This is a genomic window from Paenibacillus sp. JT22N12 (genome assembly GCF_056269365.1).
This window is the reverse complement of record NZ_JBWDNU010000002.1, coordinates 922,741-980,411: the sequence shown is the minus strand read 5'-3', so window position 1 is coordinate 980,411 and position 57,671 is coordinate 922,741. Positions and strand designations below refer to the sequence as shown.

The 57,671-nt window shown below is 51.9% G+C and carries 53 protein-coding genes and 1 other annotated feature (2 of these 54 only partly in view); of the genes, 2 read left to right on the top strand and 51 right to left on the bottom strand.

Annotated features, from left to right (window positions below; all coding sequences use genetic code 11):
* The 15 genes from AC0YOA_RS09635 to lspA form a co-directional block, all read right to left on the bottom strand.
* Positions 1-230: the 5' end (the start) of an ABC transporter ATP-binding protein gene (locus tag AC0YOA_RS09635; RefSeq protein WP_475786403.1), read on the bottom strand. 571 nt of this gene lie to the left of the window's left edge; only the first 230 of its 801 coding nucleotides appear in the window; its start codon is at positions 228-230; its stop codon lies beyond the left edge, outside the window.
* 377 nt (positions 231-607) lie between these two features.
* Entirely contained in the window at positions 608-1,390 is a 783-nt protein-coding gene (locus tag AC0YOA_RS09630) for an ABC transporter permease (protein WP_475786402.1), read from the bottom strand.
* A 31-nt stretch (positions 1,391-1,421) separates the two neighbouring features.
* Positions 1,422-2,240 carry an ABC transporter permease gene (locus AC0YOA_RS09625; protein ID WP_475786401.1) on the bottom strand — a complete coding sequence of 273 codons (819 nt, stop codon included), beginning with the start codon at positions 2,238-2,240 and terminating at the stop codon, positions 1,422-1,424.
* Entirely contained in the window at positions 2,240-3,253 is a 1,014-nt protein-coding gene (locus AC0YOA_RS09620) for an ABC transporter ATP-binding protein (RefSeq protein ID WP_475786400.1), read from the bottom strand. The genes AC0YOA_RS09625 and AC0YOA_RS09620 overlap by 1 nt, the downstream gene beginning before the upstream one ends.
* 238 nt (positions 3,254-3,491) lie before the next feature.
* The gene (locus AC0YOA_RS09615) at positions 3,492-3,737 is read right to left on the bottom strand and encodes a hypothetical protein (RefSeq protein WP_475786399.1); all 246 of its coding nucleotides are present in this window, start codon (positions 3,735-3,737) and stop codon (positions 3,492-3,494) included.
* Between the two features lie 259 nt (positions 3,738-3,996).
* Complete coding sequence (gene pyrE / locus AC0YOA_RS09610) at positions 3,997-4,644, bottom strand: orotate phosphoribosyltransferase (RefSeq protein ID WP_379114346.1); 648 nt, start codon at positions 4,642-4,644, stop codon at positions 3,997-3,999.
* A gap of 1 nt (position 4,645) precedes the next feature.
* Positions 4,646-5,380 carry an orotidine-5'-phosphate decarboxylase gene (gene pyrF / locus AC0YOA_RS09605; protein ID WP_475786398.1) on the bottom strand — a complete coding sequence of 245 codons (735 nt, stop codon included), beginning with the start codon at positions 5,378-5,380 and terminating at the stop codon, positions 4,646-4,648.
* Positions 5,381-5,447: 67 nt separating this feature from the next.
* Complete coding sequence (carB, locus tag AC0YOA_RS09600) at positions 5,448-8,663, bottom strand: carbamoyl-phosphate synthase large subunit (protein ID WP_475786397.1); 3,216 nt, start codon at positions 8,661-8,663, stop codon at positions 5,448-5,450.
* Complete coding sequence (gene carA, locus AC0YOA_RS09595; protein WP_475786396.1) at positions 8,650-9,795, bottom strand: glutamine-hydrolyzing carbamoyl-phosphate synthase small subunit; 1,146 nt, start codon at positions 9,793-9,795, stop codon at positions 8,650-8,652. Before carA ends, carB begins: the two co-directional genes overlap by 14 nt.
* A 134-nt stretch (positions 9,796-9,929) precedes the next feature.
* On the bottom strand, positions 9,930-11,222 hold the full coding sequence (locus AC0YOA_RS09590; RefSeq protein WP_210046549.1) for a dihydroorotase: 1,293 nt from the start codon (positions 11,220-11,222) through the stop codon (positions 9,930-9,932).
* Between the two features lie 52 nt (positions 11,223-11,274).
* Entirely contained in the window at positions 11,275-12,174 is a 900-nt protein-coding gene (locus tag AC0YOA_RS09585) for an aspartate carbamoyltransferase catalytic subunit (RefSeq protein WP_475786395.1), read from the bottom strand.
* A gap of 18 nt (positions 12,175-12,192) precedes the next feature.
* Entirely contained in the window at positions 12,193-12,759 is a 567-nt protein-coding gene (pyrR, locus tag AC0YOA_RS09580; RefSeq protein ID WP_210046586.1) for a bifunctional pyr operon transcriptional regulator/uracil phosphoribosyltransferase PyrR, read from the bottom strand.
* A gap of 281 nt (positions 12,760-13,040) precedes the next feature.
* Positions 13,041-14,276 (bottom strand): LL-diaminopimelate aminotransferase, encoded by a 1,236-nt coding sequence (locus AC0YOA_RS09575; RefSeq protein ID WP_475786394.1) that lies wholly within the window; start codon positions 14,274-14,276, stop codon positions 13,041-13,043.
* 119 nt (positions 14,277-14,395) lie between these two features.
* The gene (locus tag AC0YOA_RS09570) at positions 14,396-15,349 is read right to left on the bottom strand and encodes an RluA family pseudouridine synthase (protein ID WP_475786393.1); all 954 of its coding nucleotides are present in this window, start codon (positions 15,347-15,349) and stop codon (positions 14,396-14,398) included.
* Positions 15,315-15,884, bottom strand: coding sequence for a signal peptidase II (lspA, locus tag AC0YOA_RS09565; protein ID WP_475786392.1), 570 nt, complete (start codon positions 15,882-15,884; stop codon positions 15,315-15,317). Before lspA ends, AC0YOA_RS09570 begins: the two co-directional genes overlap by 35 nt.
* A gap of 182 nt (positions 15,885-16,066) precedes the next feature.
* On the opposite strand from lspA, the gene AC0YOA_RS09560 reads away from it, so the two are divergent.
* On the top strand, positions 16,067-16,774 hold the full coding sequence (locus AC0YOA_RS09560; RefSeq protein ID WP_475786391.1) for a TraR/DksA C4-type zinc finger protein: 708 nt from the start codon (positions 16,067-16,069) through the stop codon (positions 16,772-16,774).
* A gap of 52 nt (positions 16,775-16,826) precedes the next feature.
* Here the strand turns inward: AC0YOA_RS09560 and AC0YOA_RS09555 are convergent, their stop codons facing one another.
* The 32 genes from AC0YOA_RS09555 to mraZ form a co-directional block, all read right to left on the bottom strand.
* A complete protein-coding gene (locus tag AC0YOA_RS09555; RefSeq protein ID WP_379114353.1) occupies positions 16,827-17,111 on the bottom strand; it encodes a DUF5665 domain-containing protein in 285 nt (94 codons plus the stop codon).
* 197 nt (positions 17,112-17,308) lie between these two features.
* Positions 17,309-20,404, bottom strand: a complete 3,096-nt coding sequence (ileS, locus tag AC0YOA_RS09550; protein WP_475786390.1) for an isoleucine--tRNA ligase — start codon at positions 20,402-20,404, stop codon at positions 17,309-17,311.
* A gap of 93 nt (positions 20,405-20,497) precedes the next feature.
* Positions 20,498-20,867: a binding site (T-box leader), on the bottom strand.
* Between the two features lie 63 nt (positions 20,868-20,930).
* Complete coding sequence (locus tag AC0YOA_RS09545; RefSeq protein WP_210046556.1) at positions 20,931-21,428, bottom strand: DivIVA domain-containing protein; 498 nt, start codon at positions 21,426-21,428, stop codon at positions 20,931-20,933.
* Positions 21,429-21,569: 141 nt separating this feature from the next.
* Positions 21,570-22,352, bottom strand: a complete 783-nt coding sequence (locus tag AC0YOA_RS09540; protein WP_475786389.1) for a YlmH family RNA-binding protein — start codon at positions 22,350-22,352, stop codon at positions 21,570-21,572.
* Positions 22,349-22,594, bottom strand: coding sequence for a YggT family protein (locus AC0YOA_RS09535; RefSeq protein ID WP_210046588.1), 246 nt, complete (start codon positions 22,592-22,594; stop codon positions 22,349-22,351). Before AC0YOA_RS09535 ends, AC0YOA_RS09540 begins: the two co-directional genes overlap by 4 nt.
* Positions 22,595-22,628: 34 nt before the next feature.
* The gene (locus AC0YOA_RS09530; protein ID WP_210046558.1) at positions 22,629-23,081 is read right to left on the bottom strand and encodes a cell division protein SepF; all 453 of its coding nucleotides are present in this window, start codon (positions 23,079-23,081) and stop codon (positions 22,629-22,631) included.
* A 302-nt stretch (positions 23,082-23,383) separates the two neighbouring features.
* Positions 23,384-24,106, bottom strand: coding sequence for a YggS family pyridoxal phosphate-dependent enzyme (locus tag AC0YOA_RS09525; RefSeq protein ID WP_475786388.1), 723 nt, complete (start codon positions 24,104-24,106; stop codon positions 23,384-23,386).
* Positions 24,103-24,969 (bottom strand): peptidoglycan editing factor PgeF, encoded by an 867-nt coding sequence (gene pgeF, locus AC0YOA_RS09520; protein WP_475786387.1) that lies wholly within the window; start codon positions 24,967-24,969, stop codon positions 24,103-24,105. The genes AC0YOA_RS09525 and pgeF overlap by 4 nt, the downstream gene beginning before the upstream one ends.
* A 94-nt stretch (positions 24,970-25,063) precedes the next feature.
* Positions 25,064-25,342, bottom strand: coding sequence for a PRC-barrel domain-containing protein (locus tag AC0YOA_RS09515; RefSeq protein WP_210046560.1), 279 nt, complete (start codon positions 25,340-25,342; stop codon positions 25,064-25,066).
* 213 nt (positions 25,343-25,555) lie between these two features.
* The gene (gene sigG, locus AC0YOA_RS09510) at positions 25,556-26,338 is read right to left on the bottom strand and encodes an RNA polymerase sporulation sigma factor SigG (protein ID WP_188992832.1); all 783 of its coding nucleotides are present in this window, start codon (positions 26,336-26,338) and stop codon (positions 25,556-25,558) included.
* A 155-nt stretch (positions 26,339-26,493) separates the two neighbouring features.
* Positions 26,494-27,579, bottom strand: a complete 1,086-nt coding sequence (locus tag AC0YOA_RS09505; RefSeq protein WP_475786386.1) for a hypothetical protein — start codon at positions 27,577-27,579, stop codon at positions 26,494-26,496.
* Positions 27,580-27,750: 171 nt separating this feature from the next.
* Positions 27,751-28,599: a hypothetical protein gene (locus AC0YOA_RS09500; RefSeq protein WP_475786385.1), complete on the bottom strand. Its 849-nt coding sequence runs from the start codon at positions 28,597-28,599 to the stop codon at positions 27,751-27,753.
* Complete coding sequence (locus tag AC0YOA_RS09495; RefSeq protein WP_475786384.1) at positions 28,596-29,285, bottom strand: ATP-binding cassette domain-containing protein; 690 nt, start codon at positions 29,283-29,285, stop codon at positions 28,596-28,598. The genes AC0YOA_RS09500 and AC0YOA_RS09495 overlap by 4 nt, the downstream gene beginning before the upstream one ends.
* Before the next feature lie 24 nt (positions 29,286-29,309).
* Entirely contained in the window at positions 29,310-29,699 is a 390-nt protein-coding gene (locus AC0YOA_RS09490; RefSeq protein ID WP_210046564.1) for a GntR family transcriptional regulator, read from the bottom strand.
* Between the two features lie 447 nt (positions 29,700-30,146).
* Positions 30,147-30,869, bottom strand: a complete 723-nt coding sequence (gene sigE, locus AC0YOA_RS09485; protein WP_188992836.1) for an RNA polymerase sporulation sigma factor SigE — start codon at positions 30,867-30,869, stop codon at positions 30,147-30,149.
* Positions 30,848-31,831 (bottom strand): sigma-E processing peptidase SpoIIGA, encoded by a 984-nt coding sequence (gene spoIIGA, locus AC0YOA_RS09480; protein WP_475786383.1) that lies wholly within the window; start codon positions 31,829-31,831, stop codon positions 30,848-30,850. Before spoIIGA ends, sigE begins: the two co-directional genes overlap by 22 nt.
* Before the next feature lie 242 nt (positions 31,832-32,073).
* The gene (gene ftsZ / locus AC0YOA_RS09475; protein WP_475786382.1) at positions 32,074-33,216 is read right to left on the bottom strand and encodes a cell division protein FtsZ; all 1,143 of its coding nucleotides are present in this window, start codon (positions 33,214-33,216) and stop codon (positions 32,074-32,076) included.
* A 17-nt stretch (positions 33,217-33,233) separates the two neighbouring features.
* The gene (ftsA, locus tag AC0YOA_RS09470) at positions 33,234-34,475 is read right to left on the bottom strand and encodes a cell division protein FtsA (RefSeq protein WP_210046568.1); all 1,242 of its coding nucleotides are present in this window, start codon (positions 34,473-34,475) and stop codon (positions 33,234-33,236) included.
* A 245-nt stretch (positions 34,476-34,720) separates the two neighbouring features.
* The gene (locus AC0YOA_RS09465; RefSeq protein WP_475786381.1) at positions 34,721-35,485 is read right to left on the bottom strand and encodes a cell division protein FtsQ/DivIB; all 765 of its coding nucleotides are present in this window, start codon (positions 35,483-35,485) and stop codon (positions 34,721-34,723) included.
* Positions 35,486-35,572: 87 nt separating this feature from the next.
* On the bottom strand, positions 35,573-36,853 hold the full coding sequence (gene murA / locus AC0YOA_RS09460; RefSeq protein ID WP_210046570.1) for a UDP-N-acetylglucosamine 1-carboxyvinyltransferase: 1,281 nt from the start codon (positions 36,851-36,853) through the stop codon (positions 35,573-35,575).
* A 15-nt stretch (positions 36,854-36,868) separates the two neighbouring features.
* Positions 36,869-37,774: a UDP-N-acetylmuramate dehydrogenase gene (murB, locus tag AC0YOA_RS09455; protein WP_475786380.1), complete on the bottom strand. Its 906-nt coding sequence runs from the start codon at positions 37,772-37,774 to the stop codon at positions 36,869-36,871.
* 178 nt (positions 37,775-37,952) lie between these two features.
* Entirely contained in the window at positions 37,953-39,062 is a 1,110-nt protein-coding gene (murG, locus tag AC0YOA_RS09450) for an undecaprenyldiphospho-muramoylpentapeptide beta-N-acetylglucosaminyltransferase (RefSeq protein ID WP_475786379.1), read from the bottom strand.
* Between the two features lie 7 nt (positions 39,063-39,069).
* On the bottom strand, positions 39,070-40,167 hold the full coding sequence (gene spoVE, locus AC0YOA_RS09445) for a stage V sporulation protein E (RefSeq protein ID WP_475786378.1): 1,098 nt from the start codon (positions 40,165-40,167) through the stop codon (positions 39,070-39,072).
* Between the two features lie 45 nt (positions 40,168-40,212).
* On the bottom strand, positions 40,213-41,634 hold the full coding sequence (murD, locus tag AC0YOA_RS09440) for a UDP-N-acetylmuramoyl-L-alanine--D-glutamate ligase (protein ID WP_475786377.1): 1,422 nt from the start codon (positions 41,632-41,634) through the stop codon (positions 40,213-40,215).
* 338 nt (positions 41,635-41,972) lie between these two features.
* The gene (mraY, locus tag AC0YOA_RS09435; protein WP_475786376.1) at positions 41,973-42,929 is read right to left on the bottom strand and encodes a phospho-N-acetylmuramoyl-pentapeptide-transferase; all 957 of its coding nucleotides are present in this window, start codon (positions 42,927-42,929) and stop codon (positions 41,973-41,975) included.
* A gap of 12 nt (positions 42,930-42,941) precedes the next feature.
* Positions 42,942-44,399, bottom strand: coding sequence for a UDP-N-acetylmuramoyl-tripeptide--D-alanyl-D-alanine ligase (locus AC0YOA_RS09430; protein WP_475786375.1), 1,458 nt, complete (start codon positions 44,397-44,399; stop codon positions 42,942-42,944).
* Entirely contained in the window at positions 44,396-45,883 is a 1,488-nt protein-coding gene (locus AC0YOA_RS09425) for a UDP-N-acetylmuramoyl-L-alanyl-D-glutamate--2,6-diaminopimelate ligase (protein WP_475786374.1), read from the bottom strand. Before AC0YOA_RS09425 ends, AC0YOA_RS09430 begins: the two co-directional genes overlap by 4 nt.
* 112 nt (positions 45,884-45,995) lie before the next feature.
* Positions 45,996-47,933 carry a stage V sporulation protein D gene (locus AC0YOA_RS09420; protein ID WP_475786373.1) on the bottom strand — a complete coding sequence of 646 codons (1,938 nt, stop codon included), beginning with the start codon at positions 47,931-47,933 and terminating at the stop codon, positions 45,996-45,998.
* A 112-nt stretch (positions 47,934-48,045) separates the two neighbouring features.
* Entirely contained in the window at positions 48,046-50,241 is a 2,196-nt protein-coding gene (locus tag AC0YOA_RS09415) for a penicillin-binding transpeptidase domain-containing protein (protein ID WP_475786372.1), read from the bottom strand.
* A gap of 11 nt (positions 50,242-50,252) precedes the next feature.
* On the bottom strand, positions 50,253-50,657 hold the full coding sequence (locus tag AC0YOA_RS09410) for a septum formation initiator family protein (RefSeq protein WP_475786371.1): 405 nt from the start codon (positions 50,655-50,657) through the stop codon (positions 50,253-50,255).
* 58 nt (positions 50,658-50,715) lie between these two features.
* Complete coding sequence (gene rsmH / locus AC0YOA_RS09405) at positions 50,716-51,648, bottom strand: 16S rRNA (cytosine(1402)-N(4))-methyltransferase RsmH (protein ID WP_210046581.1); 933 nt, start codon at positions 51,646-51,648, stop codon at positions 50,716-50,718.
* A 72-nt stretch (positions 51,649-51,720) separates the two neighbouring features.
* Positions 51,721-52,152: a division/cell wall cluster transcriptional repressor MraZ gene (mraZ, locus tag AC0YOA_RS09400; protein WP_210046590.1), complete on the bottom strand. Its 432-nt coding sequence runs from the start codon at positions 52,150-52,152 to the stop codon at positions 51,721-51,723.
* 238 nt (positions 52,153-52,390) lie between these two features.
* Here mraZ and AC0YOA_RS09395 point away from each other — a divergent pair, with 238 nt between their 5' ends.
* Positions 52,391-52,636 (top strand): hypothetical protein, encoded by a 246-nt coding sequence (locus tag AC0YOA_RS09395; protein ID WP_210046582.1) that lies wholly within the window; start codon positions 52,391-52,393, stop codon positions 52,634-52,636.
* A 72-nt stretch (positions 52,637-52,708) separates the two neighbouring features.
* On the opposite strand, the gene AC0YOA_RS09390 is transcribed toward AC0YOA_RS09395, so the two are convergent.
* From AC0YOA_RS09390 to AC0YOA_RS09375, 4 genes are all read right to left on the bottom strand, one after another.
* Positions 52,709-53,779 (bottom strand): DUF4349 domain-containing protein, encoded by a 1,071-nt coding sequence (locus AC0YOA_RS09390; RefSeq protein WP_475786370.1) that lies wholly within the window; start codon positions 53,777-53,779, stop codon positions 52,709-52,711.
* A 681-nt stretch (positions 53,780-54,460) separates the two neighbouring features.
* Positions 54,461-55,729, bottom strand: coding sequence for an adenosylhomocysteinase (locus AC0YOA_RS09385; RefSeq protein WP_475786369.1), 1,269 nt, complete (start codon positions 55,727-55,729; stop codon positions 54,461-54,463).
* Between the two features lie 17 nt (positions 55,730-55,746).
* Entirely contained in the window at positions 55,747-57,402 is a 1,656-nt protein-coding gene (gene bshC / locus AC0YOA_RS09380) for a bacillithiol biosynthesis cysteine-adding enzyme BshC (RefSeq protein ID WP_475786368.1), read from the bottom strand.
* 192 nt (positions 57,403-57,594) lie between these two features.
* Positions 57,595-57,671: the 3' portion of a DUF3397 domain-containing protein gene (locus AC0YOA_RS09375; protein WP_475786367.1), read on the bottom strand. Its footprint extends 313 nt past the window's final position; only the last 77 of its 390 coding nucleotides appear in the window; its start codon lies beyond the right edge, outside the window; it ends in the stop codon at positions 57,595-57,597.

The following is a 57,671-nucleotide window of genomic DNA, read 5'->3' as shown; positions in this document are numbered from 1 at the left end:
CCGGGCTTTAGCTCCATGTTAATGCCCTTAAGAACATGAAGCGGCTGTCCGCCGACCTGGAACGTCCGCTCTACTGATTCGACAGACAAGAGCGGCTTGCCGCTCTCTGCCAATTGCTTTAGTTCAGCCCTGACCTCTTGTTTAACCATCTCTGTTGGTTCAAGTGCCGGCTCTGCCGAAGGCTCGATAACGGCAACTGATTCGGTTTGTTTGCGTCTCCACAATGCCATGCTGGTATCCGTGACCCCCTTTCCCATTAGAATTCTTTAATCTCAATATACCGTATAGACGGAGCTCAAGGACAAAAAGTTACGAATAAAGTGGCACGATTAGATAAATTTTTAATAAAGTGGGAGCATTACCACATAAATTTCCTGAATTATGGATTTATCGCTTAAATACGCGGATATTTGAACATAGCAGACATCAAGAATAAAAGGCTGTGCTGTCCTTTTGGAAGCACAGTTAGTTTCTTCCATTAGAAATATAAGCAAATTATGAGATCGTTTTATACGTTGCTTAAATTTGAACAAAGGCCGCCGTCATGTTGACGGCGGCCTGAATACTGTTCGATCCGGATGAAGGAAATGGCATTCCCGTTGAAGGATCAGCCCCGCATGGCGATGGCATTGCCTGATGTATAACGGCGCAGACCGATTTGAAAAAACACCACCGCTGCAGCAAACAGCAGAACAGTAATAGCTATGGCGCTGAATGCAAACAAAGGGTTAAAATGCTTCAGCATGCCTATGGGCAGATAGCTGATGAACCCGGCGGGAACCAGCGAGAACAACAGCATTTTGGCCAATCCCCGAAAAATATCCGAAGGATAGGTGGTGAGCGCAAGAAACCCGTTGAATACCTGCTGCGAAATCCCCTCGGAATTCCCCATGAAGAACGAGCAGCAGCCGGCAATAATCATGACCGCCATGAATAATACACCGCTGATAAGCATAGCGACTGTGAACAGCAGCGCCCCGATAATTGTATGGTCGCCCACCAGCAGATACACCACGATGCCAAAGGCAAAATCCCCTATCGCAGTAAGCGACATCCGGCTTGCAATGACATGGAGAAGCACGGGCTTCGGCTGCGACAGATAGACATCCAGTTGACCTGCGGCGACAATTGACGCAATCCGGTGAAAGTTGCCGAACAGCATGCTGGCCCATCCAAAGCCGCCTGCACCGACAGCCCACAGCATCATCACATCGTTAAGATCCCAGCCATTGACAGCCGGAAACCGGTTAAAAAACAGGCTCCAAAAGAACAGCCACATAAAGTTATTCACAAACATCATCCCGGCCATGAGGAAAAAACTGATCCGGTATTCCATCGCCGATGCGAAATTCACTTTCCAGCAGGTCAGCAGAAAACGTACGTTAGACAAAAATGATCCGCCTGCTCTGCGGCTATCTGCCCTATCCCCCATTGACATGAAGCTTCGCCACCCCTCTCCGGTAGATGAATATCACAACAAGCGCCATGATCGATATCCAGGCTGCTTGAATGGCAAACTGCTGCAGCATGGGCGCGTTCTCGTAATTGACGGCCGTCCGGGCGGGAAAATACAAGACGGCCTGGAAGGGCAGCCATGAACAAACCCGCTGCAGCCACTCCGGCATCAAATCGATGGGCAGCAGCATGCCGCCTACCGTAAACTGCAGCTTTTGCAGGACAAATTCCATTCCACGCGTTTCCTCCACCCAGAAAGCCGTTAAAGCAACCGCAGCATTAAGCAAAAAGGCAAGGGTAAGCGAGCCTAAGCTAAGAGACAGAAAACCGAGCCATCCAAGACCGAATGACGGCGCGCCAACGAATGTCCAGGCTATCAGGCTGCCCACCACCAGATGAACAGCAAAGCGAAAGACGGATTCCGCTATATAGGAGATATAATGATAACCGACATAAGACAGCGGCCGAATAAGCCGGATCGCAATATCGCCGTTCTTCACCTCTTCCTCGATGCGCAGGCAAAGGGAAGGAACCGCCATGGTCAACGCCTCGGTGAATACCAGATACCAGACGATCTGTTTGAGTGTAAAGCCGGAGATAACCCTCTCGCTATCTCCTTCATAAGCTGCCGACCACAGCTGGGTAAAAACATAGAGAATGACCAGCAGAAAAATGGCGCGCATCGCAAAATCAGACTTGTACGCCAACTGCTGGCGCACGGTTATCCTGGAAACCGCTCCAGCCTTCATGCTTTTGGCCTGCCACTTCAGCAATCGTCCGTTCATTAGCCCTCTTCCCCTCCCGTCCCGGCCGCACTCATCCCGTAAATATGCTTAATAATCTCTTCCATCGGCGGATCTTCTATCGTCACATCCTCGAGCCTGACCTGCGTAAGCAGAGCGCCAAGCACGGTTTCAATATCGGTTTGCCGCAGATCCACAGCCAGCTTCATCCGCCTTCCTTCTGCAGAAACCAGGCTTGCTCCTGCTACCGCCGGCTGAACAGATCCCGCATGGGATGCGGCCAACGTTAACACGATCGTCTTGCTGTTCATGACGTCGCGCTTCAATTTCTCCACAGGCGCGTCCAGCAGAATGCCGCCATGATGGATGACTACCGCCCGGGCGCAAAGCTCCTCAACGTCGCCCGCATCATGGGAGGTCAAGAACACCGTCGTGCCTTCCTCGCGGTTGCACTGCCTGATCAGCTCGCGAATTCGCTGCTTCACCACAACATCCAACCCGATGGTCGGCTCATCCAGAAACAGCAGCTCCGGTCGGTGAAGGAAGGTGACCGCGATTTCGCAGCGCATTCGCTCGCCAAGCGACAGCTTGCGGACCGGCGTATACAGATACGGCCCCAGTTCAAAGCGTTCAATTAAATCTGCGCGTCTTGCGAGATAGTCGCTTCTATTCAACTCATAAACCCGGCTGATCAGATCAAATGTATCAATCGGCGGCAAATGGTACCACAGCTGCGATTTCTGGCCGAAAACAGCGCCGATCCGGTACGAAAGCCGGGAGCGGTCGCGCCACGGCGTGAAGCCAAGCACTTCCGCGCTTCCCGAGGTGGGATGAAGGATGCCGGTCAGCATTTTGATAGTCGTTGACTTGCCGGCTCCATTCGGCCCGAGAAAAGCGACTGTTTCCCCGGCGTGAACGAGGAGGTCGATGCCGCCCACCGCCTGCTTTTCCTCCCACTCCGGTCTGAACAAGGATCGGATGCTTCCGCTCAGACCAGCCGTTTTTCGTTTCACCCGGAACGTCTTGCATAATCCATTGGTTCGCAAAGCGATCATATTGGCCGTCCGCCCCCTTTTTATAAAATAGCAAAAAAGACCTTCCGCAAACGCCGCCCACTAGAAGTGAGGCGGAACTTGCCGAAGGTCTTTTATCCCTACGGTGTGGCATGACTATCGTCCTTTGCCTGGTTTCGCTCGGTTCGCCCGGTGGCGGAGCCCTAGAAACCCTTCCGTTTAATGTAACATATTACTATCCCATAAACGGTTTGGCAAGCATTTTATTACGATCCATAAATTAGGCGGTAAATAATAAATCCTCCATCATCGTAACCAGCCTGTACTTCATTTGCTGGAGCTTATGGGCAGCCCGTTCCTGCCAGGCGTCGTTGTCCATTCTTTTCAGCTTTCTCTCGATCATACTGTAGGTTTCATCCATTTCGATGATTTCGTCAACCTTCGTTAGCTCCCGGTCGTAGATGCGTACACGGTAAAGCAAGTCGCCTGTAGTTTCGAATAAATGTTCAAAATAGGTGTTGTTCATATCGTTTTTCCCTCTCATTATCAGTTTCTATTGGGTGGATAAGCTATTGTATGCAGCAGCGTTTTTACTTATTACACAGGTTTATAGGATTTGAACCAATTGAATGAAGAAGAAACTAAGTTGCCGTATTTTTGGCGACAACGTTAGTTTCTTTCTCAAAAATATAAGCAAAGTACAGGTCGAATTTTATACTTTCTTATATTTCAAAAAAAAGAGAACATGGATAATTCCCATGTTCTCTGCTATGTTTGAGCGTCATTTATTGCCCGAAGGCTTGCGGATTCTCCCGCCATTCGAGCAGCAGCTCCACTTCACTCTGCTGCACCGCGCCGTTCTGTACGGCAACTTCAATCAATGCCGTATAGTTGGATAACGTATCCAGCGTAATATGTTGAGCGGCAAAAGCATCAATTGCCAGCTGGAACTGATACGTGAAGATGGCGATAACCCCCTGCACCTCGCAGCCCGCATCCCGCACCGCTACAGCCGCTTTGAGAGAACTGCCGCCTGTGGAGATCAGATCCTCGATCAGGACCACCTTTTGGCCTGGTGTGAAATGGCCTTCAATCTGGTTCGTCTTGCCGTGCCCCTTGGCTTTGTCCCGCACATACAGCATCGGGAGGTTCAGCTTCTGAGCCACCCAGGCGGCATGCGGAATTCCGCCTGTCGCGATCCCGGCAACGGCCTCGCAGTCCGGGTAGCGCTCCCGTATAACGGCAGCGAACCCTTCCGCAATCCGGTCACGGATTTCCGGATAGGACATCGTCAAGCGGTTGTCGCAGTAGATCGGCGATTTCAATCCCGACGTCCAGGTGAAGGGATCTGCGGGGCGCAGCATCACCGCGTTAATTTCCAGCAAGGCTTTGGCAATTTCAACAGGCAGCTGTTCCAATAAAGGTATCGTCATCTTATAGCATCTCCCTCAGAATGGATTCAAGCGCTTCCCGCGGATCGGGAGCAGCCGTAATGGGACGGCCAATTACCATATAATCAGTTCCTGCTTCGAGCGCTTCGCGCGGCGTCATAATCCGTGATTGATCATTGACGTCCGAGCCTGCCGGACGGATGCCCGGCGTGATCGTTTGAAAAGCAGCGCCGCAGGCGGCTTTGATGGACTGTACTTCCTGCGGCGACGCAACTACGCCGTCGAGTCCCGCCTGTTTGGCCATCCGGGCATAACGCAGGACGGCATCCTCGACACTTCCTTCAATGCCGATTTCCTCATTGAGCGTAAGCCGGCTTGTACTGGTCAGCTGAGTTACCGCAATAACCGCAGGACGCTTCTGGCTGCCGGCACTGTCAAATGCCGCATCCACCCCTTCAAGGGCAGCTTCCATCATCCGGACGCCCCCGGCTGCATGAACATTGAAAATATCAACCCCAAGCTTCGTGATGCTGCCCGCCCCGCCTTTGACGGTATTGGGGATATCATGCATCTTCAAATCCAGGAAAATCCGGTAGCCCCGCTCCTTCAGTCCGGCTACAAAGTCCGGGCCGGCGGCGTAAAAGAGCTGCATGCCCACTTTCATGTAGCAGGGAATACCCTCCAGACTGCGAAGCAGCCCTTCGGCTGCGGAGGCATCGGGATAATCAAGGGCTACCATAATGCGCCCAGCCGCTTCCTCACGAGACAGTTTAATCATGAACCCACCTCCGAAATTTTGCGAACGCATGGCAAAAGCCTGCTTGTGGGCAGGCTTTTATGGCCTTTTATTTCTGCAGAACCGGCATCGGACGGGATGAGAAGTTAATCGTCTCGAGCATATTCAGCAGCGCGCGTACGGTATCCAGCGAAGTCATACAGACAACGCCGTTCTCCACCGCTTCACGGCGGATGCGGAAGCCGTCACGCTCAGGTGTCTTGCCTTTAGTCAGCGTATTGACCACGAAATGCGCCTGTCCATCGCGGATCAGATCCAGAATGTTCGGCGAGCCTTCACTGAGCTTGTTGACGGTTTTCACGCGAAGCCCTGCGGCTTTGAGCGATGCTGCCGTTCCGCCCGTGGCAATGATGTTGTAGCCAAGATCGTAGAAGCCGCGCAGGATTTCAAGAGCTTCCGGCTTGTCTTTGTCAGCCACCGTCGCGATGATCGCGCCTGTTGGCGGAATTCGCATACCGGCGCCGATCAGACCTTTGTACAGCGCTTTGGCATACTGCTGATCGCGGCCCATCACTTCTCCGGTCGATTTCATTTCCGGCGTCAGTGTCGGGTCAACGCGGCGGAGCTTCGCAAACGAGAATACCGGCACTTTTACCGAAACAAAGTCATCTTCCGGCCATAGGCCTTCGCTGTAGCCCAGATCAATCAGCTTCTCGCCCAGAATGGCTTTGGTCGCCAGGTTGGCCATTGGAATGTTCGTCACTTTGCTCAGGAACGGCACCGTACGCGAGGAACGCGGATTGACTTCGATAACGTATACTTCGTCCTGGTAGATAACGAACTGGATGTTCACAAGTCCGATGACTTTGAACTCCTTGGCGATTTTAATCGTAATATCGACCATCTGCTGCTTCAGCCTGTCAGACAGAGACTGTGGAGGATATACCGCAATGGAGTCGCCGGAATGAACGCCCGCACGCTCGACATGCTCCATAATTCCCGGAATCAGCACGGTATCGCCATCGCAGATCGCATCGACTTCCGCTTCCTTGCCGAGCATATAACGGTCGATCAGGACCGGATGCTCCGGATTGATTTTTACCGCCTGCTCCATGTACATGAGCAGCTCCTCATCGGAATAGACGATTTCCATGGCGCGTCCGCCAAGCACATAGGACGGGCGTACCAGAACCGGGTAACCGAGTCCTTGAGCGGTCTCGACTGCCTCGCCGACGGAGATGACTGTCTTCCCTTCCGGTTGGGCGATATTCAGCTTGCGCAGCAGCGCTTCGAATTTCTTGCGGTCTTCCGCCGCGTCAATGCTTTCCAGATCCGAGCCCAGAATGCGAATTCCGGCCTTGGTGAGCGGAGCCGCAAGATTGATTGCGGTCTGGCCGCCGAACTGCACGATGACGCCGATCGGGTTCTCCTGCTCAATGACGTTCATGACATCCTCGAAGAACAGCGGCTCGAAGTACAAGCGGTCGGACGTTGAGAAGTCGGTAGAAACCGTCTCCGGGTTGTTATTGATGATGACCGCCTCATAGCCGGCGCTTTGAATGGCCCACACGGCATGTACGGTGGAGTAATCGAACTCGATGCCCTGACCGATCCGAATCGGACCGGAGCCAAGCACAAGCACTTTCTCCTTGGAGGTCTGGATGACTTCATTCTCTGTTTCATAGGTCGAGTAATAATAAGGCGTGGTTGCTTCAAATTCTGCCGCGCAGGTATCTACCATTTTGTAAACCGGATTCAAGCCCTGTTCCTTGCGGAATTTGCGCACATCATGCTCATTGGCCAGATCCCTGTGATTGCCTTCCATGCGGATTTCCGCAATGGAGCGGTCAGAGAAGCCCTTGCGCTTGGCCTGGTACAGCACCTCATAGGTCAGTACTTCAGCGCGGCGCAGTTCATCCTCGAAGCGGACGATGCCTTCGATTTTATCTAGGAACCACCAGTCGATCTTGGTCAAATCCTGAATATCCTGAAGCGCGTATCCGCGGCGGAAGGCCTCTGCTACAAGGAACATCCGCTCGTCATCCGGCTTCTCCAGCCGCGTGCGGAGCGTTTCCTCGGACAATCCAGCCGCATCCTTCAGATGTATCCGGTGCGCGCCGATTTCAAGTGAACGGACCGCTTTATGAATCGATTCCTCGAATGTGCGGCCGATCGCCATCACTTCGCCGGTCGCTTTCATTTGCGTACCCAGCTTGCGGTTGGCGGACAGGAATTTATCGAACGGCCAGCGCGGAATCTTCGATACGATATAATCCAGCGTCGGCTCGAAGCAAGCGTAGGTCTGGCCTGTGACGGGGTTAACGATTTCATCGAGCGTATAGCCGATTGCGATTTTGGCTGCCATCTTGGCGATTGGATATCCGGTCGCTTTGGATGCCAGAGCCGATGAACGGCTGACGCGCGGATTCACCTCGATGACATAATATTGATAGCTGTGCGGATCAAGCGCGAATTGTACGTTGCAGCCGCCCTCGATGTTCAGGGCGCGGATGATTTTCAGCGAAGCCGAGCGCAGCATTTGATATTCGCGGTCGGACAAGGTTTGGCTTGGCGCCACAACGATGGAATCGCCCGTATGAACGCCTACCGGATCGAAGTTCTCCATGTTGCACACGACGATACAGTTGTCGTTCGCGTCGCGCATAACCTCATATTCAACTTCCTTCATGCCGGCGATCGATTTCTCGACCAGACACTGGCTGATCGGGCTGTAGCGGATACCCGAGGCTACGATTTCTAGCAATTCCTCTTCACTGTGACAGATGCCGCCGCCTGTTCCGCCCAGCGTGTAGGCCGGACGCACAATAATCGGATAACCGATTTCATTGGCGAAATCGACCGCTTCCTTAACCGTTGTCACAATAACGCTGTCCGGTACCGGCTGCTCCAGCTCGCGCATCAAATCGCGGAACAGATCGCGGTCCTCGGCTTTCTCAATGGCCGTCAGCTGAGTGCCGAGAAGCTTGACATTCTCCCGCTCCAGCACACCAGCCCGGGCAAGCTCTACCGCCATATTGAGGCCGGTCTGTCCGCCAAGCGTCGGCAGCAATCCATCCGGACGCTCCTGGCGGATAATTTGGGTAACAAATTCAAGCGTAATCGGCTCGATGTATACTTTGTCGGCCATATTCGTATCAGTCATGATTGTTGCCGGATTGCTGTTGATCAGCACAACCTCGAAGCCTTCTTCTCTCAGCGCCTGGCAGGCCTGCGTGCCTGCATAGTCAAACTCCGCCGCTTGTCCGATGACGATGGGTCCGGAACCGATGACGAGAATTTTTTTGAGTTCATTATTTCTGGGCATACTGCAGCTCTCCTCTCAATGACTCCGCAAGTTGTGCCTGACGCGGTCTCTGTGGGTTGTCTTTTTTATGGGTGCGGATCATTTGCAGGAATTCATCAAACAGGTAGCTGGAATCGAATGGACCTGGCGCTGCCTCCGGGTGATATTGAACCGAGAAAGCCGGGAACTGCGTATGCTTCAATCCTTCAATCGTACGGTCATTATTGTTGATGTGCGTCACTTCCAGCTGAGTGCTGCTCACTGAGTCTTCAAGCACGGTATAGCCGTGGTTCTGCGAGGTAATGTAACAGCGGTTGGTTGCCAGCTCCTTAACCGGGTGATTGCCGCCGCGATGCCCGAATTTCAGCTTCGAGGTATCCGCGCCGCAGGCCAGTGCGAACAGCTGGTGACCCAGGCAGATGCCGAACATCGGATATTCGCCCAGCAGCTCCTTGATGGTTTCAGCCGCATGCGGGACATCCTTGGGATCCCCGGGGCCATTGGACAGCTGTATGCCGTCAGGCTTCAGGCGGCGGATTTGGTCGGCCGTCGTGTCCTGCGGCACGACGATGACGTCGCAGCCGCGCTTGGTCAGCTCGCGGAGAATTCCGCTTTTTGCGCCGTAATCGATTAATACGATCCGCTCGCCTTCACCTGGGCTTGAGAATATGCTTTTGGTCGAAGTGCGGGCCACCTGATCGGTCATCAGCGGAGTCAGGCCAAGACGCTCCTGCAGCTCTTCCACCCGCTCGGAGCCGGTCGTAAGAATGCCCTTCATGGTTCCAAAATGACGAAGTTTACGGGTAAGCATGCGGGTATCAATTTCGCTGATGCCGATAATGCCATATTCCTTCAGCAGGCGGTCAAGCGTATATTCAGCGCGCCAATTGCTCGGAACCGGCTCATGACGGCGCACAACAAATCCATGGATAAAAGGGCTGATGGATTCAAAATCATTGCGCGTAATGCCATAGTTTCCGATAAGAGGGTACGTCATCGTGACAATCTGTCCGCAGTAGGACGGATCGGAAAGGACTTCCTGGTAACCGGTAATGCCGGTGTTGAACACGACTTCGCCGGCCGACTGGCCATCCGCGCCGAAGCCAAGGCCTGTAAACAAAGTGCCGTCTTCCAATAACAATCTTGCTTGCATCCGTATCACTCCTAAAGGTTTGAAAGTTTTGCATGTAACGCATCCTCAGCGTTTTCCTGCTCCTCTGACAGAAGAATAGGTTCGCATCAGACGCGAGACACTGATCTAAGTTGAGTATGTTTCTCTCTGTTATCTTACAGTTCCGACCAAACCACAGATCCGTCCACAATGGTCAGCACGGGCCACCCGGATAATTTCCAGCCGCCAAACGGCGTATTATTGCTTTTGGAAACGAAGCTTTCCGGATCAACCGTCCGCTCGTTCTCCAAATCCACAATCGTCACATCCGCTGGCGCTCCGATTTCAAGCCTGCCGCTGCTGAGTCTGAATACCCGCGCAGGGTCAGTTGTCATTCTCTTGAGCAGGAAGCCCAGCGTCCATTTGCCAGTCTGCACAAATTTCGTATACAGGAGCGGAAAAGCTGTTTCAAAGCCGACAATTCCGAACGGCGCAAGCTGCATGCCGCGCGCCTTCTCCTCTGCACTATGCGGCGCATGGTCGGTCACGATCATGTCCAGCGTACCGTCCTCGAGTCCTTCGATAACCGCTTCGACATCGCGGGGTGTCCGCAGCGGAGGGTTCATTTTCCAATTGGCATCCATCCCCGGAATGTCCTCATCCGAGAGAACCAGGTGATGGGGGCATACCTCGGCAGTTACTTTAATCCCGACCTGCTTGGCGAGCCGGATCAGACGAACCGATTGCTCGGTGCTTACATGGCAGACATGATAGTGGACGCCTGTCGATTCCGCCAGCAAAACGTCCCGTCCGACATGGATGGCCTCCGATTCGTTGGGAATGCCTTTCAAGCCGCTGCGTTCAGCGAATTTGCCCTCGGAGACGAACAAGCCTTCAACGAGTGAGTCGTCTTCGCAGTGGGCAATAACCGGCATGTCCATGGAAGCTGCCAGCGCCATGGCGTTTTTCATCATTTGTGCATTCTGAACGCCCACGCCGTCATCGGTGAAGCCAACTGCGCCAGCTTCCTTCAGCGCTGCAAAATCGGTCAGCTCGCGGCCAAGCTCGTTCTTGGTTATAGCCGCATAAGGCAGTACCTTAACGACGCCTTCAGCTGCAGCCTTGTCCAGAATGTACCTGACGGTTTCCGGCGTGTCAGTAACCGGCCTGGTGTTCGGCATACAGGCAATCGTTGTGAAACCGCCTTTGGCAGCGGACCTGGTGCCTGTTGCGATATCTTCTTTATGTTCAAAACCGGGATCGCGCAGATGAACGTGCATATCGATCAATCCTGCGGAAACCAGCTTTCCTGCCGCATCCACAACTTCATATCCAGCTGTATCCGGAATCCCTGCTGCGCCGTCTTCAATGGCGGCAATCAGGCCATTCTCAATTTTCACATGTCTGGTTTCCAGCTGCTCTTTATTCTCATTCCATATTTGACCGTTTACTATCCATAAGGACCTCATATTTATTCAATTCTCCTTTTTGGCATTTGCATGCGATCTGATTAGCCGCTGCTTAAGCGAGCGCCCGCTCGATAACGGCCATCCGGACCGCTACGCCGTTCTGCATTTGCTGGAAAATCCGCGATTTCGGATGCTCCACCAGTTCATCGTCGATTTCCACATCGCGGTTGATCGGAGCCGGATGCATGATGATGGCGTGATCCGCGATTGACGCAGCCCGCTCTGCCGTCAGCCCGTACTGCTTCCGATATTCCCCGGCTGATTGGAACACGCCGTTCTCATGGCGTTCCAGCTGCACGCGAAGCATCATGACCACATCGGACTTCAACGCTTCTTCGATCGTGACGTATTGAACGTCGAGCTCGGAAGCTGCCATGCCTGGCGGGGCGCAAAACCGTATGTTCATCCCAAGCTTCTTCATTGCCCACAGGTTGGACCGGGCAACCCGGCTGTGCAGAACATCGCCTATAATGGAAACGGTCAATCCCTTTAATCCACCGAACTCCTTGCGAATCGTATAAAGATCGAGCAGCGCCTGCGTAGGGTGCTCGTTATTTCCGTCCCCGGCGTTAATCAGCGGCACCTTGATTTTGGTTGCCAGGTCCGCCAGCACGCCGATCGGCTTCAGACGGATGATCCCGGCGTCAATCCCCATGGATTCAAGCGTGCGCACCGTATCGTAGATCGATTCGCCTTTTTGCACACTGGATACCGCTGCGGAGAAGTTCAGCACTTCAGCTCCCAGACGCTTCTGGGCGACCTCGAACGAGAATCTCGTGCGGGTGCTGTTCTCAAAAAACATATTGGCCACAAATTTACCCTGGAGCACAGGGGTTAGCTTGTCGGGCTGGGCTTCCCAATAAGCGGCGCGTTCCAGCAGTTCTGTTATTTCCTCCTGCGGCATATCCTTCAATCCCAGCAAACTGCGCTGTTTTACTATCGTTTCATTCATGCTTATAGCCTGCCCCCTTTAATGGATAATGGTCACTTTATCTTCATGATCCACTTCTTGAAGCGAGACCTGAATCTGTTCCTGCTTGGAGGTCGGCACGTTCTTGCCCACATAATCAGGCCGGATCGGCAGCTCGCGATGTCCCCTGTCCACCAGCACCGCCAGTTGAATCGTCTGGGGTCTGCCGCAATCCATCAATGCATCCATTGCAGCTCTGATCGTACGGCCCGTATACAGCACATCGTCGAACAAAATAATCCGCTTGTCCTGCACACTGATGACATTGTCGTCTTTGCTTGCCTCCAAGGATGAAGCTGACTGCTCTGAGCCGGAACCCGACCTTCCGCCGGTTCCTCTGTCATCGCGGTACAGGGTAATGTCGATTCCCTTCACCTCTACAGGGAGGCCTTCGATCTCGCGGATTTGCTCGGCGATTCGCTGCGCCAGATAAATGCCGCGTGTACGAATGCCGACGAGTACACAGTTATCAATGCCCTTGTTCTTTTCCACGATTTCGTGGGCGATACGCGTGAGAGCACGGCGGATCGCAGTTTCGTCCATAATGATGCGGTGCTGCCCATCCATACGCTTCATCCGCCTCCCTGACTCCAAGCGATGATCGGTCACAATAAAAAACTCCTTGCGGCCGTCGCAAGGAGTCGTTCAAATGAATGTTCCCTTCTCTTTCCGACAAGAGCCGTCTGCGCGCAAAAAGCCGCCAGCGGTTCTTGTCCGGGTTGCATGAGGAACATTCCATTATTCACGATACCTTGACAGCCTCTCTGGACTGAATTAAAGGTACTACTGTTCATTAAAGGAATTATCCCACGTTCGACAAATGATGTCAATACCTTACATGAGAGTTGTTACAGGCTGAGCTTCGTAATGCGTTCAACGGCTTTCTCGGTATTCTCGCGGCTGCCGAAAGCGGTGAGACGGAAGTAGCCTTGTCCGCTTTGGCCGAAGCCTACGCCAGGAGTTCCCACAATGTTGGCCTCGGACAGCAATTTATCGAAGAATGCCCATGAATCCATGCCGTTTGGTGTTTTGAGCCAGATATAAGGGGCATTGACGCCGCCGAATACTTCCAGGCCAAGCGAAGCCAGTCCGTCACGGATGATACGGGCATTGGTCATGTAATAATCGATGGTGGCGGCAATTTGCTGTTTGCCTTCAGGGCTGTAGATCGCCTCTGCCCCGCGTTGGGTCACATAGGATACGCCGTTGAATTTCGTTGTGTGGCGGCGGTTCCACAGATCATTGACGAGCAGCGTATTTCCGTCTGCATCTTTGGCCTTCAGTTCGCGCGGAACAATCGTGTAGGCGCAACGGACGCCGGTGAAGCCTGCTGTTTTGGAGAAGCTGCGGAATTCGATGGCTACTTCCTTCGCCCCTTCGATTTCATAAATGCTGCGCGGAACATCCTCTTCCTGAATAAACGCTTCATAGGCGGAATCATACAGGATGATGCAGTTGTTCGCTCTGGCATAATCCACCCAGCGCTTCAGCTCTTCTTTGCTCAGCGTCATACCTGTCGGATTGTTAGGATAGCACAAGTAGATCAAATCCACTTTGCGGTCAGGCAGGCTTGGAATAAAGTCATTCTCCGAGCTGCATGGCAGATAAACAATGTTCTCGTACTGGTTCGTTTCTTTATTGAATTGACCCGAACGGCCTGCCATGACATTGGTGTCCACATAGACCGGATATACCGGATCCTGTACCGCTACTACCGCATCCTGGCTGAAAATCTCCTGGATATTGCCTACATCGCATTTGGAACCATCGCTTACAAACACTTCATTGGTTGCGATATCGATGCCCCGCGCTTTGTAGTCATTCTCAATAATGGCCTGAATCAGAAAATCATATCCCTGCTCCGGGCCGTACCCGCGGAATGCATCGGGGCTAGCCAGCTCGTCCACGGCTTTGTGCATCGCTTTCACGACAGCATCAGGCAAACCGCGGGTAACATCGCCGATACCCAGGCTGATAATTTGCGCATTCGGATTCTCCTGGGTGAATTTGGTGCGGCGTTTGGCAATCTCGGAAAACAGGTAGCTGCCCTGCAGCTGCGTATAGTTGTGGTTAATTTGTGTCATCTGACTTCAATCTCACCTTTCTATGGCCGTTCGCGGCATAGTATGAATTGCTATCATCATAGCCTACAGACAGAACAAACATAATAAAGAAAATAGTGAAAAGTTTGCACTTTTCACCATTAACGTTGCCGCAATATCATCAATTCATGTTCAATGTCCTCTGGAATAGGAGCAGAAAACTCCAGATACTCTCCGGAACGGGGATGCGTAAAGCCCAGAACGGCCGCATGCAGCGCTTGCCCTTTGAGTGCAATCGTCTTGTTGCGCCCGTACATGGGATCTCCGGCCAGCGGGTAGCCGATGTATTTGAGATGAACGCGGATCTGATGCGTGCGGCCGGTTTCCAGCTGCAGCTCCAGCAAAGTAAAGTCCTCGCCCAATCTCTCCAGGACTGCAAAATGCGTAACCGCATGCTTGCTGCCCTTCTGGGTGACCGTAAACAGCTTGCGGTCCTGCGGATCCCGCCCGATCGGGGCATCGATGGTGCCATGCTCATGCGGCACTTTGCCGTGAACGAGCGCGATATATTTGCGCGTCACGGTATGGTCCTTCAGCTGGGCTGCGAGTGAAGCGTGGGCCAGATCATTTTTGGCCGCCATAATCAGTCCGGAGGTGTCTTTATCTATACGATGTACGATGCCGGGACGAAGAACGCCGTTGATGCCGGACAAATCGGTACAGTGAAACATAAGCGCGTTAACGAGTGTCCCCGAATAGTGTCCTGGCGCCGGATGCACGACCATCCCGCGCGGTTTGTTGATCACGATGACATCGCTGTCCTCATAGGCAATTTCAAGCGGGATATCCTCGGGATCGATTACGGCTTGCTCCGGTTCAGGAATGACAATGGCGATATGCTCGTCGGCTGTAATCTTGTGGTTGGCTTTAACCGTCCGTCCGTTCACCTGAATCGCACCGGTCCTGATCCATTCCTGCACCTGCGTGCGTGATGCCAGTCCTTCTTCAAGGCTTTCTGTTACATATTTATCAAGCCGCTGTCGTGTCTGACTCTCGTCAACCGTGAACTCAAGCGGCTCATCATTGAATGGGTTGATGCTCTTGTTTGCTGTCATGTCCGTCTTGTCCATCCTGTCTGTCCTGTTCGATAGGCTCTTTATGGTCATTCGAATCTCCGTTCTCATTCTTCATGGATAAAATGGCGTCCAGCAAAATCAGCGCAACCCCGCATACAATACCCGAGTCGGCCAAGTTAAATATCGGAAAGATGTAATGACCAAAGGTAAATTGCAAAAAGTCGACTACATGGCCATAAAGCGCACGGTCGAGGAAGTTGCCTACTGCCCCGCCAAGCACCATGCCAAGGCCCACCAGTAACAAGGGCTTGCCGGACTGACGGTTCTTCTGGAGATACCAGACTATTCCGGCCACAACCACCAAAGTAATGCAGAGAAACAATATCTGCTGCTGCTGGAGGATGCCAAATGCCGCTCCTTCGTTGCGGAGGGAGGTAATAATAAAAAATCCGTCGCCGAGCACATTGATTCTTTCACCGATTACAAGATTATTCTCGATTAGCCGTTTGGTAACCCAATCAATCACAAAGACGAATAAAGCGATCCAATAATAATATAATCTCAAAAACATCATGCCCCCTTGTCCCAAACATTGTAGCATATTCCACCTATTTGCCACCAGCGAATCCTTCATTGCTCCCGCCTGCCCCCGTTTGCCAAATGCCCCAGCGATGCCCACCTCTAAAATCAGGCATATCAGCGAAAGCTAAAGACAATCCTGCACAGCTATACAAATGGAAAAGAGGGGCTGCAATCGTGAATACATTGACGATGAATCAGTTGAATATGCTGCGAAGCCAACTGGAAGCGGAGAAGAATGAAACTGCCAGGCGGCTTGAAGAGAGCGATCATTACGGTCATGCCGACTCCCAGCGGGATGAAACCGGAGAATTGTCGATGATCGATAACCATCCCGGCGATGTGGCAAGCGAAATCTATGAGCGTGGCAAGGATACGGCGCTTTTGGAGCAGGAGGAGCTTCGGCTGGAACGGATTGAAGCGGCATTGACGGCGATGGATAATGGCGTTTACGGCAGATGTCTGGTGTGCGGCGAAACTATCCCGTATCAACGGCTGCAGGCGCTGCCCGATACCTTATATTGTGTGGAGCATTCGCCAAGGCAGGAGATATCAGAACGCAGACCCATTGAAGAGCAGGTGCTCACGCCAGCCTTCGGGCATTCCAGCATGGATGAGCATGAGGGCTACAATGGCTTTGACGGGGAAGATGCCTGGCAAATCGTGGAGCAGTGGGGAAACTCCGACTCTCCGGCCATGTCCGAAAACCGCGACGTCGAGTCCTATGACGAAATGGGTATTGAAGCCGGCGAACCAGACGGTTATGTAGAGCCGCTGGAGAGCTTCCTGGCTACCGATATTACCGGGAAAGTAGTCAGCGTCGTTCGCAACCGGGAATATTACGATTATCTGAAAAACAAAGAGGGAGACAGCGGACTGGAATAGCTGGCTTAAATCTTATGTACAGAACAGGAAACGTACTTGCCGTTCTTAACGGTCAATAAACTTTGCCTTCGAGCTGATGCTGCACAATCCGTACAATATCAGCGATATAGTCGCCGACAATCGGCAGGTTCAGCGCGCCAAGGAACTGCAGGATATAAATAATCGTCGCCGCAAAAATGGAAAATCCCAGCGCGATGCCGACGCCGCGGAATATGCCGGCCAATAAATTGCGCCATATCAGGGAAAGCGGCCGATTAAGAAGCAGCACATAATCCGCCATTTGCGAACGTTCCATATCCACGGCGACTTTCTCCAGCCGGCGGTCCAATATTTCCATCGAATGCTGGATGGCGTTCAGGCTTTTTGTTTCCTCGGTCATATTGAACCCTCCGTATGATCGTGGTAGTTGATGAGCAAGGCAAGAAGTAAAAAACGCCCATGCAGATGCTGCCGGCGAAACGGCATTTGCCGCTTCGCCGGCAGCATTCGCATGAACGTTAAGTCATATGCGGTTATTCACCGGTTATAATGCCCTTAACCGCCGATTAAAATTCCAATTTCTTTCTCGCCGAGCTTCAGCCGCTCCATTCCCTCGCTGCTTCCATAATCGACTCCGCTCAGCAGCACATTCTCCATCAGAACAGATTCGAATGCCTTCAGCGCTTCCTTCAGCTCGGCATCCACATCAAGCGTCAGATGAACCCGCTTCTCAATCGGCAAATCCAGCTTCTTGCGTGTATCCTGAACTGCGCGGATGACTTCGCGAACCAAGCCTTCCTGTTCAAGCTCGGGTGTAATATCGGTATTAACCGCCACCGTCAGCTGATAACCCGAAGCGGATGCAAACCCGGCCTTGGCCTGTTTCTCAATCAGCAGCTCATCGAGTGCAAGAGTCAACGTTTCACCTTCGGAGGAAGGATATGCAAGCTCCCCGCTTTGCACCACCGCTTGGGTCTGCTCCGGCGTCAGCTGCTTCAGATAGGCTTGAATGCCCCCCACCAGTTTGCCGTATTTTTTACCCGCAACCTTCAGGTTCAGCTTAAAGGTGAAATCCACAAACCCGCTGTCGCCGCTTGCAATTGCAATAGTCTTGATATTGATTTCGTCCTTGATGATGTCTTCATACGCTGTAAGATCGAATTCACGATCCAGAGCAATAATCAACTCGGACAACGGCTGACGGGTCTTGATCCCCGTTTCGTTGCGGACATTGCGCGCAAGCTCGACAATCTGACGGGCGGTCTCCATATCACGCTCCAAGGTTTCATCGATTGCGGAGTCATCGGCTTTTGGGTAATCGGCCAAATGAACGCTTTCCGTACCGCCTCCCAGATTGCCGTAGATGTCTTCCGCGAGAATTGGCGCATAAGGGGCAATAAGCCGCGAGAGCGTGAGCAGCACATGCCGCAGCGTCCCGTAGGCATCCAGCTTGTCATCCGTCAGGCCGCTTCCCCAGAACCGGTCGCGGGAACGGCGGATATACCAGTTGCTTAATTCATCGACGAATACCTCTATGGCTTTGGCCGGGTTGAGAAAATCATTCACCTCAAGCCCCTTCTCCACCTGCTTGATCAAGCTGTTCAACCTCGACACAATCCAGCGGTCCAGCTTTCCTGAAGATTCCCGGTATGGATGCCTGGAAGGCTCATATCCGTCAATCGACGCATACAGGGCAAAAAACGCATGAGTATTGACGATAGTGTCCATTACCTTTGATTTGGCTTCGCCAACGATCCCCCGCGAGAACCGTTTGCTGTTCCATGGCGCGCTGTCAGACAACAATGCCCAGCGGAACGCATCGGCTCCATATTCATCGAGGATTTCCCACGGGTCAATGACATTCCCTTTGGACTTGGACATTTTCTGCCCGTTCTCGTCAAGCACATGTCCGGTTGAAATGACCGCCTTATACGGAGCCTTGCCGTTATAGAGCGTTGATACGGCCAGCAGGCTGAAGAACCAGCCGCGCGTCTGGTCAATGCCCTCGCAAATAATATCTGCCGGGTACTGATCCGCAAATGCCGCTTCGTTCTCAAACGGATAATGCTGCTGCGCGAACGGCATCGAGCCGCTGTCGAACCAGACATCGATAACCTCAGACGTTCTGGTCATCACACCGCCTTCGCAATGCGGACAGTTCAGCTTAACTTCATCCACATAGGGCTTGTGCAGTTCAATGTCGGGAGAGATGGGTTCTACCGAACGCGCAACCAGATCCGCCCTGCTTCCAGGCGCATGCTGTCCCCCGCAGCTGTCGCAAACCCAAACATTAAGCGGCGTTCCCCAGTAACGGTTGCGGCTGATGTTCCAGTCGACGAGATCCTCAAGGAATTTGCCGAACCGACCTTCCCGGATATGCCCCGGATACCAGTCCACCTTGTTGTTATTGGCAATTAACTGTTCCTTCACCGCGGTCGTTTCAATGAACCAGCTCTCTGTTGCATAGTAGATAAGCGGCGATTTGCAGCGCCAGCAGAACGGATAGCTGTGTTCGTACCGCTCCTTGGAGAACAGCAATCCCTGCTCGCTGAGCATCTTGACAATATCGATATCGCAATCTTTTACGAAACGGCCTGCCAGATCAGTCACCATATCCATATACCGGCCGGCATTGTCCACCACATTCAGGAAGCTGACGCCATTTTGGCGGGCCACTTTGTAGTCGTCCTCACCATGGGCCGGCGCAATATGAACAATCCCTGTACCGCTCGTATCGCTGACAAAGTCACCAGGAATGACGAAGTGCCCGTTATCCAGCGCGGCGTAGCGGAATGGAGGCTCATATTTCAAGCCGAGCAGATCAGCCCCTTTTAAAGTGGACTCGATTTCATATCCGCTTTTCATTACACTTTCCACAAGGCCCGCTGCGACGATATACAGCTCCCCTTCTTTTCTCACCCGGACATAGTCCAGCTTCGGATTGACGGCAAGCGCTACATTCGCCGGAAGGGTCCAAGGGGTTGTCGTCCATGCCAGCACATAGGCGCCGGAATCGGTCAGCTTGAATTTCACCGTTGCGCTGAGATCCTTCACATCCTCATAGCCCTGGGCAACCTCATGAGAGCTGAGCGTTGTCTGGCAGCATGGGCAGTATGGGCTGACCCGGTGACCGCGGTACAGCAGCCCTTTGCCATGAATCGTGGATAAAATATGCCATACGCTCTCAATGTAGTTGTTGTCCAGCGTAATATAAGGCTTGTCCATATCAGTCCAATAGCCGATCGCTTCCGTCAGATCACGCCACTGCCGTTCATACTCAAAGACGCTGTCCTTGCATTTTTTGACAAAGGCTTCGATGCCGTATTTCTCGATTTCCTGCTTGCCGGAGATGCCCAGCTGCTTCTCCACCCCAAGCTCGACAGGCAATCCGTGCGTATCCCAGCCAGCTTTGCGCACAACACGGTATCCGGACATTGTCTTGTAGCGGCAAACAAAATCCTTGATTACCCGTCCAAGCACATGGCCGATATGCGGCTTGCCATTGGCAGTCGGCGGACCTTCGTAAAATACAAAATTAGGTTTCCCATTACGATTTTCGATCGATTGCTCAAATGTCTGCTCTGATTTCCATCTGCCCAGTACCCGGATATCGCGGGCTCTTGCACGTTCCTTCACATCTACGCGCTGCATGCTTTACAGATCCCCTTTCTTATTTGAAAAATTCATCGAAAGACCATGCGAAAAATCTGACTGCTGTGACAACAAAAAAAGCCCCATCCCCTGGAAAGGGACGAGGACCTGCTCGCGCTACCACCCTTGTTCCAAGCATAATGATAAAAGTGAATCCAACATGCCGCTTACTTGCCGGACATTGTCTTTCTCACATTTATATGCTTGACACTTGTTACGGATTTTAAGAAATCCGTATTCCTTATAACGGGGGGAGTCCGGCAGCGCTTAGTTACAAGTTCAGCTTGCAAGAGGAGAATGATGCTGTTCGCACATCTGGTCTTGTCAGCAATTTATCCACTTGGGCATTCAGCGCAGCTTCTCGGAGATGATCTTCAACCACGTTCTACGCACCGATTCTCAGCAATCATCGGATTCTCTGGGGGCAAACGCATGGTCTACTCGTTCTCGTCAATGAATTTGGTTGATTAATTATTCACATTTATACGCCAGTCCTGCGTGTTTGTCAAGAGCGGCGAGTGCGTACCTAGGAATTATTGATCACTTCATTGGGTAAGCGGTCTCTGCCTTCAAGCGAATCCCAGCCATTATGGCTCAGCAGCTCGAGCTGCGCTTCGACCAGCGAACGGAAACGGGCGCGGTAGATGGAAGCCTGTTGTTTGAGCTCCTCGACTTCAAGCGCAACCTTCCGCGATTTGGAGAGAGCTTCATTAATGATCCGGTCTGCATTCTTCTCCGCTTCCTTGACAATCAGCTGTGCTTCCTTCTTGGAGTTGCTTTTTACATCATCAGCCGCTTCCTGTGCGACAATGATCGTTTTACTAAGCGTTTCTTCGATATTGGAGAAATGGTTCAGCTTCTCCTGAAGCGACAACGCCTGGTTTTGCAATTCTTTGTTTTCCCGAATAAGCGCCTCATAGTCTTTGATGACCTGATCGAGAAACTCGTTTACTTCATCTTCGTCGTAACCGCGAAGACGTCTTCCGAATTCTTTATTATGTATGTCCAATGGCGTAAGCGGCATTGGCGCACCTCCCAAGAGTATGAAGAGTCGAAGAACGAAAACAATTCAGGGCAAAATCAAAACCAAAGTCCCATGCCCCGCACAATTAGTTCGGGTCTGCCTGTTTACATTCGACATATCGGGCTAAAATCCTGCAAGGCACTATATAAATTTGCCGATTTTCACCCGAACTCTGCCTTTCTTCGTAACACCTTCGACGCTGAGGACTTTAAATCGGCCCAGGCCCTGAAAAGAAACGACATCCCCTTCTTTAAGCATCGCTGAGGGATCTTCTTCCGCACGCCAGTTGATCCGGCAGCGTCCCGCGCGAATGGGATCCACGATTTTGGACCGGCTGACCCGGTAAACATCGCTTGCAATCCCGTCCAGACGCAAAGAAGCCACCGATAGGTTCTGTTCCTCCAGCACCGGAGCCGCAGCCTGCAGACCGGTTAACGGAACAATGTCCGTCAGGACGTGAACCCGGTGAACTTGACGCAAATGAATGTTCACATAATCGGCAATTTCCTCTTCAACGAGACAATGGCAGAATTCGGGGTGAATGTGAAGATCCCCTACCCGGTCCCGCTTGATTCCAAGCCCGAGCAGCGCGCCAAGGTAATCGCCGTGATCAAGCTGAAGATGCCCTCCGGTGCCGGCCGTAATCTGAATCAAGGCTATACCTTCAGGCTCATCATCCAGTATCCGGTAATCCGGCGCGATAAGAGCACGCCGGCGCTCCGCCTGCTCATATCCGCCCATCAGCTTAACCTGTATGTCCATTTGGCGGTTAGCCAAACTCATTAGAATATCAACCTGTCTGGGATCGAGGAAGTCCGTGCGTTTCATCTCATGGCCAAATGCTGCCCGTTCGACCCACTCCGAGGCCCGATCGACAAAAGCACGCTCATCAGGATGGAAATGCACATAGATTTCTGGCTTCATTGGAAAATCATGTTAAGAATCGCGATAATCCCATATGCCACAAACCGGAGTGCAAACAAGGCAACGATGGGGGAAATGTCGAGCATTCCGCCAATGGGAGGAATAATCCGTCTGAATGGCGTCAAATAAGGTTCTACGATCTTAGCCAGCAGCACGCCGATAAAGCTTTCGCGCGCGCTTGGGAGCCATGACAAAAGAATGTAGCCAATAATCAAAAAGTTGTAGATCGTATAAAGATTCATGACAATGCTCGTTACATTCCAGTCCAACTAAAGGTCACCTCGTCTTTTTGTATTCGTTCTCTTCTGCCAGCATATCCGTAATCGTCCCCTGAATTTCAACCGTATCCGGCGTGCAAAGAAAAATATTCGGTCCAAGCTTCGAAATGCTTCCATTCAGAGCGTAGATGGTTCCGCTCAGAAAGTCAACAATCCGCACAGCCAGGTCCGTACGCACCCGCTGCAGATTGACAACGACTGCGCGCCGCGAGCGCAGATGATCGGCGATTTCCTGGGCTTCGTCATAAGAACGGGGTTCATTCAGAATGACGCGCACATTTTTTTGTGAATGGATGCTAACTACATTATTGCCTTTTGTAGATTGTTTACGTGCTTCGAATGGAGAAGTTTCAACCTCTTGCTCCTCATGATGCTCAATTCTTTCACGTTCGACGATTTCTTCTTCCTCCTGCAGCCCAAGAAAACTCATGAATTTATTCATAACACTCATTATCCATTCCTCCTAAGAGTTTCTGGTAATACTTCTCGCGGATTACTCCAAAGCAAGCCAGAAACTCACTTCGGAAGCGTTACTAAAGTTTCTGGTAATACTTCTCGCGGATTACTCCGAAGCAAGCCAGAAACTCACTTCGGAAGCGTTACTGAGTTTCTGGTAATACTTCTCGCGGATTACTCCGAAGCAAGCCAGAAACTCACTTCGAAAGCGTTACTGAGTTTCTGGTAATACTTCTCATGGATCACTCCAAAGCAAGCCAGAAACTCACTTCGGAAGGCATAGCTATGACCGTTGTGTCAGCTTTTGCCGACTAGTACCGTCCCTAAGCGAAGCCACGTGGCTCCTTCTTCAACAGCCACTTCAAAATCGTTGGACATGCCCATAGATAACCCATTCACGGGCTGACAAAGCAATGCCAAGGCATTTAATTCGTCTCGCAGCTGACGCAGCCCGCGAAAAACCGGACGGGCCTGCTCCGCTTCCCCGTCAAGCGGGGCCATGGTCATAAGCCCAACGGGCTCAATATGGGGCAGATCTGCCAGCTCCCGCGCAAACACGGGCAGCTGCTCGGGAGCCAAGCCATGCTTGCTGTCCTCGCCAGATACGTTCACCTGTATGAAACAGGGTACGATGATCCCAAGCTGCTGTGCCCGATTTTCAATGGCCTGCGCCAGTGAAGAACGGTCAAGCGAATGTATATAGCTAAACTTCCCTACGACTTCTTTCACTTTATTGGTCTGCAGCGATCCGATGAAATGCCATCGGGCTTGTCCCTCCGGAAGATCCGGGAACCCGGAGCTGCTACCTTCCCCGCTGATCGCATTCCATTTGGCAGCGGCGTCCTGCCAGCGGTTTTCGCCCAGATGGTTGAGCCCCTGTCGGAGCACATCAGCAGTCTGTTCTACGCCAACATATTTGGTTACTGCAATAAGCTCAATATCTTTCCGGCTTCTGCCGCTGCGCGCGCAAGCCTCGGCCAGCCGCTGCTCCACCGTTTCAATCCGTTCCGACAAGGTCATATTAACCGTTCACCTCTCATGCCAATCCAGCTGACCATACGCCCAGTGGCTCCTCCTTCCATACGATGAGAATAGAAGAGTTCGGTATTGCAGCCGGTACACCACTCAGATAATTCGATAGCCATCGGCAAAATTCCTGCTTTTATCATAATCTGTCGGTTGATTTCTTTCAAGTTGATCCGTGCCCTGCCATTTTCCGTCGGCTGCATCCACAGCTCCGGATTGGCACGGAACTCCGGACCGAAGTCGTCAACCAGCGGTTCAACGCGCCGAAGAACGGTCTCATCTACCTCATAACAGCAGCTTCCGATGGACGGACCAATCGCCGCCCTGATATCCTCTGAGGCGCAGCCGTAGCCATCCGCCATAGCCTGTACGGTATGCCGCGCAATCTCGAGCACCGTGCCCTTCCAGCCGGCATGTGCCAGCGCGATTACCCCCTGCTTGGGCGCAAAAAAGTACAGCGGCACACAGTCTGCATAAAAGGAGGTCAACAAAATATCCTTCTCATCGGTTACAAGCGCATCCGCATCGGCAATCGCTGTCTCCCGGCTTAAACGTCCTTTTCCCCTATCTGCTGCCGTTACCTGGTGGATATGATTGCCATGAACCTGTTCCGCACATGTCCAGCTGTCAAAAGTCCAATCCAGAGCATCCGCAAGCAACGCCCGGTTGTTGACCACTGCCGCCGTTTCATCGCCTACATGCAATCCACAGTTCAGCGATGTCCATGGCCTGCTGCTTGTCCCGCCTAGCCTGCTGGTGAAACCGGCCGTCAAACCGGCATATTGCTCCGCCCATTGCGGCAATAAAAAAAGCGAAGGCCCCTTCGCTGTATCTTCACGTTTGAATGCTTCCATCATAATCGCTCACCCCGCTACCAGTTTACCATAGGGGCAGCGGCTCATGCGAGCGGTGTTATCCGCCCGCCCAAGCCGAAGAAGCGCCCTTTGAAACCTACCTTGCTCCTTGTTCCTCGTCTTCATTCTTGTGCACCTTCGTATCATCGATCCGTACAAGCACTACATCCGTGCCGATTTTCACAATATTGCGCCAAGGGATCACAACATCCGTTCCGCCGCCGCCGAACAACCCGAAAAATCGGGTATAGCTCGGCACGACAATGGAATCGATTCGCCCCTGCCGCAGATCCAGCTCCAAATCGCTCACTTGACCCAGCTTGCGGCCATCGACGATATTAATGACATCCTTCGTTTGAAAATCGGATATTTTCAATCGGTACTCACCACGTTTCCGCAGAGGTTTTGCGTGCATCAGCAGCTTCTTTCCGCTCCTGCCTTTACTATTACTATATGTACGATATAGTTAAAATGTCCTGATTCCCATTAAAAACTTCCTGTCCACTCTGCTGCTTGCTTCCCTGCGGTCAAGCCCTTTCGACCAAGCTCTTGAGAGGGCATAAGAAAAACGGCGCGATAGCGCGCCGTTTCAGGTTTTTACATGCTTTTGCATTTGCTGGATGGCCGATTTCTCAAGACGTGAAACCTGGGCCTGCGAGATGCCGATTTCATCGGCTACCTCCATCTGGGTCTTTCCTTCGAAAAACCGCATCGATAAGATCATTTTTTCCCGTTCGTTAAGCTTGTGCATCGCTTCCCGCAGCGCAATTTCTTCGATCCACGATACATCCTTGTTCTTGTCGTCGCTGATTTGGTCCATCACATAAATCGGGTCGCCCCCGTCATGATAGATCGGTTCGAATAAGGATACCGGATCCTGAATAGCATCAAGGGCAAAAACCACTTCTTCCTTCGGCACATTGAGCGCTTCGGAAATTTCCATTATCGTCGGTTCCCTTGAATTCTGATTCGTCAGGGTATCCCGCACCTGCAGCGCCTTGTAGGCGATATCCCGCAGGCTTCGCGATACGCGAATCGGGTTGTTATCCCGTAAGTAACGACGGATTTCTCCGATGATCATCGGTACAGCATAGGTTGAAAACTTGACATTCTGACCAAGGTCAAAATTGTCGATGGCCTTCATGAGACCGATGCAGCCGACTTGAAATAAATCATCAACGAATTCGCCGCGATTGTTAAACCGCTGAATCACACTGAGTACCAGCCTCAGGTTTCCGTTGACCAATTTCTCTCTTGCTGCCCATTCATTCTGTGTTTGCAAAGCCGTGAAAAGTTCCCGCATTTCGACGTTGGTAAGTACAGGTAGTTTTGCGGTATCCACACCACAAATCTCGACTTTGTTTCGGGTCAACGTGATTACCTCCCAAGGAGAAACATTAATCTACAGTATCTCCTCGGTCCTCCAATTTATTCCCGAAACAAGAAACGGAATGCAGCCGGATTTGCTTCATCGGCGGTAAACCGAATGTCAATGCCTGAGCTGCCAAGGGCTGCAGCCTTTTTAAATTACTGGGAACGTATCAGATTTATTACAGCCAGCCGGCTCAGCAAATTTTCGCGCTCCTCCGGAGTCCCCTCTACGCTTACAGCGCCTTGATACAAGACAGCTCCGCTTTTCCAATCCACTACCGCAATACCCGGCTTTCCGCTAATTTCAATTAAGGCGTACAGCTTATTCTGCTGCAGAATCAGGCGATCTATCGACTGCCCTCCGAGCTCCTTGAAGGTGATGAGCTTATCGCTCACTATTTTCTTATCGTCGAGACTGTATATGGCAATATGGAGCCCCAAACTGCTGCCGCTTGCACGTACAAGCTGGCTTCCGGCAGTGGTAAACGACATGGAATTCTCCTGAAAATCTCCGTCGCCGCTGAATACCACAGGTTCGAATTGCCCGGAAGCCAGACTGTAGGACATTAGCTTTTCCCCAATCTGCTCTGAGGTATAGGAACCGGCGCCTGTCTGGATATTTTTCATTTCATGCACCTGATAAACTACAAACGGGCTTGCATCCAGGGGATCCAAGGTAGCAACCACCTGATAATTGATACCATGACCATTCCCGGATTCTATTGCATTGTCGGCAAGTTCTTCCATACTGGTTATGGATCCGTCTGCTTCATCGATGGTATATACTCCAACAAGCTGCGAGGTTTTTCCGGTTCCTTCTGCAGTCAGCTGAGTCTGGGTGAAAATTTTGAACTGATTCCCGCTCATCTGGACCTCATCAATCGCTAACCACTGCAGCTTGATTCCCTCCGGCTCCGCAATCGGAACTTCCATGCTGCGCGCTTCTTTTGTCTTCTTGTCCCAGATCGAAATGACAATTCTGAAGTCTGCGCTGAGATTTCCAGTAACTTCATAAGCTATTTTGGCAAAAGCAATCAGATTGTCATTCTCATAGAAGCCGCCCGGCTGATGACTGCCCTTCAGAAACTGACGATGCCCGGCAAGGACCGAATTAAAATGGCTCCAGGGGCTTGGACGAAAGGAAAACTGGTCCAGGAAGCCCTTATTGGCTTCATAATCACTTCCCTGTATGCCGATATTCAATGGTTCGGAAATGATTCCGGAGCCATAGTAACCTTCCAATTGAATATGTGCCGCCTCCTTCCCGTCCCCCCACTGACCTTCGCCAATCTGTACTGGGGAAGCCCGCTGCCGGATGAGGCCTGCACATAATAAGTTCCGATACTAATAATGATCAATGCAAGAAGTGCGGCTGACAGCCCGTACCTTTTCATTTTTGTAATCCTCCCCCGGTCAAACCGCCACTTTTCTTTTGATTAGAAATAAGCCTGTCCAAATTGAAATAGCACCAACGATCAAGCCCAATATCAGCTCGAGGATAAAGATTTCCATAGGGTACAAATAATTTTCAATGATGGTGTTCCACATCAGAAAAGGGATAAGAATTGGACAAGTCACGATGAGTACCGAGAGTGCTACATATAAAATACCGACTGCAAGCCCCTTCAGCCGATAGCTCCGTTCGATCAGAACCGCCGTGAAAATCACGCTCACCGCAAGCAGGCCCGCTCCATAATAAATCACGAAGGACATGAAGCTTGAGGGCAGCAGAATTTGCAGCATAAATTGAGAACGGATGAAGTCTCCGGTCGAAATCGTCTCTCTCAATTCTGCAGGCACCAGGGATTGAAACAAGCCGATTTCCAACGGCAGCAGCAGCAGCTGGAAAGCAACCAGCCCCAGAAACATGATAAGAATGGCGCTTAACTTGGAGAAATACAGATGATACCGCTGCGTCGGAAGCATTAGAAGCCTATAAATAAAGGGTTGCTTGAACAGCCAGTCGCGATACCAGATCATAAATATATAGAGCAGCAGTACGGAGGCGCTTAGAAAGACAGGAGCCATAAAGAACAGACTGTTCGACATCACATCCGCGAAGTTTGCTTTGCCTGCCTGAGCTGTATATTCCAAATAAGCATCGAGGCCTCCATTGAGCCTCTTCCCGGCCATTTGAATGATATCCTGCGCTTTCATCCACACTCCCCCCATCTGCACCAGCAGGATGAGCGCAAATAAACTGAAATAAATTTTACTGAAGCGGGCAAGCTCCATATGAACCAGCTTTAAATATCGGTTCATGTCTGATACACCTCCCTCATCACATCCATGACGGATTTCCCTTGCTCCTGCCGCATTTCCTCGCAGTTGAACGATTTTAAAACCGCGCCCTGATTCAGAAGAACGACTTTATCCAGCAGATGCTCAATGTCATTGATTTCATGAGTGGTGATAATAACGCCGCGCTCATCGATTAACTGGCTGGTAAAGACTGAGGCAATCTGTTCCCTGCTGAACACATCGATACCCGAGAACGGCTCATCCATCAGAATATAATCGGAATCGACTGCCAGTCCCAGCAGCAGATTAAGCTTCGCCGCATTTCCTTTGGACAGCTCGGCAACTTTATCCTCCGCCTTCAGCTTGAAGAAAATCAGCAGCTCATTGGCCCGGGACTGATTCCAATTATTGTAGAAATCCGCCATGAAGCGCATGCAGACCTTAATCGTCATGCTCCCGGGCATCGTTATCGTATCGGGAACAAATGTGATCCTCTCATAATGCCAATGATGAACAGGCTGTTCATCAATATGTATATGACCTTTGTCGATAGGCGTCAGCCCCATATTGGCTTTGAGTACAGTGGATTTTCCGACTCCGTTAATGCCGATTAAACAGGTGATTTCATTTTTTTCGGCTGTAAAGGATACCCCGTTCAGCACTTTCCTGCGTCCATATTTCTTTGTCACATTCTGCAATTCAATCATTTTCGGGCACCTCCCTTTATTCCATTAACGTCCTTTCAGATACTGCTTTCTTACAACATTCAACAGTTCCTCAACGGGCACGTCGATGTTTTTGATAGAATCGATAAAGGCGGCCGCAGCCTCCTGAATAAGCTCATCCCGGATAGAGCCAATCAGCTGTTCATTGCTTGCGATTCGGCTCGGGGAATTTCCTTCGGTTATGATCAAGCCCTGATCCTCCATTTCCTTGTATGCTTTTTGCGCCGTATTGGGATTGATCTTGAGGAGGCCGGCAATTTCCCTGCGTGAAGGAATGACATCTCCTGCGGAAAGCCTCCCAGCTGCCAGTCCCTCCTTGAAGTAACGGACAACCTGCAGGTAGACTGGATCGCGATTGTTAAATCTCATGTTGATTTGCCCGTCGTCCACGTTCATATCAACCTCTCTCTACCAGCGTGTGTACTATGTAGTTCATACACCATAAGTGTACTATACGAATAATACACCTTGATGTCAATTGTTAAATAAAAACAAAAAAGAGCCGACTAAGCGGCTCTTGAGGGCAATGAAGTCGGATTCAATTATGATTCAGAAAATAATGCTCATTACGTAAGTGTCCCCGTTAGGGACGAAAACGAGGATAGCACAGCTGGATCTCTCCGCCGCCTCTGTCCCGATAAACGTTATGCCAGCCCCGCAAGGGGGCACAGGCAGCACGAGAGCGCCAAAATTAGAGTGTGTCCCGCAGGGACGAAAACGAGCTTTGCACATACGTTTCTAGCAAGCTTGTGGGTCACTCTCACGTCTCCCATTCCGGGAGTCCAGAGGGGCGGCCCCCTCTGGGGTCCCTCCTATGGAGGGATTTAGGGAGGGCCCTACAACTTAAACCATCTTGTTGAATTCCTTGCGCAGACGCTTTATAATCCGTTTCTCCAGCCTGGAGATGTAGGACTGCGATATCCCGAGCAGATCGGCTACATCCTTCTGGGTTTTCTCCTCGCCGTCGGCCAGGCCGAAGCGCAGCTCCATAATAATCCGTTCCCGCTCTGTCAGCTTATCAAGTGCCTTATGGAGCAGCTTGCGGTCAACCTGCTCTTCAATATTGCGATAGATCGTATCATTTTCCGTGCCGAGCACATCCGAGAGCAGCAGCTCATTGCCATCCCAATCGATATTCAGCGGTTCGTCGAAGGATACCTCAGTACGCGTCTTGCTGTTTCGCCGCAAATACATCAGAATTTCATTCTCTATACAACGTGAGGCATAGGTGGCCAGCTTGATTTTTTTCTCCGGATCAAAGGTATTGACGGCTTTGATCAGCCCGATCGCTCCTATGGATACCAGATCCTCAATATGAATGCCCGTATTCTCAAACTTGCGGGCAATGTATACGACAAGTCTCAGATTGCGTTCGATCAGCATAGCGCGTATGGCCGTATCACCGGAAGGCAGCTTGCCCAGCAAAAATTCTTCTTCTTCCCTTGTCAGGGGAGGGGGCAGCGCCTCACTTCCGCCGATATAATAAATTTCCTCGCTCTTGAGACCGAATAAAAATAAAACCCGATAATAATATAACTGCAGGATCAATTTCCATTTGACGAGCATGCCGCTCCATCCCTTCTCGAAGAACTGTGAACTGGATCAATCGTGACGGTTCGATTTTGCAGCATTGACGGATGGAGGATCGCCTGGTACGCCCCATCTGCGACTAATTTGCCGGCATCCAAGCCGATCAGCACTTTACGTGTTTCGAATGTCTCCTCTTCCCTTACAACGACGACCAGGTCGGGCTTGACGGCAAGCATGAACTGAGCACCGCCATTGACTCCGCGGTATGGCACAAGCCGTAATCGATCCCGCCAGACAAATGGTTCATCGTCCATATTGGCGAGCAGCTTATCGACCTGCGCTTCCCGAATTTGCTTCATCCACGCGGGAGGCAGAACATCCTGCCACAGGGAAGCCTCCATAACCATTACCGGCGTGCGGGTCATGGGTTCATACAGTTGGTTGCCCGTATCAATAAGTCCCGTACATGAACGCTTGTCATCCCCTATCGTTATGTTCACCTCCGCAAGATGACTATGAACAAGATCGCGTTCCCGGCGCTGGATCATGATCGAGCGAAAAATATAATAACCCACACAAATAACGCAAAACAGAAACACCAGCCCTAATTTCAGCTGAAAATTACCGTTTATCATGGAATTCCACAAAGGTGCGGAACCATTCATAAACAAGTAATGCAGTCCAAGCACTGCCCCTGCCGCTGCAAAGTTCACCCCATAGAAGGCTCCGATATGCCGGGCGAAATGCTGAATGCTGGGAAAGCCAAACGCAACAAGAAGCATAATGAGCGACAAAGCGAATTTCACAATAAGCGTAAACATAAATGAAAGAGGAGGAAAAATAATCATTACCGCATAAAGCGATCCGATGAGAGCTGCAAGCGCAACCCGCCACCATTTGGCGCGAATGCTCCGGACCCAAGCGGTCATCAACAGGGCAGAACCGTCTATTAGCAGGTTAATCATAAAATAAACATCGATATAAACTGCATCCAGCACATTCACCTTCCTGCCGTACTTCCACTATCGGCCTGCTTCTGCATTTGCGTTCGCAAGGCTCAAGCGGCTTGTGTCTAGTATATTTAAATCCTATTACAATGTCTGTCTAAACATGCCGTCAGCAGCGATCTTTTTTTGTCGATGTGTCGGGTCTAAGAGATAGCCCTGTGAGGGGATTATCTCCTGAACATACAAAAAAACCGCCCTCCCATAGATGGAAGAGCGGTTGATAAAGCTGGTTGTTATCTGTCGTTATTCCGGCGGTTGCGAAGAAAGGCCGGGATATCCAGTTGATCGCTTGAGGTCGGGCTGCCAAAAGGCTTGGGGCCAGGCGCTGCGGGCTGTGAACGGTTATCCGAAGCTGCCGGCGCTCCCTGCGCGCTCTTGTCTGCAGCCTGTTGACCGGGCATTTGGCGCAGAGCCGGGTTGCTGCGGTGCTCAAAACCGGTAGCAATAACGGTTACTTTGATTTCTTCCTTCAAATTCTCATCAATGCTGGCCCCGAAAATCATGTTCACTTCAGGGTCCGACGCAGAGATAACAATTTCTGCAGCTTCATTGACTTCATAGAGAGACAAATTGGAACCGCCGGTAATATTCATGATGATACCGCGCGCCCCGTCTATCGACGTCTCCAGCAAAGGACTTTGAATCGCTTTGCGGGCTGCTTCAGCCGCACGGTTCTCGCCGGTCGCAGCACCGATGCCCATCAAGGCCGAGCCTCGTTCCGTCATGATCGTCTTCACGTCGGCAAAGTCGAGATTGATAAGCCCCGGTACGGCGATCAGGTCCGAAATACCCTGCACCGCCTGCTTCAGTACATTATCCGCTTCACGGAAGGCTTCCAGCATCGGGGTTTTCTTGTCGACGATCTCAAGCAAGCGGTCATTCGGAATGACGATCAGCGTATCAACCTTTTCCTTGAGCGATTCAATCCCAAGCTCGGCTTGTCCGGAACGCTTACGTCCTTCAAATGTGAAGGGGCGTGTAACGACGCCGACGGTCAGAGCGCCGCATTCGCGGGCGATCTCTGCAATGACTGGTGCGGCTCCCGTGCCGGTACCTCCACCCATGCCAGCTGTGACGAATACCATATCCGCCCCTTTAAGCGCATTTGCTACCACTTCGCGGGACTCTTCGGCGGCTTTCTTGCCAACCTCCGGGTTCGCTCCCGCTCCAAGACCCCGGGTCAGCTTGTCCCCGATTTGCAGCTTCTGCTCGGATCTGGCCATATGGAGCGCTTGCGCGTCCGTATTGACCGTAATAAATTCAACACCCTTGACGCCATTCTCAATCATCCGGTTGACGGCATTGCTGCCACCGCCGCCAACGCCAATGACCTTAATCTGGGCCAGTTGTTCCATATCGAAATCGAATTCCAACATTCTATTAGTTCCCCCGATCAAATGAATTCACTAAACATATTTTTCAATCTTTCAAACAATCCGGGTTTAGTAGACGAAGGAGCGCTTGCTTTACGTCCAGCACTCTTCTTCGGAGCCGAAGAAATCCGGTTTCTCATATATTTGGAAACATATTGAATCATTCCAACACCGCTTGTAAAAGAGGGATCCCTTACACCGATGAAATCGGGGACAGCGATCCTGACCGTTGATTCCAGCTCGCTCTGCGCAAGTGGAAGTGTTCCGGGCATGATCACAGTGCCTCCTGTCAATACATAACCATTTACTTTGTCCCCAAATCCCAAACGGATGACTTCCTGGCGCATGAGATGGAAAATCTCCTGCATGCGGGGCTCGATAATATTGGCCAGATCGACTTGAGAGAATTCCTTCTCGACATTGCTACCCATACGCATAACCTTGAACTTCTGATCTTCAGCCGCATCCTGAATCAATGCGCAGCCGAATTTCTGCTTGATTTTCTCCGCTTGTTCGGTTTGGGTACGTAGTCCGTAGGAGATATCGCTAGTGACATATTCGCCACCGATAGGAAGTGTGGAGGTTGCAACTATGCTGCCTTGATCAAAAATCGCAATTGTGCAAGAACCGGCTCCGATGTCAGCGAGCACGGTCCCCATCATTTTCTCGTCTTTGGTTAGCGCCATCTGCCCCGAGGCCAGCGACATGAGAATGACGCCGGCAATCCGCAGATTCGCCTTCTCCACACAGCGCACCAGATTATGGATGGCCGTCTTGGCGCCGGTTACGACGGTTGCCTCAACTTCAAGCCTTACGCCGATCATACCCCGCGGATCCGAAATTCCTTCAAGACCGTCAACCAGGTACTGCTTTGGAACCAGATTGATAATTTCCCGTTCGGGCGGAAGGGCAACAACTTTCGCCGCCTGCAGCACCCGCTCGATATCCTCTTCGCCGATTTCCCTGTCCTCGTTGGATACGGCCACTACGCCATGATTGGTTTGGAGTGAAATATGATTGCCTTGTATACCGACATATACGTCGCTTATTTGAATGCCCACCATGCGTTCCGCATGATCCACTGCATTACGAATGGATTGCACGGTTTGGTCAATATCAACGATGGCCCCTTTTCGTATTCCTTCCGAGTCGGCAGATCCAACTCCAATAATATTAATGGCTCCATTACTTACTTCGCCAATAATAGCACGAACTTTGGATGTACCGATGTCCAAACTAACGATGATGTCGTTGCTGCTCAACCCGTGGCACCTCCGTTTCAAAATGTTATAGATTCCAGTATATAGAAACCGTATCAGGTCCAGTCTCCAAGTGCATTTCTACTTATTCAACGTTGGGCCTATTTTCCCTCTTTTTTCAACAACTTTTTCGGTGTATGTTAATATTTCCAGCGCCGCAGCCGCTGCGCTGCTTCCGCAATTCTAATGAAAAAATAATCGGAGAGAGGCAAAAAGATGCATAATTAAAATTCTAACACTCTTTGACCCTATTGAGTAGTGTCTTTTTGATCGGCGTCCTTATTTCCCCCCTCGTCCGGGGTAAATGATGTATAAGTATCCGCAAGCAGCATCGTGATAAGTCCCGGCTCCTGCGTCTCGATAACGGCGTTCAGCGCCGGCACCTTCCCGGGGAGCAGCGAAACCGCGGTAACGACCTCAAAACGTGTGCGCGTATAAATCTTGATGCGGTCCGGATACGCATTTGAAGGCGTAGGGATGATTTCCGAGAAATCGGACAGCGACTGGGCGGATAGCTCGGCAAGCTGCTTGCACAACTGCGCCTTGACCGGGTCATCGGCTTTCCAGCCGGACAGGATAGGCTTGTCCACGATGATGTCGCTCCCCGTCGGAACGCTTGTCCCATTGGATAACAGAGCGGTCAGCACGCCCTGGTCCGACAGCTGGAATGCGACACCCGGAAACTCGTGAACCACAATTTTGACGGTGCCGGGAAATGATTTGGTTACTTCCACCGTCTCAACCGGAGCGAGCTTCTTTACCCGTGCTTCAATGGTTTTGGTCGATGTACCCAAAAAAGCGTCGCCCACACTGATGCCCGCAGCCTTCTGAACATCCGCCGCTCTCGTAAACTTCTGCCCTTCCACCACGACGGAAGAAATTTTACTGATATTCGAATTAAAAAACAATACGCATAATATAACTATAAAGAGCAAAAAGAGCACTGCCAGCAGCTTTTTGCCGCCCCGGCGTCTTCGGACAGGTTCCCTCAGCACGGGCATCTTGTCTGCCATGACTTGTCCCTTCTTTCGAACAGACGATAAACGGCAAAGTAGCTGCCGTTCACGGTCTGTATAGCGCTTCATCCAGCAATGGTTAATTTAAGAGACAATCTCTTTCTTGGGAACCGGAGACAGCCGAGAGATTCGCGCGCCCAATCGGGAAAGCATCGTCTCAATCCGGTCATAACCCCTATCGATGTGGTGTACCTGCTCCACGACTGTTCTGCCTTGGGCGGCGAGCCCTGCGATAACCAGTGCGGCTCCCGCACGCAAATCAGTCGCTTCCACCGTAGCCCCGTAAAGCCTTGGAACACCCCGAATGAATGCGGAATTCAAGTCGACCCTGATGTCCGCCCCCATACGCGAGAGCTCGTCGACATGCTTGAAGCGGCCTTCAAAAATCGTTTCCTTCATGACGCTTACCCCGTCGGCGAGCGACAGCAGCACCATAATTTGCGACTGCAAATCCGTTGGAAACGCCGGATAAGGAGAAGTGACAATCCGGTCGATAGACTTGCTCCGGCTCGCACTGCCAACTTTGATTATATCACCGTCCACCGATATTTGAACACCTGCCCGGCGAAGCACGTGAATGAGCGAGGTGAGATGGGATGGCTGCGTGTTGTGCAGCGTGACCTGGCCCCTGGTGGCCGCTGCGGCAACCATGACGGTTCCTGTAACGATCCTGTCCGGGATGACCTGATACCGGCATGGAACAAGCTTCTGTACGCCTTCAATCGTTATGGTGTCGGTTCCGGCTCCGATGATCTTGGCGCCCAATGCGCACAAGAACCGCTGCAGGTCCTGAATTTCCGGTTCACGGGCAGCATTGCTGATTGTCGTAAGCCCTTCCGCCAGTACTGCAGCCATCATAATATTTTCTGTTGCGCCCACGCTTGGAAAATCAAGATGGACTTCAGCGCCCTTCAGCCGGTCCGCGAAGCAAACAATGCGGCTGCCTTCTTCTTCTATTTGTGCTCCAAGCGCCATAAGACCTCTCAAATGCAAATCAATCTTTCGTTCCCCGATCGCGCAGCCGCCTGGCTGATAAATCGTTGCTTTGCCAAATCGTGCTAGAAGCGGCCCCATCAAAAAGATGGAGGAGCGCATTTGACGCATAAGAGCTTCCGGGACATGCGAGGAATGTGCGAATGTTGTATCAAGCATAACCGTTTCATCCACATGTTCCGCCCGGCAGCCGAGCTCGCGCAAAATGTTCAGCATGACGTCGATATCAAGAAGCTTTGGCACATGATCGATCGTCACTTTTCCTTCTACTAGCAGACTGGCAGCCAAAATCGGCAAAGCGGCATTTTTCGCTCCTTGGATAACTATGGTTCCTGAGAGAGGTTTCCCGCCTTCAATCACCAATTTGTCCAATGTATCACCTCCGAATTACCGCTCACCCACCACCAGTACTTCCGGCACCAAATCGACTCCGAATCGGTCTTTAACGGTGCTGCGAATAGTTGTCATGAGGGTGAGGACGTCTTCGGCCTTCGCTTGACCGGTATTCACAATAAAATTGGCGTGCTGCGTCGACACTTCGGCATCTCCGCTACGCATCCCCTTGAGCCCCGCTTCTTCGATCAGCCTCGCGGCAAAATCATTCGGCGGATTGCGGAACACGCTGCCTGCAGTAGCCGACTTTAGCGGCTGCGTGCGCAGTCGGCGCTCCTTGTAAGCGGACATCGTGGACGCGATCTCTCTACGGTCGCCGCGTTCAAGCTCAAATGTCGCATTAACCACGATTCCGGGCTGCTCATGAAGAAAGGAATGACGATAGGAAAAACCCATTTGACCAGAATCGCAGCGTACCAATTCTCCTGTTTCCAGTACAATGTCGGCCGATTTGAATATACGTGACACATCCGACCCGTGGGCACCGGCATTCATGTACACCGCTCCGCCGACCGAACCTGGAATTCCCCCTGCAAACTCCAGACCGGTCAATCCTTCCTTGCCTGTCATGACAGACAGCTTGATGAAGGAATAAGCCGCGCCCGCATGAACGAGCGTGCCATCAAATCGTGCATAATCGAATCCTTCGCCCGGCTGGATCACAACGCCCCGGATTCCCTTATCGCTTACCAGCAAATTGGAGCCGCGTCCGAGGTTGGTCCAAGGCACTCCTTGTTTGCGGAGCAAACGCACCACGGACACCAGCTGCTCTTTATTTTGCGGAATAACCAAGATGTCTGCCGGACCACCGATTTTCCAGGTTGTATATCCGGAAAGCGGTTCGCCAGATCTCACGCTGCCTGAATCGATTTGTTGTAATTCCGCTAACAATTGCTCCATCCTTGCCCGTACCTCCTTTTTGCTATTAGCGATTGTCGAATGCGGGGCATGCTTCTCCAGCCAGGCTGCCCTCCCTGCTGACTTTCGGTTGCAGATACGGGCCCCGCCAGGTGACGGTCACGATTATAGGGTATTCTATGCCTTCCCGCGCATGAGTGTGACAATCGCCCATGATGCACTACGGTTTGTCTGTTAATCTCTTAATTTCTTGTCCAATGAGGGATGCCGATTGCGGCATGCCGAGCGTCAGTGCCGCAAGTCCCATTTTGGTCAGCAGCTCTTCGGCGCCGATCATTCTTGCTACGCGCTCGAATAATTTGCTGCCGCTCAAGTCCCGTTCGAGAATCATCTCCGCCGCTCCTGCATCCGCGAGGCTTCTCGCATTCGCTTCCTGATGGTTATTCGTGACATTCGGAGACGGTATTAAAATAGAAGGAACTCCCAAAGCTGTGATTTCCGCGAGCGATGAAGCTCCCGAACGGCTGACAATCAGCTTGGACGCAGCCAGCACCTCTGGCATATTATGCAAATACGGCCGCACATGAAGATTGGCAGGCTGCCCCTGCTGTGCATCCTTCATTCTCTTCATCGTGCTTTCATAGTAGCTTTCTCCAGTCACAAATACAAAATGGACCTTGGGCATTCGCATAACCATACCTGCCATGTCCACCATCGCATCATTCATCGCCTTCGCGCCTCTACTGCCTCCGACCATCAGTACGATCTGGCTGCCGGCAGGCAGTCCCAGCGATTTGAATCCGTTATCCCTGCTTGCGCGAACCACATGAGTCGCACAAGGATTGCCTGTATAGACAGCATGCTTCGAGCGCTTGAACTGGGACAACGAGTCCTTGAAGCTGACAGCTACGCAATCCGCATATCGGGTTAAAAACTGGTTGGTCAAGCCGGATACGGCATTCTGCTCATGAATAAGCGTTGGAATGCCGAGCTTGGCGGCCGCATAGACGACCGGCCCGCATACATATCCTCCTGTCCCCACCACTACATCAGGTTTGAATTCACGCAGGAGCTGCTTGGAGCGCTTTACGCCTCTTAGAAAACGCATGATGGTTTTCACATTGTCCAAAGACAGCTTGCGCCTGAAGCCCGTGATCTCCACCGGTTCAAACGCGATCCCCTGTGCAGGCACAATCCGGCTCTCCAGTCCTTTGGGAGATCCGATATATAATATCGATGAATCCGGAGCTTCTTCCTTCACCTGCCTGCCGATCGCAAGCGCCGGATAAATATGGCCGCCTGTTCCGCCGCCGGTCAATACGATACGCATGACATGTTCACCTCGAATAACGGGATATATTAAGTAAAATGCCGAGCGCCGTAAGCAATAGTGTCAGCGATGAACCGCCATAGCTGACAAGCGGCAGTGTAATGCCCGTCACCGGCAGCATGCCAATGACGACGCCAATATTGATAAACACCTGTACGGCGACAATCCCGATAATGCCCACCGCAAGCAGGCTGCCAAACGTATCAGGAGCTGAGATCGCCGCCCTCATACCGCGCCACAGCAGGATGGCAAAGAGAATAATAATCGTGCCGCCGCCGATGAAGCCCAGCTCCTCCGAAACGATAGAGAAGATAAAGTCGGTTTGCGGTTCGGGCAAATAATTAAATTTCTGACGGCTCATACCAAGCCCAAGTCCGACAAGTCCCCCAGGTCCTATGGCATAGAGGGATTGAATGATCTGATAGCCTGCGCCAAGCGGATCGGCCCATGGGTCCATGAAGGCGGTAATGCGCTGCATCCGGTAAGGCGCCGCAAGAATCAGCCCCACAAATCCGGCAACGCCAATCATGGCAAGCGAGCCCAGATGCGCCATACGCGCGCCCGAGGTGTAGATGACCAGCAGGGAAGCGCCTACCATAACCGCTCCGGTTCCCAGATCCGGCTGCAGCATAATCAGCGCAAAGGCTGCGCCGAGAATACCGAGCGGTGGCAGCAGTCCCTTGGTAAACAAGGTAACGGTCTGCTGCTTCTCGGATAACAGCTTGGCCAGGAAGATTACCATGGCCAGCTTCATGAATTCCGAGGGCTGGATGCCGAGCGAGCTGATGCCGAGCCAGCTTCTGGCTCCCCCGCGGACAACCCCGATTCCGGGAATCAATACAATGACCAGCAGGCCAAAGCAGATAAACAGAGCGGGCCGGGACCATTTCTTCCATATTCCATAGTCAGCGTTCATCGTTACCAGCAGTGACGCAATACCCAGCGCAGCAAAGATGGACTGGCGCTTGACGTAATAGAATTTGTCGCCGAACTCATGGAATGCCAGTACTGCGCTTGCACTGTATACCATCACAAGGCCGATGGCGAGAATACACGATATCGATACGATCATCCATACATCCGGGGCGGACCGGGCTTTTACCATAGCACAAACACCTCTTGCATGCGTAAGTAGGGACAAGCCCCCTACTTACAAGGTATGCACCGATTGTTTAAAAATGCGCCCCCGCTCTTCGTAAGACTTGAACATGTCCCAGCTGGCGCAGGCGGGCGAGAGTAGAACGATATCTCCCGGCTCTGCAAAGGAGGCGGCTTCGCGCACGGCTTGCTGCAGCGTCGCTTCGGCGTCCTCTTCAGGTTCGACTGTTTTGATCCACGCTAAACCTGCCAGCTCCGCAACCGCAGCAATCTTCCCGCGCGTCTCTCCAAGCGTCACGACCGCCTTGACCTGATCCTTGATATGCGGCAGCAGCTCCATATAATCCGAACCCCGGTCAAGTCCTCCCGCAATCAGTACAATCCGCGGGGGGAACGAGCGCAGTGCATTGATCGTTGCTGCCGGATTGGTCGCTTTAGAGTTGTTGTAGTAGCGTATGCCACCGCGCTCACAGACGAACTCCATGCGGTGCTCAACCCCGCTGAACTCCCTCAGCGGAGCTCTGAGCGCTTCAAGCGGTGCGCCTGCAGCCAGCGAGGCTCCAATCGCGGCAAGTGCGTCGGCTGCGTTATGCCTTCCCGGAATGCCCAGTTCGTGAACGGGCAAGACGACATGTCTTGCTTCTTCCCGGTCGATCCAGATGATCTCCCTATCCAGCCCGTCAGGTGGCGCGGACAGCTCTTCCGGGAAGGGCGGCTCAATGAACAGCCCATAAGGCAGGTTTTGAGAAACCGCAAAAGGAATGATATGCGCCTTAATCCTGCCCTCGCTGACAAGCTGGCGGCAAACGGGATCGTCCATGTTGATGACAGCGGTATCCTGCTCCGTTTGATTGGCAAACAGCTTGGCCTTCGACAGGACATAATCCTCCATATCCCCGTGATAATCCAGATGGGTCTCGACCACATTCAACAATACGGACACGCGCGGACGAAAATGCTGTGTCCCTTTGAGTTGAAAGCTGCTGAGCTCGGCCACCAGCCAATTGTTGCCCGTAGCGGTTTGCGCCGCTTCGCAAAGCGGTGTGCCGATATTGCCCGCCACGATCGGCGCAAGGTCGGCAGCCTCCAGCATATCCCCGATCCACGTTGTCGTGGTGGTCTTGCCGTTGGAGCCGGTAATGCCGATAATCGGCGCATCCGAAAGCTGGTAGGCGATCTCCACTTCCGTGACCACTTTCAAACCCAGCGCGAGCGCCCGCTTGACCGGCGGCGCGCTGTAGGGAATACCCGGGTTTTTGACTACCAGCGCGGTATCCCCGGTAATGAGATCATCCGGGTGGCTGCCGCAAATAACAGAAATACCCAAAGCGTCCAATTCATCCGCTTCGGGGCACAATTCGCGTTTCTTCTGGTCGTTGACAATCACTTTTGCGCCCAGCCTGTGGAACAGCTTAGCAACGCTGACGCCGCTTTTGGCGAGCCCCAGTATGACTATTTTTTTGCCTTGGTACATTGTGGATTCCCCCCTAAATCCCCCTGAGGGGGACCCCAAGGGCCCCGGCCCTCTGGACACCCGGAATGGGATAACGTCCGAGTTGCAGAGTAGCGCCCTCGTTAATGTTATTTGGTGTGCTCGCTTTCGTCCCTAGGGACACGCTTTACTTTTGATGCTCCCTGGGTACCAGGATGACTTCGTCTGGAATAACGTTTGGGTCAATGAGACGGTTAGTACGGTTGTTTGGTCGTTGGATCGCTTTCGTCCTTTGGACACGCTTTTACTTTTGGAGCTGGTCGCCCCACTTCGGGGCGATTGTCGGCGCCTTAGGCGCCTTGTCCCTGGGCGGGACTTTTTTATCGGCCCAGAACGAGGCCGATAGCTGCCAGGATGAGCGATACGAGCCAGAAGGACGTGACGACGCGCCATTCGCCCCAGCCCGATAGCTCGAAGTGATGATGGATCGGACTCATCTTGAAGATTCGCTTGCCGCGAAGCTTGAATGAGGCGACCTGCAGGATCACCGAGAGCATTTCGATGACGAATACGCCGCCGATAAGGACGAGCAGAATTTCCGTTTTCGTCAAGATTGCAACTGCCGCCATTCCGCCGCCAATGCCCAATGAACCGGTGTCGCCCATGAAGACTTTGGCCGGATGGGCATTGAAGATCAGGAAGCCCAGCAGGGCGCCAATCATGGCGGCTGAGAAAATTGCGGATTCATGCTCGCTTGCATGCAGAGCCAGGATGGTAAAGGCGGCGAAAGCAATCGCGCCTGTGCCTGCCAGCAATCCGTCGACGCCATCGGTGAAGTTGACGGCGTTGGTGGTGCCGAAGAGCATGATGACGACAAAGGGATAATAGAACCAGCCGAAATCAAATTGTATCGTTGTACTGGGAATGCCCACGACGGTGCTGTGATTCATTTGATAGAGCAGGACACAGATTATAATGGAAAAGATGAGCTGCCCGATCAGCTTTTGCTTAGCGGTTAAGCCCAGTGATCGCTTGAATACGATTTTAATATAATCATCAAGAAATCCGATAAGTCCGAATCCCAGCGATGCAATAAGTAGTACCCAGAATTCCGGTGTAATCTCTGAAAATTTCAAAAAGCTGAGCAGCAGCGCCAGCATAATGATGATGCCGCCCATAGTCGGCGTGCCTTTCTTCTTCAGATGGCTCTGCGGCCCGTCCGTCCGGATCTGCTGTCCGAATTTAAGCCGTCTAAGCAGCGGGATGAACAAAGGTCCGAGCAAAACAGCAAGGAGAAAAGAAGCGCCGATCGACAGCAGGATGACCTTGATGTCCATGTTGTCACCTCATCATACACGCTGCAGCGCGTGGACGATTTCTTCCATACGCATGCCTCGTGAGCCTTTCACTAATACAAGATCCTCCGGTGTCAATGAGGCGCGAAGGCACTCGATCAACTGCTCTTTATCTTCAAAAGCGACCACCGGCGCTTCGGTTTGCAAAGCTGAAGGATCACTCAGCGCCCCGCTGCTCTCTTCCGCTCCCGCATTTTTCTCAAATGATTTGGAAGCTGCGGAGGCCGTGTGGCGGGATAGCGCTCCGTAGGTCAGCAAGCGATCCGCCTTGTAAGGGGTAATGTAATCGCCAATATCGGCGTGAAGCTCCGCATCCTGTGCGCCTAGCTCCAGCATATCCCCGAGAACCAGCCATTTGCGCCGGTATCCTGTCAGCTGCGCCACCAGATCCACCGCTGCGCGGACCGCTGTCGGATTGGCGTTATAAGCATCATTAAGCACCATTGCCCCGTTGTATGCCCGCACCGGTTCAATACGCATCCCCGTCAACCGCAATCCTTCGAAGCCCTCGCGGATTTTCTCCGCCGAAATGCCAAGGGCTCTGCCTACGGCTACCGCTGCCAGCGCATTGGACACGTTATGGTGACCGGGAACCGGAAGCGACAAGCGCTTGAAAGATTCCAGTCCATTCACGTCAAAAGCGGAGGATATCGCGTCCACCTCGACATGGACGGCGTTCCAGTCATTGTCTTGCCCCAAACCAAAGGTCTGCCTCCTGAGCGTATCAGGCAGATTCAGTGCTTCTACTCCAGAATGCAGCAAAGGCTCATCGCCGTTGAACAGGAGCAGTCCGCCTTCCCGAAGCCCTGCGACAATTTCCAGCTTGGCCTTCGCGATGCCTTCCCGCGACCCGAGCTGCAGCAGATGCGCATCCCCGATATTGGTAATGACAACGATATCCGGCTTGGCTATGCAGGTGAGCAGCTCGATTTCGCCAAAACCGCTCATTCCCATTTCCAGCACGACAACATCAACCGATTCATCCAGCTGCAGGACGGTAATCGGCAGTCCGATATGATTGTTCAGATTGCCTTCGGTTTTATGTACCCGGAAGACGCCTGATAACACGGAGGCTACCATATCCTTGGTTGTCGTCTTGCCGTTGCTTCCCGTTATCCCGACAACGCGCAAATTCAGCTCTTCCCGGTAGGAAGCGGCTAATCGCTGCAGAGCCGTAAGCGGGTCGTCCACCAGCAGCAGAGGCTCGTCAATCAGCGCCTCCGGTATCGACCGGTTGGACTGCCAGAGCAGCGCAGCAGCTCCGCCTGCAAGAGCATTGCCGGCAAAATCATGTCCGTCAAAGTTATAGCCGGCGAGCGGAATATAAAGCTGACCGGGCTGAACATCTCGTGAATCCCTGGTTACGCCGGTTATGGCAATTTCGGCAAACCGGTTGTTTGTCATCGTTCCACCGCACATGTCGGCAATGGCGCCTAACGTTCGTTTTATCACAGTCTGAGACTCCTTATCGCTTCTTTGGCCACAACGCGATCATCAAAGTCGTGCGTCTGATCCCCGATGATCTGATACGTCTCATGACCTTTCCCCGCAATCAATATTACATCGTCGGGGCTGGCCATATCAACCGCTTTTTGGATCGCCGCATGACGGTCCGCCAGCAGCTCGTAACGGTCTCCGGACACCCCGTCCCCGATGAGCCCGACTTCAATATCCTTCAGGATTTGCGCCGGATCCTCGGTGCGCGGATTATCGGAGGTGACGATCGCATAATCGGCGTAACGGCCGGCAATCGAGCCCATAAGCGGACGTTTCGTCCGGTCCCGGTCGCCGCCGCAGCCAAACACGCAGATAATTCTTCCTGAGGCCACCTCTTTGACCGCTGCCAATACGTTTTCCAGGCCATCGGGCGTATGCGCGTAATCGACAATGACGGCGAATGGCTGGCCGGCATTAACTGCCTCGACTCTCCCCGGAACTCCCGGCAGGCTCTCCAGACTTGCTTTGATCTGCGCAAGCGGAACCTCTTCGATCAATGCCGCGCCTATTGCGGCCAAAGCATTATAAACGTTGAACTTCCCGGTCATTTGCAGCGTAATATCCGCTTCTCCCTTGAAGGTGTTCACGTGAAAGGATGTTCCATGCGCGGTAATCCGTACATGGGTCGCGCGAATATCTGCTTCCTGATCCACACCATAGGTAATGACTTCAGCGGCCGTAGCTTTGGCAAATCCCTCAGAAGCCTCATCATCGGCATTCAACACCGCAAATGTGCGGTCGCCCTGAGAATTGGCATACTCGTTGCCGAGCCGGGAGAACAACAGCTCCTTGGCTGCAGCGTAACGCTCCATTGTATAATGATAATCCAAATGATCCTGCGTGAGGTTGGTAAATATTGCCGTGCGGTAACGGCAGCCCTTTACACGCCCCTGCTCCAGCGCATGCGAGGATGCCTCCATGACGCAGTAATTGCTTCCTGACTCCACCATTCCGGCTAGGCTGCGCTGAAGCTCCAGCGCCTCGGGCGTCGTGCCCGACATTGGATAGGATCGGCCGCCATAGCGCATTTCTACCGTTCCGATCACACCCGGGCTGAAGCCTGCATCAGCCAGAATGCGTTCGATCAAATAAGTCGTTGTTGTTTTCCCGTTCGTTCCCGTTACGCCGATCAGCTTCAATTTGTGGCTGGGCTGTTCAAAATAGATATCGGCAATGACCGCCATCGCGAGACGACAGTCCTTGACGAGAATTTGCGGAATGCCGATCGGCAGCTCCCGGTCCACCACAAGCGCTGATGCCCCAAGTTCCATCGCCTGGGGCGCAAAGTCATGACCATCCTGCGTGTGGCCCGGCAGGCAGATAAACAAGTCGCCTGCCGATACTTTGCGGGAATCGATTTGGATTCCGTTGATTTTTGTGTTCTTATCGCCAATAAGTCGTGCTGTAAGCAGCAATTCGGCTATTTGTTCCAAACGCATGGGTCAGTTCCTCCACCCCGGCCTTTATGATCATGTCCCGGCCCTGTAATAGGTTCTATTATTCTTGCTGCCATATCACCCGTACCTGTTATACATTCTCTTACCAGTATAGTCAAGGATGATTGCTTTCATCATCCTTGGCCAAATAAATGCGGATCGTCGAGCCCCGCTCCACCCGTGATCCTGCAGCCGGTGCCTGCCTGATTACGGTGTCTCCGCTGCCGGCTGACGTCAGATTGAAATTCATATTCATATCCTCGTAAATATCGGATACCGTCTTGCCTACAAGATTCGGAACCGTAACGATTGGCGTTTCGCCATATTTGTAATCCCGCTCGATTTGCTTCTTACGAGGCTCAATTCCCATATAGGGCAGGGCATCCGCAAGGATGTTATGCACAATAGGGGCGGCAACGACGCCGCCAAACTGAATGCCCTGCGGATTGTCGACTGCCACATATACGACAATCTTGGGATCGTCCGCGGGTGCGAAGCCGATGAAGGACACGATATGCTCATTGGGCGAGTACCGGCCATTGATAACTTTCTGCGCCGTACCGGTTTTACCGCCAACCCTGTAGCCATCCAGAAAAGCATTGCGCCCCGTTCCTTTGGCCACCACGCTCTCCAGCGCCTCCCTTACCTGCTGGCTGGTTTTCTCCGAGATCACCTGCCGCACGGCCTCAGGCTCCACCGTTTCGACCGTTTCACCGGTTTCCGGGTTGATCCAGGCTTTGGCAACATGCGGCTTGTACAGCGTTCCGCCGTTGACTGCCGCCGAGACCGCCGTAATCTGCTGGATCGGCGTTACGGAGACCCCTTGGCCGAAGGCGGTTGTCGCCAGCTCCACTGGGCCGACCTGGCTCATCTTGAACATAATCCCGTTCTCTTCGCCGCCGAGGTCAATCCCGGTCTTGGTGCCGAAGCCAAAGTCCTTGATATACTGAAACAATTTATCTTTGCCAAGCCGGTTGCCCAGCGCGACAAAGCCGGGATTGCATGAATTTTGTACAACCTCCAGAAACGTCTGTGAGCCGTGACCGCCCTTCTTCCAGCAGCGCAAGCGGGCTCCGCCGACTTCCACGAACCCGGGATCATAGAAGTGATCATTGGTTAAGTTTACCTTGCCTTCTTCAAGCGCAGCGGAAAGCGTAATAATCTTGAACGTCGAACCCGGCTCATAGGTCATCCAAATGGGTAAATTCCGGTTGTACACCTGTGGATCAACATCACGATATTTATCCGGCTCGTACGTAGGACGGCTAGCCATTCCAAGAATTTCTCCCGTACTCGGGTCCATCGCAATCGCCATGATATCGTCCGCCTGGAATTTAACCATGGCCTGATCCAGCTCGCGCTCCATAATGGACTGGATTTGCTTATCGAGGGTCAGTTCCAGATTCAGACCATCCTTGGGCTTCAGATAAGAATCAGCAGAGCCCGGCATTTGCCGGCCTTTCGCGTCAGAGAGAAATGAAATATTCCCGTTGATTCCGGAAAGCATGTCATTGTACTGTGCTTCAATACCGGTCAAGCCCTGATTGTCGATCCCGGTAAAGCCCAGCACATGCGAAGCAAAGCTGCCCATAGGATAATAACGTTTGTTATCCTCCGCCACAACAACGCCCGGCAATGCCAAATCGCGTATCAATTGGGCCTTGTCCGTTGTGATTTTCCGGCCTCCGGGCTGAATACGGACGATCAACTGTTTTTTCGTAATGGTCTTCAGCACGGCGTCTTCCGTCATGTCGAGCACTCTTGCAAGCTCTGCTGCCGTCTTCTGCGCATCCTTGATCTGGGCGGGAATCGCCATAATCGTTGGCGAGCTTATATTATACGCAAGCTTGGTGCCGTTTCGGTCCCATATTTCCCCCCGCTTGGCCGAGAAAGGAATTTCCCTCCGCCAGGAGTTTTCCGCTTTTGACGCAAGCTCCTCGCCCTTCCACAATTGCACGTAAGCAAGTCTGCCTATAAGGAGCGCAAAAGAAGCGACAGCGATGATCAGCGCGATAAATAAGCGCCGCCTTACGGTAACATTCGAAATTTTCACCTGCAATCCCCTCCGAATAGCACGTAAAACGGGAACATACGCACATCCGTTTCCTAATCCAAGCCTATTCGGTTTAAAAAGGGGTTAGAACAAGCTATCCTGTACCGGCATCTTACTCTTTCTTGTCTTCCTCCTGCTTTTCCGCATCCCCGTCCTCTGTTGATGTCTGGTCTGCGGGAGGAGCCAATGTGAGCTTCAAGACCTTCTCGCCTTTCAGCTGGGCCAGTGTTTGCGAGGTGACAAAGCCCTGGCCTACGGTTACGCATTTGATCTGCAGCAGCGTACAGAATTCCAATGCGTCGCGCAGGGACAAACCGCTCATATTCGGAATCGCGAGCTCGCTCCGGTTCTCCGTGATCAAATAAACACGCTGCGTGGGATTGACCGCTGAATTTGCTTTTGGTATTTGCTGCAAAATTTTATTGCCCTTGCCGATGACCTCAGGTGTAAGCGAACGCGAGGTAAGCTGTGCCTTGGCCTGGTCGAGAGTAAGATTGGTCAGCTCCGGCAGTGTGACGGTCAAGTCCTTCGCTGCGGATTCCTTGGCAGGCTCAACTGTCGGACTGACGCCCATATGGCGTAGACTTTGCAGCACTATTTTTTTGAAAACCGGCGCCGCAACCGCCCCGCCGCCCAGCAGCTTGTCTTCCGGCGCATCGGCTACCACATACACAGCGATTCTGGGTTTTTCCACCGGTGCGTAACCAATGAAAGATACGACATATTGATCACTGGAATATGCACCGTTTACAACCTTTTGGGCTGTCCCTGTCTTGCCTGCGATGCGGTAGCCTTCGATGTAAGCGTTTCTCCCTGTGCCAATCTCCTGGTCAGAGACGACCTGCTCCAAATATCCGCCCACCAGTTCCGCGGATTTATCGGAAATCACTTCACGAACGACCTTCGGCTTTGTAACGACAGATGTTTTGGCCACCGGATCATCGATTTCCTTGATCAGATGCGGCTGCATCAGCTTGCCTCCGTTCGCGATAGCAGCAACGGCCGTAACCTGCTGAATCGGCGTAACCTGCACCTTACCCTGACCGAATGAAGCATTTGCGACATCCCTTGCGATATTCGGATTAATGGTAATGGAGCCAGCCGCTTCACCCGGCAGTTCGATATTCGTTTTCTCATTGAATCCAAACTTCTTGATATAATCCATCAGGCGGTCCGCTTTGAGTTTCTCATAACCAAGCTTGACGAAAGCCACGTTACTGGAGCGCTTGAGCCCTTCCAGATACGTAATATCGCCCCAGCCGCCACGTTTGATATCGTTAACCTGCTGCTTTCCTACCTGAATCGATCCGGACATATAATGATCATTGGGATCAAACAGTCCTTCCTGAACAGCCCCCGCCAGCGTTACGATTTTGAATGTCGATCCGGGCTCATATAAGGCTCTAATCGCGCTGTTATAGAAATCCGACGGCTGCGCCTTTCCATATTCGTTAGGGTTAAAGTCCGGCAGGTTCGCCATCCCCAAAATATCCATCGTTTGCGGATCTACGGCGATCGCCGTCATGCTTTTCGGATGAAATTCATTCCAAGCTTCCCTGAGCGCCTCTTCGACATAATACTGAATATCCGAATCAATGGTCAGCTTGACATTCTTTCCATCCACGGAAGGATTGAATTTGACCGTTCCATCCTCCAGAATGACGCCATTGCCGTCCCTTTCATAAACGATCTCGCCTTCCTTGCCGCTTAATTCCGTGTCCAACGATTTCTCAAGCCCCATAACAGGCACGCCTTGATTGTTCATATAACCGATGATATGGGAAGCCATATTGTTCTTCGGATAATACCGTTTCTTATCCTCTGTCAAATAAATGCCGATATCCGGCTCTTTGGTCTGCTTCATCAATTCGTCTCTATAATTCTCAATCCGGTCCTTGACTTCCTTATCCACCTGCCAGCCCTTCTGGCGCACCTCGCGGTTGACATAGAACTCTCCCTTATCGTTCTTCGCGGTTACAATCTCCTGAAGGTCGCTTTCCGATGTGCCCAGAATCGTGTGAAGCTTGCTTACGATCTGGTCTTCCAGTTTGAGCTTGTTGATAAGCTCCGGATTAACCGAGACGTTGTATGCCAGCACATCCATCGCCAGGACATTGCCATCCCTGTCGGAGATGGTTCCCCTGGTTGGAACCAGCTTCTCCGATCTGGACCAGACATCCCGGGCTTTATCCGCCCAGTAATCGGCCTTGACAACCTGGACCCAATAGATTCGGCCTACGAGAACAACAAAAAAGAGGGTAATCAACCCTCCGACCAGCAGCGTACGCAGTTTTATCCTTTTTGTCATAGCTGATCACCTTATTCCTTATTCATTGCGGTTTCTGTCTCTTTACTCCCTGTTCTCACCTTGATCGGTTCGTTAGGATCCTCGACCATACCCTGCAACTTGGCCTGATCCTGAATGGTCTCGGGATTTTTCAGCGTTTCCACCTGTTTCTTGAGCTCTTTCATCTCTACCTGCATCGTCGTGTAATCTCGCGTCATATCTTTGATTTTCTTATCCATTTCATAGATTTGCGCGTAACGGAAAATAATGACCCCCGCAACAATGACACAAACAATAATCGTGAACAGATAAAGCAGCTTTTCTTGCACAGGCATGGATTTCCGTTTAATCTGAACTTTCTTCGTCTCGCGGTACTGCTGCTTAGGGTCCGGTTTGCGTTTCGGTTGAAGTGCAAGATTGCCGTTTACGTAAGCCATTTTGTTCCTCCCTATTGTCCTATCGTCTTGCCTGATTTAACGCTCTGCTCAACTTAATTTATAATTTCTCGGCAATCCGGAGTTTCGCCGACCGCGCTCTGGGATTCTGTTCAAGCTCTTGTTCGCCCGGCACAATCGGTTTGCGGTTAACCAGCTTCAGCCGGCCGCTGCGCCCGCATACACAAATCGGAAAGTCCGGCGGGCATGTGCAAGTCTCCACATATTTCGCGAACATCTGCTTGCAAATTCTGTCCTCGAGGGAATGAAAGGTAATAACCGACGCTCTTCCTCCGGATTTCAAAACATTAATGGTTTGTTCCAATGCTGATTCTTCCGCTCCCAGTTCATCGTTCACCGCGATGCGCAGTGCCTGGAAAGTCCGTTTGGCCGGATGCGGCCCGGTCCGCCTTGTTGCTGCAGGAATGCCGGATTTGATCAGCTCGACAAGCTCCCCCGTATTCTCAATTGGCTTCAGTTCCCGGGCCTGGATGAACTTGCGGGCAATTGACCTGGCAAACCGCTCCTCCCCGTAGGTCGAAATGATTCTGGAGATTTCCCGTTCATCCCAGGTATTCACAATTTCTCCAGCTGTCAGATCGCCTTGACGATCCATTCTCATATCGAGCGGAGCATCATGGTTATAGCTGAATCCACGCTCCGCTTCATCAAGCTGCGGACTGGACACGCCCAGATCGAACAAGACACCATCAACCCCGTCAATATTCAATTCCTGCAGAACCTGCTCCAGATCGCGAAAATTCCGTTTGACCAGCGTTACCTTATCGAGGTATGGAGCAAGACGGATCTTCGCGTTATCATGCGCCCATTCATCCTGATCGAGCGCAATAAGACGTCCGCCCTCCCCAAGCTTGGATGCAATGCTTTCACTGTGGCCGGCTCCACCGAGCGTACAATCGACATAGATGCCATTCTGCTTGATTGCCAAACCTTCAACCGCTTCTTCTTTGAGCACCGTTATATGTTGAAACAAGCTGCAGCCCTCCCGGCTCAAAGGTACCTTTGCCGTCAAACGGCATGGGCCCGCGTTCTAAAAAAAATGATGCTAAAAATTAAAATCAACAAGCTTCTCCGCAATTTCATTGAATGACTCTTCCGATTGCTGAAAGTAGCCCTCCCAAATCGATTTGCTCCAGATTTCCACCCGGTTCGAAACTCCGATCACGACGCATTCTTTGTTGAACTTCGCATACTCACATAATGTATTGGGTACATTTACCCTTCCCTGTTTATCGAGCTCGCATTCAGTCGCTCCCGAGAAGAAAAACCGGGAAAACGCCCTGGCGTCCGATTTCATGAGAGGCAGCGATTTCAGTTTTTGCTCCAATACGCCCCACTCGCTCATCGGGTATACGAATAAACAGTTGTCCAGACCACGCGTAATGATGAATTGCTCGCCGAGGCCTTCACGGAACTTGACTGGAATAATGATACGGCCTTTGTCATCAATGCTATGCTGGAACTCCCCCATAAACACGGCCGCTTCACCCCCTTGGTTCAAGCCCGCCACTTTGCCCCACTTTTCACCACTAATGTTGATTTATTCGCCACCTGAAATTGAAATCCTCCTTTTGCATGCAATTATTAAGAATAATTTATGTGATTAATCTTGTTACACTTTTGAAACCTTTTAACAACAAGCTTCGTGTAAGCTAGAGCTATCGAGCCCGACTTCTGTTTACTATTTTGGATAAAAGGAGCGTCCGACTGAAGCCATGATTCCTACCGCCGATCTAAAAATCGAGCTGTTACGCCCGGTCGAACAGCTATGCTACCAGGTAGCCCATTATCTCCTCGGCAATGACTACGATGCAGCAGAAGCCAGCAAAGAAGCGCTTATCGAACTTTATCAAATGCCGCAGTTCGTTGTTTCCAGCGAGGATGAGCGGCAGCGTCTCGCCAAAGCCGCCGCGATCCGCAATGCCCTGCGGCATGTGGGTGATAAAACGCTAGTCCAATAAAAATGAGCTGTCATCTTAAGCCCAGAAGGCTTTGATGCAGCTCATGCCAGAAATATAAAGGTATTTAATATTTCAATCCTGCTTTTCCTGTTCTTCCATTTCATTCAGCTTTATTCCGCCTGCCTCTACCGGCTGCCGCCTGCTTCTGCTTTTTCTTCGATAGATGAAATATCCCGGAACACCGATCACCAGAGCTATTGCTATGATTGGCAGCGCCCCCGCGATAACAACAAACAGTCCTTGAACAAAAAGATTGATGAACGAAGTGCTGGCCTTCATGGCATCCAGCGAACGATCCAATAAGGGTGGTTTTGCCTGCTGGGCCGAATCAGAGAATCCGGCATTTTGATATATCCTCAGCTCAATGGTGGAGAACGACACATTCTGATCCAGATAACGCGTTCTCCCTTTGATTCTTTCGATCTCCAGCTGCACCTCGCTAAGCTGATTGGAATACTTCAACAGATCATCCGCCTGTGTGGCTTTGTCCATAAACGCAAGCAATCTGGCTTCGACCACCTGCCGGGATTTCAGTCTGGCTTCCAGATCCACATACTCCTCGGTCACATCTGTGCCCTTCATGCTGCTTTGATAATCCAGATGCTTCAGCTTCTCCAGCTGACTGAGAAAGGATTGGAAGCCTGAAGCGGGAACCTTGATCGTGTAGGTGCCACCCAGCTCATTTGCGGATTTCTGGTCGCCAAACTCCAGAATATAACCCCCTGACAAATGGATAATATTTTTCAGCTCCGTCTGCGACTGGCCATAGTCGCTCACTTCCATCGTGATATTCGCGTGGTAAATCAGCTTGCGGCTGAATCCGTCGGCATCTATGTCTGCGCCTGTGGACATTCCCGTCTCCGCTTCTGCCGTGTTATTCACCGGCGTTCCGGAAGCGGTATTTGCACTCAGACCGCTGTCGGCTGCCGGAACTGCCTGCTCCGTTGCTGCCTCGGAAGATTGCGCCGATTGATTTTGCATACTTGAAGCATTGCTTGTTTGCCTATTTTCTGAATTTCCGCTATCCGTGTTGGAGCTGCTGGATGAGCAGCCTGCCGCAATAAGCAGGATCGCCGAGATTACGGCTGTTATGCACAATTTCAACCCTTTGCGGTGGAGCTTTACCGTGTTGACCATGTTCATTTTGTGATTCCCCCTTTTAGAAAATTGTGGATTGTTTTGTGTATGTTTCCTAGACGGGAATGAGGGGGGATAAGTTGCACTTGGAGTGCCCCCCTAAATCCCCCGGAGGGGGACCCCAAGGGCTCCGCCCTCTGGACACCCGAACGGGATAACGTTTGTGCCAATGAGATGGGGGGAGTCCCCCTAAATCCCCCAGAGGGGGACCCCAAGGGCTCCGCCCTCTGGACACCCGAATGGGATAACGTTTGTGCCAATGAGATGGGACCTAGCTGATGTGTGCCCGGATTCGTTTTCGTCCCTTTGGGACACACTTTTACTTTTTGTGCACCTTGTTGGCCGCTTCGGGCCAAATGATTTTTGGATAACATTGATGCCAATGAGATGGGGGATTCCCCCTAAATCCCCCAGAGGGGGACCCCAAGGGCTCCGCCCTCTGGACACCCGAACGGGATAGCGTTTGTGCCAATGAGATGGGACCTATCTGGTGTGTGCCCGGATTCGTTTTCGTCCCTTTGGGACACACTTTTAATTTTTGTGCACCTTGTTGGCCGCTCTGGGCTTATGATTTTTGGATAGCCTTGGATGGAACGCAAAAAAACCGTTTGTGCGGATTCTTTTGAATCCTGCTCAAACGGTTTTTTGATGAGAACGCCAGCTTGGTTGTCAGCGATTAGTTATTGCTTAATGCTCGGTCCAGCTTTCTTGGTAGGTTTTTTGCTCGTCTGTGAGCTTGTCGATCGCCATACCCATGGCAGCCAGCTTGTATTCGGCCACCCGTTGATCCAGCTCGTAAGGAACATTAACCACTTTAGCGCCGATTGTTTGATAGTTGTCATTTACATATTTAAGCGAAATCGCCTGCAAGGCGAATGTCATATCCATGATTTCCGCCGGATGTCCGTCCCCTGCTGCCAGGTTGACCAGTCGTCCTTCCGCCAGAAGGTAAATACTGCGGCCGTCTTTTAATTTGAATTCTTCGATATTCCGTCTTACGACGCGTTTGTTTGCCGTTAAAGCCTCAAGCTCCGGTTTGTTGACCTCGATATCAAAATGGCCGGCATTCGACAGAATCGCGCCATTCTTCATCACTTCGTAATGCTCGCCGCGAATGACGTCCCGATTGCCCGTAACGGTGACGAAAATATCGCCGACTTTGGCCGCTTCAATCATCGGCAGAACCGTGAAACCGTCCATGTAGGCTTCAACCGCCCGGATCGGATCGATCTCGGTTACAACTACATTAGCCCCTAATCCCTTGGCACGCATAGCTACGCCCTTGCCGCACCAGCCATAACCGACAACAACAGCCGTTTTGCCTGCAGCGACCAGGTTGGTGGTACGGTTGATGCCATCCCATACCGACTGTCCTGTGCCATAACGATTATCAAACAAATATTTACAAAATGCATCGTTCACCGCTACAACCGGGAATTTCAGCGAACTGTCCTTTTCCATCGCTTTCAGCCGCAGAATACCCGTTGTCGTTTCTTCCGCGCCGCCGCGCACATTTTCCATCAAATCAGGACGCTCGGCATGGAGAATCGATACAAGATCGCCGCCGTCATCAATAATGAGATCAGGCTTGGTTTCCAGCGCCTTGATCATCAGTTCTTTATACTCTTTGGGATCCGGATTGTATTTGGCGAATACCGTAATGCCATCTTCCACCAAAGCAGCACATACATCATCCTGTGTGGACAACGGGTTGCTGCCCGTTATGGTGACTTCAGCGCCGCCAGCCTGAACAACCTTTGCCAGATAGGCCGTCTTCGCTTCAAGATGGAGCGAAATCGAGACTTTAAGCCCCTTGAATGGCTGTTCTTTCTCGAATTGCTCGCGGATCCGGTTCAGCACCGGCATATGAGCCGCTACCCAATCAATCTTCAAATGTCCATCCGGTGCCAGCGACAGGTCAGTGACAATGCTTGCTTTCTTGGCATCTACAGTCAATTATTCCAGCTCCCTCTCTATATATAAATCATGCGGTGTCCGCCACAGCGGTCAAGCGGCAGTTCCAGCAGACGGTCCAGCCAGCTTCGGCCGTACAGGTTCCAATATACCGAGATATTCACGACCCGTTCCTGCGGCTGTCCGGCAGGCCAAAGGGCAGTGGCAATCCGGTCCAATTGTCTGGTCACGGTTTCAAACCGCCTGGCATGCGCCTCTTTAGTCCGTTTCTCCAAATATTCGATCTGCTCTGTAATACGCCGCTTGTTGACTTCACCCAATAAGGACAGCCCTGTTTCAATGGAGCCAATTGTGTCCAATAAGGGATCGTACATCTCCGCAAAGTAACGCTTGGCTTCTGCAAAACGGCCATCGATGTCGACATCATCCTGCTCTTTCAGCCAGGTTTCCTTCCTCTCCGGGAAGCGGAAAGCCACATCATCAAAGGTTAAATCATATTTTAGCATATGCTTCGCAATTGTTCCCTCAACCAGAGTAAACGACATGCGGGGCATAATAATCGGCATTTGCATGTCAAGCATGCGGAATGCGGGGGCTGTCAGCGCCCAATATGCGATTTCCCCTGCGCCAAGCACAGTTGCCAGCACCGGCAGCACATAATCCTGCATAACCGGGCGCGTCAATACATTATTGCTGAGCCTGCTCGGCGTATTAACCGCAATGCTCATCAGCTCCTCGCGCGAGCACGAGAATGTGCCTTTCCGATTCTCGAATCTTCCCTCGCGCTTGTACAAAAGAGTCCGTTCCGGAATGCCGGCGCCGTTCTCATCCTGCGGATCAAGGAAGAGGAACAGGTTGGCGCTTCCTTCCTGCGCATCGGCCTGCGGTTCAAATCCCAGCCCGCGCACCGCTTCGGCTCCCGTTAAATAAGCCTGCTCCAGCTCATCATTGCGCTCGATGATCATCTGGAACATCGGAGCCTCCAGCTCCCGAAGCGCCGGATCATCCGAATCAAGCAGCACCAGACCCTGATCCCCGAACAACCAGCCCATTGTCAATGCGAACAAATCGGACATGGTCCGGGATTGTTCGGCAAATCCGGTTAGACATGCTATAAGATCCGGCTTGAAGCCGGTATCCGGCAAGGAACTTTTCAACTGCTCAACAGCCTCAAGAAAAGTCTCCCGGGTCAGCTCCGTACGGCTGACGGAAGTTCGTGAGCCCAAGGGGCGGTCGATGGCAATTTTATTAATTCCAGCGTCGCCATGAATAATGGCATGATTGGCTTCATCCCAATCGTGATCCTCGCCTGCAATCCAGAAGACAGGAATTACGGTTTCTCCGGTTAGAAGGGAAGCTTCCCTGGCAGCTGCAATTATGGTGACAGCCTTATGTATCACCAGAAGCGGTCCGGTCCATAATCCGGCCTGCTGTCCCCCTACAACCACCGGCGCCCCATTTGCAATGGCCTGAATATTGCTGATAACGGAACGATGTCCGTTTACTCTTGTATTATAGCGCTCCAGCATAGCCGCCAAACGATCGGCCGGGATGCGCCTTGACGTGTGTTCCTTCAACTGGCGGAGCCTATCCGTCCATGCTCTGTCATCTGCGGGGTGACTGCCAAATATACTCTCCACTTTCGGATTTGTCCGTTTCACATATTGTTCGGTTAACGGCTGACCGAAAGGCAGCTGTACCGATTCGATCTCCATGTACAGTCTCAACCTTCCCTCTATTTCATCTTCGTGAATTATGAAGTTGTATTGTTCTTGCTAAGCTGCTATAAAAAAGAAAGCATTTTCCCTCATTGTACACAACGTAAAGCTGACCGTCAAAAAGAAAATCGCCTCCTCTGACGAGGAAGACGATGGAGCTTTTTATGTATAGACATCGATAGTGGTCATTTATGCGGCGAAAAGGCTTTTGCCCATGCCAATACACATCAGCAAAACATATAAAATAGCCATCAAAAAAAAACCAA

What these genes read in the sequence shown, in the direction of transcription:
- AC0YOA_RS09555 (WP_379114353.1), bottom strand. Translation starts at nt 17,111, where the DNA reads ATGGAAATATTGGACCGCCGGCTGGAGAAAGTCGCCGTGGATATGGAA.
- AC0YOA_RS09465 (WP_475786381.1), bottom strand. Translation starts at nt 35,485, where the DNA reads ATGGCAGACAAGATGCCCGTGCTGAGGGAACCTGTCCGAAGACGCCGG.
- lspA (WP_475786392.1), bottom strand. Translation starts at nt 15,884, where the DNA reads ATGATGTTTTTGAGATTATATTATTATTGGATCGCTTTATTCGTCTTT.
- AC0YOA_RS09525 (WP_475786388.1), bottom strand. Translation starts at nt 24,106, where the DNA reads ATGACCTTGTCGGAACGGATTGAAACGGTGGAGCAGCGGCTGGCCGAG.
- AC0YOA_RS09545 (WP_210046556.1), bottom strand. Translation starts at nt 21,428, where the DNA reads ATGCCGCTTACGCCATTGGACATACATAATAAAGAATTCGGAAGACGT.
- murB (WP_475786380.1), bottom strand. Translation starts at nt 37,774, where the DNA reads ATGGAGCAATTGTTAGCGGAATTACAACAAATCGATTCAGGCAGCGTG.
- AC0YOA_RS09535 (WP_210046588.1), bottom strand. Translation starts at nt 22,594, where the DNA reads ATGAATCTTTATACGATCTACAACTTTTTGATTATTGGCTACATTCTT.
- sigE (WP_188992836.1), bottom strand. Translation starts at nt 30,869, where the DNA reads ATGCTCGTCAAATGGAAATTGATCCTGCAGTTATATTATTATCGGGTT.
- mraY (WP_475786376.1), bottom strand. Translation starts at nt 42,929, where the DNA reads ATGGACATCAAGGTCATCCTGCTGTCGATCGGCGCTTCTTTTCTCCTT.
- ileS (WP_475786390.1), bottom strand. Translation starts at nt 20,404, where the DNA reads ATGCAGCGCGTAGATGTGAAGGAACGTGCAAGAGCCCGCGATATCCGG.
- pgeF (WP_475786387.1), bottom strand. Translation starts at nt 24,969, where the DNA reads ATGATGGAAGCATTCAAACGTGAAGATACAGCGAAGGGGCCTTCGCTT.
- AC0YOA_RS09495 (WP_475786384.1), bottom strand. Translation starts at nt 29,285, where the DNA reads ATGATTGAATTGCAGAATGTGACAAAGAAATATGGACGCAGGAAAGTG.
- AC0YOA_RS09625 (WP_475786401.1), bottom strand. Translation starts at nt 2,240, where the DNA reads ATGAACGGACGATTGCTGAAGTGGCAGGCCAAAAGCATGAAGGCTGGA.
- AC0YOA_RS09410 (WP_475786371.1), bottom strand. Translation starts at nt 50,657, where the DNA reads ATGGCTTACGTAAACGGCAATCTTGCACTTCAACCGAAACGCAAACCG.
- pyrR (WP_210046586.1), bottom strand. Translation starts at nt 12,759, where the DNA reads ATGGATGGGCAGCACCGCATCATTATGGACGAAACTGCGATCCGCCGT.
- AC0YOA_RS09540 (WP_475786389.1), bottom strand. Translation starts at nt 22,352, where the DNA reads ATGAAGCCAGAAATCTATGTGCATTTCCATCCTGATGAGCGTGCTTTT.
- AC0YOA_RS09575 (WP_475786394.1), bottom strand. Translation starts at nt 14,276, where the DNA reads ATGACACAAATTAACCACAACTATACGCAGCTGCAGGGCAGCTACCTG.
- pyrF (WP_475786398.1), bottom strand. Translation starts at nt 5,380, where the DNA reads ATGATTAAACTGTCTCGTGAGGAAGCGGCTGGGCGCATTATGGTAGCC.
- AC0YOA_RS09585 (WP_475786395.1), bottom strand. Translation starts at nt 12,174, where the DNA reads ATGAATGAAACGATAGTAAAACAGCGCAGTTTGCTGGGATTGAAGGAT.
- AC0YOA_RS09620 (WP_475786400.1), bottom strand. Translation starts at nt 3,253, where the DNA reads ATGATCGCTTTGCGAACCAATGGATTATGCAAGACGTTCCGGGTGAAA.
- pyrE (WP_379114346.1), bottom strand. Translation starts at nt 4,644, where the DNA reads ATGACGATACCTTTATTGGAACAGCTGCCTGTTGAAATTGCCAAAGCC.
- AC0YOA_RS09615 (WP_475786399.1), bottom strand. Translation starts at nt 3,737, where the DNA reads ATGAACAACACCTATTTTGAACATTTATTCGAAACTACAGGCGACTTG.
- AC0YOA_RS09425 (WP_475786374.1), bottom strand. Translation starts at nt 45,883, where the DNA reads ATGCGTTTGGAACAAATAGCCGAATTGCTGCTTACAGCACGACTTATT.
- spoVE (WP_475786378.1), bottom strand. Translation starts at nt 40,167, where the DNA reads ATGGTAAAAGCCCGGTCCGCCCCGGATGTATGGATGATCGTATCGATA.
- AC0YOA_RS09500 (WP_475786385.1), bottom strand. Translation starts at nt 28,599, where the DNA reads ATGAACCGATATTTAAAGCTGGTTCATATGGAGCTTGCCCGCTTCAGT.
- AC0YOA_RS09590 (WP_210046549.1), bottom strand. Translation starts at nt 11,222, where the DNA reads ATGAGGTCCTTATGGATAGTAAACGGTCAAATATGGAATGAGAATAAA.
- AC0YOA_RS09395 (WP_210046582.1), top strand. Translation starts at nt 52,391, where the DNA reads ATGATTCCTACCGCCGATCTAAAAATCGAGCTGTTACGCCCGGTCGAA.
- murD (WP_475786377.1), bottom strand. Translation starts at nt 41,634, where the DNA reads ATGTACCAAGGCAAAAAAATAGTCATACTGGGGCTCGCCAAAAGCGGC.
- carB (WP_475786397.1), bottom strand. Translation starts at nt 8,663, where the DNA reads ATGCCCAGAAATAATGAACTCAAAAAAATTCTCGTCATCGGTTCCGGA.
- AC0YOA_RS09390 (WP_475786370.1), bottom strand. Translation starts at nt 53,779, where the DNA reads ATGAACATGGTCAACACGGTAAAGCTCCACCGCAAAGGGTTGAAATTG.
- ftsZ (WP_475786382.1), bottom strand. Translation starts at nt 33,216, where the DNA reads ATGTTGGAATTCGATTTCGATATGGAACAACTGGCCCAGATTAAGGTC.
- carA (WP_475786396.1), bottom strand. Translation starts at nt 9,795, where the DNA reads ATGCAAGCAAGATTGTTATTGGAAGACGGCACTTTGTTTACAGGCCTT.
- AC0YOA_RS09530 (WP_210046558.1), bottom strand. Translation starts at nt 23,081, where the DNA reads ATGAGTGTTATGAATAAATTCATGAGTTTTCTTGGGCTGCAGGAGGAA.
- AC0YOA_RS09490 (WP_210046564.1), bottom strand. Translation starts at nt 29,699, where the DNA reads ATGAACGTGGACGACGGGCAAATCAACATGAGATTTAACAATCGCGAT.
- murG (WP_475786379.1), bottom strand. Translation starts at nt 39,062, where the DNA reads ATGCGTATCGTATTGACCGGCGGCGGAACAGGCGGCCATATTTATCCG.
- AC0YOA_RS09415 (WP_475786372.1), bottom strand. Translation starts at nt 50,241, where the DNA reads ATGACAAAAAGGATAAAACTGCGTACGCTGCTGGTCGGAGGGTTGATT.
- AC0YOA_RS09570 (WP_475786393.1), bottom strand. Translation starts at nt 15,349, where the DNA reads ATGACAGCAAACAAGAGCATCAACCCATTCAATGATGAGCCGCTTGAG.
- bshC (WP_475786368.1), bottom strand. Translation starts at nt 57,402, where the DNA reads ATGGAGATCGAATCGGTACAGCTGCCTTTCGGTCAGCCGTTAACCGAA.